The 49,757-nt window shown below is 51.2% G+C and carries 52 protein-coding genes and 3 tRNA genes (1 of these 55 only partly in view); 28 read left to right on the forward strand and 27 right to left on the reverse strand.

Translation table 11 applies throughout. The features are described from left to right. Nucleotides 1–588 carry the beginning of a M48 family metalloprotease gene (locus KIS30_01505; GenBank protein ID MBX8645423.1) on the reverse strand. It extends 600 nt beyond the left edge of the window, so only the first 588 of its 1,188 coding nucleotides appear in the window; its start codon is at nucleotides 586–588; the stop codon falls past the left edge of the window. A 53-nt stretch (nucleotides 589–641) separates the two neighbouring features. Next, on the reverse strand, nucleotides 642–1,142 hold the full coding sequence (locus KIS30_01510; GenBank protein MBX8645424.1) for an Lrp/AsnC family transcriptional regulator: 501 nt from the start codon (nucleotides 1,140–1,142) through the stop codon (nucleotides 642–644). 163 nt (nucleotides 1,143–1,305) lie between these two features. Here KIS30_01510 and KIS30_01515 point away from each other — a divergent pair, with 163 nt between their 5' ends. The 4 genes from KIS30_01515 (at nucleotide 1,306) to KIS30_01530 (ending at nucleotide 6,490) form a co-directional block, all read left to right on the forward strand. Continuing rightward, nucleotides 1,306–1,464, forward strand: a complete 159-nt coding sequence (locus KIS30_01515) for a hypothetical protein (GenBank protein MBX8645425.1) — start codon at nucleotides 1,306–1,308, stop codon at nucleotides 1,462–1,464. Between the two features lie 229 nt (nucleotides 1,465–1,693). Continuing rightward, entirely contained in the window at nucleotides 1,694–2,128 is a 435-nt protein-coding gene (locus tag KIS30_01520) for a RidA family protein (GenBank protein ID MBX8645426.1), read from the forward strand. Nucleotides 2,129–2,177: 49 nt separating this feature from the next. Continuing rightward, nucleotides 2,178–3,026, forward strand: coding sequence for an S-adenosyl-l-methionine hydroxide adenosyltransferase family protein (locus KIS30_01525; GenBank protein ID MBX8645427.1), 849 nt, complete (start codon nucleotides 2,178–2,180; stop codon nucleotides 3,024–3,026). Nucleotides 3,027–3,373: 347 nt separating this feature from the next. After that, a complete protein-coding gene (locus KIS30_01530) occupies nucleotides 3,374–6,490 on the forward strand; it encodes a vitamin B12-dependent ribonucleotide reductase (protein MBX8645428.1) in 3,117 nt (1,038 codons plus the stop codon). On the opposite strand, the gene larE is transcribed toward KIS30_01530, so the two are convergent. Next, nucleotides 6,474–7,313, reverse strand: coding sequence for an ATP-dependent sacrificial sulfur transferase LarE (gene larE, locus KIS30_01535; GenBank protein ID MBX8645429.1), 840 nt, complete (start codon nucleotides 7,311–7,313; stop codon nucleotides 6,474–6,476). The genes KIS30_01530 and larE overlap by 17 nt on opposite strands. 112 nt (nucleotides 7,314–7,425) lie before the next feature. Between larE and hemB the strand changes: the two genes are divergently transcribed. The 4 genes from hemB to KIS30_01555 are packed head-to-tail and all read left to right on the forward strand — an operon-like array spanning nucleotide 7,426 to nucleotide 10,788. Continuing rightward, a complete protein-coding gene (gene hemB, locus KIS30_01540) occupies nucleotides 7,426–8,400 on the forward strand; it encodes a porphobilinogen synthase (GenBank protein MBX8645430.1) in 975 nt (324 codons plus the stop codon). 15 nt (nucleotides 8,401–8,415) lie between these two features. Then, a complete protein-coding gene (gene hemC / locus KIS30_01545) occupies nucleotides 8,416–9,285 on the forward strand; it encodes a hydroxymethylbilane synthase (GenBank protein ID MBX8645431.1) in 870 nt (289 codons plus the stop codon). Further along, entirely contained in the window at nucleotides 9,282–10,058 is a 777-nt protein-coding gene (gene cobA, locus KIS30_01550) for a uroporphyrinogen-III C-methyltransferase (protein MBX8645432.1), read from the forward strand. Before hemC ends, cobA begins: the two co-directional genes overlap by 4 nt. Further along, nucleotides 10,030–10,788, forward strand: coding sequence for a uroporphyrinogen-III synthase (locus KIS30_01555; GenBank protein ID MBX8645433.1), 759 nt, complete (start codon nucleotides 10,030–10,032; stop codon nucleotides 10,786–10,788). The genes cobA and KIS30_01555 overlap by 29 nt, the downstream gene beginning before the upstream one ends. Before the next feature lie 15 nt (nucleotides 10,789–10,803). Here the strand turns inward: KIS30_01555 and KIS30_01560 are convergent, their stop codons facing one another. Continuing rightward, nucleotides 10,804–11,037, reverse strand: coding sequence for a hypothetical protein (locus KIS30_01560; GenBank protein MBX8645434.1), 234 nt, complete (start codon nucleotides 11,035–11,037; stop codon nucleotides 10,804–10,806). Between the two features lie 94 nt (nucleotides 11,038–11,131). Next, nucleotides 11,132–11,800 carry a fibrillarin-like rRNA/tRNA 2'-O-methyltransferase gene (locus tag KIS30_01565; protein MBX8645435.1) on the reverse strand — a complete coding sequence of 223 codons (669 nt, stop codon included), beginning with the start codon at nucleotides 11,798–11,800 and terminating at the stop codon, nucleotides 11,132–11,134. 359 nt (nucleotides 11,801–12,159) lie between these two features. Here KIS30_01565 and KIS30_01570 point away from each other — a divergent pair, with 359 nt between their 5' ends. From KIS30_01570 to KIS30_01580, 3 genes are read left to right on the forward strand one after another with little or no spacing between them, the layout of a single operon-like run. Beyond that, the gene (locus tag KIS30_01570) at nucleotides 12,160–12,933 is read left to right on the forward strand and encodes an inositol monophosphatase (GenBank protein ID MBX8645436.1); all 774 of its coding nucleotides are present in this window, start codon (nucleotides 12,160–12,162) and stop codon (nucleotides 12,931–12,933) included. Further along, a complete protein-coding gene (locus KIS30_01575) occupies nucleotides 12,930–13,727 on the forward strand; it encodes an NAD(+)/NADH kinase (protein MBX8645437.1) in 798 nt (265 codons plus the stop codon). Before KIS30_01570 ends, KIS30_01575 begins: the two co-directional genes overlap by 4 nt. Before the next feature lie 56 nt (nucleotides 13,728–13,783). After that, on the forward strand, nucleotides 13,784–14,143 hold the full coding sequence (locus KIS30_01580) for a Mov34/MPN/PAD-1 family protein (GenBank protein ID MBX8645438.1): 360 nt from the start codon (nucleotides 13,784–13,786) through the stop codon (nucleotides 14,141–14,143). Here the strand turns inward: KIS30_01580 and KIS30_01585 are convergent. Both KIS30_01585 and KIS30_01590 read right to left on the reverse strand, forming a co-directional pair. Further along, nucleotides 14,129–15,268 carry a glycosyltransferase family 4 protein gene (locus KIS30_01585; protein ID MBX8645439.1) on the reverse strand — a complete coding sequence of 380 codons (1,140 nt, stop codon included), beginning with the start codon at nucleotides 15,266–15,268 and terminating at the stop codon, nucleotides 14,129–14,131. The two genes, KIS30_01580 and KIS30_01585, sit on opposite strands and share 15 nt — an antisense overlap. 93 nt (nucleotides 15,269–15,361) lie before the next feature. Continuing rightward, nucleotides 15,362–16,306, reverse strand: coding sequence for a deoxyhypusine synthase (locus KIS30_01590; GenBank protein MBX8645440.1), 945 nt, complete (start codon nucleotides 16,304–16,306; stop codon nucleotides 15,362–15,364). A gap of 222 nt (nucleotides 16,307–16,528) precedes the next feature. Between KIS30_01590 and KIS30_01595 the strand changes: the two genes are divergently transcribed. Then, a complete protein-coding gene (locus KIS30_01595) occupies nucleotides 16,529–16,675 on the forward strand; it encodes a DUF2116 family Zn-ribbon domain-containing protein (GenBank protein ID MBX8645441.1) in 147 nt (48 codons plus the stop codon). Then, nucleotides 16,672–17,658, forward strand: a complete 987-nt coding sequence (gene yjjX, locus KIS30_01600; protein MBX8645442.1) for an inosine/xanthosine triphosphatase — start codon at nucleotides 16,672–16,674, stop codon at nucleotides 17,656–17,658. Before KIS30_01595 ends, yjjX begins: the two co-directional genes overlap by 4 nt. 12 nt (nucleotides 17,659–17,670) lie before the next feature. On the opposite strand, the gene KIS30_01605 is transcribed toward yjjX, so the two are convergent. Both KIS30_01605 and pheT read right to left on the reverse strand, forming a co-directional pair. Further along, nucleotides 17,671–17,770: transfer RNA gene (locus KIS30_01605), tRNA-Ser, on the reverse strand. Continuing rightward, the gene (pheT, locus tag KIS30_01610) at nucleotides 17,761–19,401 is read right to left on the reverse strand and encodes a phenylalanine--tRNA ligase subunit beta (GenBank protein ID MBX8645443.1); all 1,641 of its coding nucleotides are present in this window, start codon (nucleotides 19,399–19,401) and stop codon (nucleotides 17,761–17,763) included. Before pheT ends, KIS30_01605 begins: the two co-directional genes overlap by 10 nt. 125 nt (nucleotides 19,402–19,526) lie before the next feature. On the opposite strand from pheT, the gene proC reads away from it, so the two are divergent. Beyond that, a complete protein-coding gene (gene proC / locus KIS30_01615) occupies nucleotides 19,527–20,333 on the forward strand; it encodes a pyrroline-5-carboxylate reductase (GenBank protein ID MBX8645444.1) in 807 nt (268 codons plus the stop codon). A 31-nt stretch (nucleotides 20,334–20,364) separates the two neighbouring features. On the opposite strand, the gene KIS30_01620 is transcribed toward proC, so the two are convergent. The 4 genes from KIS30_01620 to hmgA form a co-directional block, all read right to left on the reverse strand. Continuing rightward, nucleotides 20,365–21,384, reverse strand: coding sequence for an S-adenosylmethionine:tRNA ribosyltransferase-isomerase (locus tag KIS30_01620; protein MBX8645445.1), 1,020 nt, complete (start codon nucleotides 21,382–21,384; stop codon nucleotides 20,365–20,367). 10 nt (nucleotides 21,385–21,394) lie between these two features. Next, nucleotides 21,395–22,081 (reverse strand): SDR family oxidoreductase, encoded by a 687-nt coding sequence (locus KIS30_01625; GenBank protein ID MBX8645446.1) that lies wholly within the window; start codon nucleotides 22,079–22,081, stop codon nucleotides 21,395–21,397. Between the two features lie 76 nt (nucleotides 22,082–22,157). Next, on the reverse strand, nucleotides 22,158–23,432 hold the full coding sequence (locus tag KIS30_01630; protein MBX8645447.1) for a DUF4147 domain-containing protein: 1,275 nt from the start codon (nucleotides 23,430–23,432) through the stop codon (nucleotides 22,158–22,160). 6 nt (nucleotides 23,433–23,438) lie between these two features. Then, on the reverse strand, nucleotides 23,439–24,587 hold the full coding sequence (gene hmgA, locus KIS30_01635; protein MBX8645448.1) for a hydroxymethylglutaryl-CoA reductase (NADPH): 1,149 nt from the start codon (nucleotides 24,585–24,587) through the stop codon (nucleotides 23,439–23,441). Nucleotides 24,588–24,752: 165 nt separating this feature from the next. On the opposite strand from hmgA, the gene KIS30_01640 reads away from it, so the two are divergent. Both KIS30_01640 and KIS30_01645 read left to right on the forward strand, forming a co-directional pair. Next, nucleotides 24,753–24,827 (forward strand) — tRNA-Ile (locus tag KIS30_01640). Nucleotides 24,828–25,134: 307 nt separating this feature from the next. Beyond that, nucleotides 25,135–25,707 carry a helix-turn-helix domain-containing protein gene (locus KIS30_01645; protein MBX8645449.1) on the forward strand — a complete coding sequence of 191 codons (573 nt, stop codon included), beginning with the start codon at nucleotides 25,135–25,137 and terminating at the stop codon, nucleotides 25,705–25,707. Between the two features lie 31 nt (nucleotides 25,708–25,738). Here KIS30_01645 and KIS30_01650 read toward each other — a convergent pair whose 3' ends face one another. The 3 genes from KIS30_01650 to KIS30_01660 form a co-directional block, all read right to left on the reverse strand. Next, a complete protein-coding gene (locus KIS30_01650; protein ID MBX8645450.1) occupies nucleotides 25,739–26,185 on the reverse strand; it encodes a hemerythrin domain-containing protein in 447 nt (148 codons plus the stop codon). A gap of 67 nt (nucleotides 26,186–26,252) precedes the next feature. Beyond that, nucleotides 26,253–27,476 (reverse strand): hypothetical protein, encoded by a 1,224-nt coding sequence (locus KIS30_01655; GenBank protein MBX8645451.1) that lies wholly within the window; start codon nucleotides 27,474–27,476, stop codon nucleotides 26,253–26,255. A gap of 15 nt (nucleotides 27,477–27,491) precedes the next feature. Next, the gene (locus tag KIS30_01660; protein ID MBX8645452.1) at nucleotides 27,492–28,181 is read right to left on the reverse strand and encodes a DUF2249 domain-containing protein; all 690 of its coding nucleotides are present in this window, start codon (nucleotides 28,179–28,181) and stop codon (nucleotides 27,492–27,494) included. Between the two features lie 138 nt (nucleotides 28,182–28,319). On the opposite strand from KIS30_01660, the gene KIS30_01665 reads away from it, so the two are divergent. Continuing rightward, nucleotides 28,320–28,787 carry a hypothetical protein gene (locus tag KIS30_01665; protein ID MBX8645453.1) on the forward strand — a complete coding sequence of 156 codons (468 nt, stop codon included), beginning with the start codon at nucleotides 28,320–28,322 and terminating at the stop codon, nucleotides 28,785–28,787. Nucleotides 28,788–28,971: 184 nt separating this feature from the next. Beyond that, nucleotides 28,972–29,412 (forward strand): methylated-DNA--[protein]-cysteine S-methyltransferase, encoded by a 441-nt coding sequence (locus KIS30_01670; GenBank protein MBX8645454.1) that lies wholly within the window; start codon nucleotides 28,972–28,974, stop codon nucleotides 29,410–29,412. Here the strand turns inward: KIS30_01670 and KIS30_01675 are convergent. Beyond that, nucleotides 29,397–31,352, reverse strand: a complete 1,956-nt coding sequence (locus KIS30_01675) for an AMP-binding protein (GenBank protein MBX8645455.1) — start codon at nucleotides 31,350–31,352, stop codon at nucleotides 29,397–29,399. The genes KIS30_01670 and KIS30_01675 overlap by 16 nt on opposite strands. A gap of 179 nt (nucleotides 31,353–31,531) precedes the next feature. Between KIS30_01675 and purE the strand changes: the two genes are divergently transcribed. Together purE and KIS30_01685 are read left to right on the forward strand one after the other, a co-directional pair. Beyond that, nucleotides 31,532–32,005 (forward strand): 5-(carboxyamino)imidazole ribonucleotide mutase, encoded by a 474-nt coding sequence (gene purE, locus KIS30_01680; protein MBX8645456.1) that lies wholly within the window; start codon nucleotides 31,532–31,534, stop codon nucleotides 32,003–32,005. A 23-nt stretch (nucleotides 32,006–32,028) separates the two neighbouring features. Further along, the gene (locus tag KIS30_01685) at nucleotides 32,029–33,114 is read left to right on the forward strand and encodes a 5-(carboxyamino)imidazole ribonucleotide synthase (GenBank protein ID MBX8645457.1); all 1,086 of its coding nucleotides are present in this window, start codon (nucleotides 32,029–32,031) and stop codon (nucleotides 33,112–33,114) included. Nucleotides 33,115–33,119: 5 nt separating this feature from the next. Here the strand turns inward: KIS30_01685 and KIS30_01690 are convergent, their stop codons facing one another. Further along, nucleotides 33,120–34,175, reverse strand: coding sequence for a threonylcarbamoyl-AMP synthase (locus tag KIS30_01690; protein ID MBX8645458.1), 1,056 nt, complete (start codon nucleotides 34,173–34,175; stop codon nucleotides 33,120–33,122). A gap of 58 nt (nucleotides 34,176–34,233) precedes the next feature. Next, nucleotides 34,234–36,294, reverse strand: a complete 2,061-nt coding sequence (locus tag KIS30_01695) for a sodium-translocating pyrophosphatase (GenBank protein ID MBX8645459.1) — start codon at nucleotides 36,292–36,294, stop codon at nucleotides 34,234–34,236. A 332-nt stretch (nucleotides 36,295–36,626) separates the two neighbouring features. On the opposite strand from KIS30_01695, the gene KIS30_01700 reads away from it, so the two are divergent. From KIS30_01700 to KIS30_01720, 5 genes are all read left to right on the forward strand, one after another. After that, nucleotides 36,627–37,208 carry a DNA-directed RNA polymerase gene (locus KIS30_01700; protein ID MBX8645460.1) on the forward strand — a complete coding sequence of 194 codons (582 nt, stop codon included), beginning with the start codon at nucleotides 36,627–36,629 and terminating at the stop codon, nucleotides 37,206–37,208. A 10-nt stretch (nucleotides 37,209–37,218) separates the two neighbouring features. Beyond that, nucleotides 37,219–37,410, forward strand: a complete 192-nt coding sequence (locus KIS30_01705; protein ID MBX8645461.1) for a DNA-directed RNA polymerase subunit E — start codon at nucleotides 37,219–37,221, stop codon at nucleotides 37,408–37,410. Continuing rightward, nucleotides 37,376–37,948, forward strand: coding sequence for a DUF359 domain-containing protein (locus KIS30_01710; protein MBX8645462.1), 573 nt, complete (start codon nucleotides 37,376–37,378; stop codon nucleotides 37,946–37,948). The genes KIS30_01705 and KIS30_01710 overlap by 35 nt, the downstream gene beginning before the upstream one ends. A gap of 168 nt (nucleotides 37,949–38,116) precedes the next feature. Further along, complete coding sequence (locus KIS30_01715; protein MBX8645463.1) at nucleotides 38,117–38,443, forward strand: 30S ribosomal protein S24e; 327 nt, start codon at nucleotides 38,117–38,119, stop codon at nucleotides 38,441–38,443. Between the two features lie 5 nt (nucleotides 38,444–38,448). After that, nucleotides 38,449–38,613: a 30S ribosomal protein S27ae gene (locus KIS30_01720; protein ID MBX8645464.1), complete on the forward strand. Its 165-nt coding sequence runs from the start codon at nucleotides 38,449–38,451 to the stop codon at nucleotides 38,611–38,613. A 192-nt stretch (nucleotides 38,614–38,805) separates the two neighbouring features. On the opposite strand, the gene KIS30_01725 is transcribed toward KIS30_01720, so the two are convergent. Beyond that, nucleotides 38,806–39,339 carry a GNAT family N-acetyltransferase gene (locus KIS30_01725; GenBank protein MBX8645465.1) on the reverse strand — a complete coding sequence of 178 codons (534 nt, stop codon included), beginning with the start codon at nucleotides 39,337–39,339 and terminating at the stop codon, nucleotides 38,806–38,808. A 414-nt stretch (nucleotides 39,340–39,753) separates the two neighbouring features. Here KIS30_01725 and KIS30_01730 point away from each other — a divergent pair, with 414 nt between their 5' ends. The 3 genes from KIS30_01730 to KIS30_01740 all read left to right on the forward strand — a co-directional run bounded on the left by KIS30_01730 (nucleotide 39,754) and on the right by KIS30_01740 (nucleotide 41,473). Beyond that, nucleotides 39,754–40,380, forward strand: coding sequence for a DUF981 family protein (locus tag KIS30_01730; GenBank protein MBX8645466.1), 627 nt, complete (start codon nucleotides 39,754–39,756; stop codon nucleotides 40,378–40,380). 174 nt (nucleotides 40,381–40,554) lie between these two features. Continuing rightward, nucleotides 40,555–40,661 (forward strand) — tRNA-Arg (locus tag KIS30_01735). 59 nt (nucleotides 40,662–40,720) lie between these two features. Further along, nucleotides 40,721–41,473, forward strand: a complete 753-nt coding sequence (locus tag KIS30_01740; protein MBX8645467.1) for an NUDIX domain-containing protein — start codon at nucleotides 40,721–40,723, stop codon at nucleotides 41,471–41,473. On the opposite strand, the gene ileS is transcribed toward KIS30_01740, so the two are convergent. The 7 genes from ileS to KIS30_01775 form a co-directional block, all read right to left on the reverse strand. Further along, the gene (gene ileS / locus KIS30_01745; protein ID MBX8645468.1) at nucleotides 41,466–45,152 is read right to left on the reverse strand and encodes an isoleucine--tRNA ligase; all 3,687 of its coding nucleotides are present in this window, start codon (nucleotides 45,150–45,152) and stop codon (nucleotides 41,466–41,468) included. The genes KIS30_01740 and ileS overlap by 8 nt on opposite strands. Nucleotides 45,153–45,228: 76 nt before the next feature. Beyond that, nucleotides 45,229–46,245, reverse strand: a complete 1,017-nt coding sequence (fen, locus tag KIS30_01750) for a flap endonuclease-1 (GenBank protein ID MBX8645469.1) — start codon at nucleotides 46,243–46,245, stop codon at nucleotides 45,229–45,231. 21 nt (nucleotides 46,246–46,266) lie between these two features. Then, nucleotides 46,267–46,440, reverse strand: coding sequence for a hypothetical protein (locus KIS30_01755; GenBank protein ID MBX8645470.1), 174 nt, complete (start codon nucleotides 46,438–46,440; stop codon nucleotides 46,267–46,269). A 56-nt stretch (nucleotides 46,441–46,496) separates the two neighbouring features. Then, a complete protein-coding gene (locus KIS30_01760) occupies nucleotides 46,497–47,363 on the reverse strand; it encodes a phosphoserine phosphatase (GenBank protein MBX8645471.1) in 867 nt (288 codons plus the stop codon). A 224-nt stretch (nucleotides 47,364–47,587) separates the two neighbouring features. Then, complete coding sequence (locus KIS30_01765; GenBank protein ID MBX8645472.1) at nucleotides 47,588–48,166, reverse strand: hypothetical protein; 579 nt, start codon at nucleotides 48,164–48,166, stop codon at nucleotides 47,588–47,590. Between the two features lie 105 nt (nucleotides 48,167–48,271). Continuing rightward, nucleotides 48,272–48,874: a tRNA (pseudouridine(54)-N(1))-methyltransferase TrmY gene (locus tag KIS30_01770; protein MBX8645473.1), complete on the reverse strand. Its 603-nt coding sequence runs from the start codon at nucleotides 48,872–48,874 to the stop codon at nucleotides 48,272–48,274. Further along, nucleotides 48,867–49,757 (reverse strand): signal recognition particle protein Srp19 (locus KIS30_01775; GenBank protein MBX8645474.1); only part of this gene is annotated, 891 nt, incomplete at its 5' end. The genes KIS30_01775 and KIS30_01770, both read right to left, overlap by 8 nt.

Here is a 49,757-nt window from a genome sequence, read left to right on the forward strand (position 1 = left end):
CTTGAGCAGCGCCATTATTTTACGACTCACTTCACCATCTTCCAGGGGTCTAATGCGATAGAAGAAACGGAGCGCAAGGAAAGGGAAAAAACGGGAATATGTCACTGTGAAGAGTACGTAGGCTGTTGCTGCGAGCAACCACCAGAGATTCGACAGGCTTATTAACGCTAAGAGCAGCGTTGACGCTCCAGTAATGAAGACCATGGAAATTAACAATGCCTTCAGACTGTCCGTCAGCCAGTTGACGGTGCCTGCAGTCGCTATGCCGTATCTCTTCCTTATCCCATGAATCCGGTAAGCGAACGGCATGCCGACAGCGTAGAACAGCAGAACAATGGTTGACGAAAAGATGCAGACCCTCGGAAACCATGACAGATATTCGAGCGACGAAGCTATCCATTTTCCCGGGCCAGCAAATGTAATGAAAAACAGCAATGATAATTCAACCGCAGTCGACACGACTGACATCCACAACAGTTCTGACGATACGCTGCGCGCCCTGCGCCTTATCTCCTGATTAAACTCATAAGGGTACTGATGAACATCAGCACCTGCCGAAACGGTTCTGTTTACTGTATCGTTGTTCATGGTTTCCAATCCGGATCTGTGAGAACGATAGCAATATGGCGCCATGATGCGCGTCACTCGTTCTCTTTCACCTGATGCTGTTCTTCAATCTCCCTCATCTTATGGGAAAGGTTCAGAGCCGCGCTCTCTTTTATTGTGGAGAGTGCTATTATTGACTTGGTTCTGCTGAAGTGGCCCGACCTGGAAAGCCTGAGGATTATATCCTCCAGCGTCGCCATGTTTTCCGTTTTGACCTTTATGATCAAATCCTCGTCGCCGGCCAGATGATGGCATTCCTCGATGTCGCCAATGCTGTTTATGAGATCAACCACCTTCTGATCACCAAGGGATCCGCCAGTCTTGAAATAGAGCATGATGAACGCCGTGATGTCCAGATTGACACTTTTTGGATCCACAAGCGTCGTAAAACCGGTAATGACGCCTTTTCTCATCAACGATTGAACACGTTCGTGAACGGTAGGCGCAGCCAGCTTCACCTGCCGGCTTATCTCTTTGAGAGAGGTACGCGAATTCCGCTGAAGCAGTTCGAGTATTAGTATATCTTTTTCATCCATTTAGTCACTATACCTTATTTTCTTCGGATAAATCTTTCCTTTTATTAGTCGTTTTTTACATCTATTCGTTATCAACTGAATAATTTTCATACTAATCCTTATATACCAAATATTTTTAGGACTATTCTGAAAATAAACTAGGATGTGAAGAAAAATGTGGGATATGCTCATACTAAATTCAAGCACACAGAATAGTAACAGACGAAAGAACTACCTTGATCTTGTTGCCATTGAAAGGGCAAACGAGGAGTCGGCTAAGGTGCATCACACCAGGAAAGCCGGAAGTCTCTTCAACAGGATGGCACAAAAGATACATTTCTGAGTTTGAACACCGGTGCATACCGATTACAAACCTCTTCCTTTCAATATTTTTCCTTTCCTCCCTTTAGAACAATTGCACCATTCCCGCACGAATGATTTTTAGCGGCACCAAAACTGTTATGGAGTCTCGGCGAGTGCTGAAACACACAATCCGGAGAGGAGAGTACTATGGATGCAGTGAAGCGCAGTTAGCCAATGTCCAAATCTCTCCGCCGAGCGAGACCGGCTTAATGGAATCTTTTTTGTGCCCGTGCCGCCATATCACGGACGGTGATATCGTGTCTCTGAATAGTATAAGTACGAATGATGCTCCTGCTGCAATTGGACCTTATTCCCAGGCAATCGATTCTGGAAGCATAGTTTTCTGCTCTGGCCAGATAGGTCTGGATCCTGTGACAGGTAAACTTATATCTGACGACGTCGAAGCTCAAACAACAAGGTGTCTTGCCAATATGGAGGAAGTGCTGAAGGCTTCAGGCATTACGCGCGACCAGGTGGCAAAGACTACAATTTACCTGACGAACATGGATGATTTCGGAAAGGTCAATGAATTGTATGGCGCCTATTTCGGCACACACCGGCCAGCACGAACAACAGTCTCGGTTGTCGCCCTCCCGAGGGGGGCGAAAGTGGAAATAGAGGCTCTTGCAGTTAAGCTGCGATGACGTTCTATGCTACCGGCACGCATAACTTATTACGCCACAAAACCATTCCATGCTGTTTGAAGTGCGGATAACGGACAATCGCGCTGCATCCCGGTTCCATGGCAGACCGGTGATTTCGCTGCTTACCGATTTCGGGACACTCGGTGGCTACGTCGGCGCAGTAAAGGGTGTCATACTTTCCAGGACGGATGCCGATATCGTGGATATATCACATGATATATCCCCCCAGTCGGTAATTGAAGGTGCTTTCGTTCTTAAGAGCGTTGTACCCTATTTTCCTGACGGTTCCGTCCATATGGCTGTGGTAGATCCTGGTGTGGGCGGGACAAGGAGACCGATTGCAGTAAAGTCGGGTAAACATTTCTTTGTTGGCCCAGACAATGGGCTGATCATCCCTGCTGCAAAGGAGTGCGGCCGAATGAGCGTCAGAGAGATTGATTTTAGAAAATTGGATATTTCAAATGTTTCAAACACATTTCATGGACGGGATGTATTTGCGCCTGCGGCCGCCTATCTTTCTGCCGGAGGCGCGTTCGAGAAAGTTGGCAGAGAAGTCAGGTCTTACAGAGAGATCGATATCGGGGAAGTTAGATTCATTCCTTCAGGCATATCCGGCATTTGTATTTATGCGGATGCCTTTGGAAACGTGATTACAAATCTCAACGGTACAAGATTTAGCAGGCTGTTTTCAGTCGGTCAAAGGTTGAAGGTGACCTGTGGAGATTTTGAGGACGTAATAGAATTCACACGCACTTACGCCGACAAGCAGGACGGAGAACCACTGGTATTGATTGGCTCCCATGGCAACATCGAGATTGCTGTCGCCGGCGGCAATGCCAAGCATCTTATCGGATACCGGCAGGGCGTGGAAATTGAATTCAGAAAAATCAGAATCTGACACTATTTGTATATAGTCATATCGTCATCTGAATAGTAATCTGATTACATAATTGAATACAATCGTGATTTTATATTAGAATACAGACATGAATATTAATAAGATAATAGACAACAGTTCTTGGATTCCATATCAGGTTCAAAAAGCCTATTATATGCCAAAAGTATTCCCATAAAACTCACCCATGGCGGGGATGCACCACCAGTTAATGGGGAAACAGTAGTCGCAAAGTGTGCTATAATTTAACTGGCATCGGAATCTAACGCGATCGTGCAACTGCACTCTCGCATCACAAATCGGGAAAGTCTTCAGAAAATGCTTAAGTCAAGCAGGTGTGTGTTTATTATATGAGTGTCAGAAATGCCGTGAAAGTGGACAGGGAAGAAGTTCCGCAAGTGGTACCCGGCAGCGGGAGCCAGAAAAGGGCGGGAAAGAACATAACCCCGAAGAAGAGCCATGCTGGAGACCAGGCGGGATCACACATGAAATTTGAAAGGAAATTTGTAGCGGACGGAGAAGATCCGTATTCCACAGTCAGGTGGGTGGAAAGAGTTTCTCGTATTACCGAACCTGATGGTAAAATTGTCTTTGAAATGGACAACATTATGGCTCCAGAGGGTTGGAGCCAGCTGGCAGTGGACATTGCAGTTTCCAAATATTTCCGAAAGGCAGGCGTTCCAGGCACCGGAACAGAAACTAGTGTGATGCAGCTCATTCACAGAGTGGCTCACACCATCAGGTGGGCCGGTGAGCAATATGATTATTTTGAGGGAGTCGATGCGGAAAATTTTGAAGCTGAACTCACGTACATGCTGCTACATCAGATGGCTGCCTTTAACTCACCTGTCTGGTTCAATGTCGGCCTCTATCACGAGTATGGCATAAAGGGAAGCGGTGGCAGCTGGGCATGGGATGCGACAAAAGGCAAGGTAACGCAGACGGAAGACGCTTATTCGAGACCACAGTGCTCCGCATGCTTCATACAGTCCGTTACTGACGATCTGATGTCGATATTCGACCTGCTGAAGAATGAAGCAAGGCTGTTCAAATACGGTTCCGGGACTGGCACCAACTTCTCCAAGATCAGGGCCGCCGAGGAGAAGCTGTCCGGCGGCGGCACGTCCTCCGGCCTCATGTCTTTTCTGAAAGTTCTTGATGCCGGCGCAGGTGCCACTAAGTCAGGCGGAACAACAAGAAGGGCCGCAAAGATGGTCGTACTCGATATAGATCATCCCGAAATCGCGTCGTTCATCAACTGGAAGGTGAAGGAAGAGGAGAAGGTCAGGGCGCTGATCAGAGAAGGATATCCTGCCGATTTCAACAGCGAAGCGTACCTCACCGTGTCTGGCCAGAATTCCAATAATTCTGTGAGAGTCACAGATGATTTCATGAATGCTTTCCTTTCTGACGGCAGCTGGAATACCACCTACAGGACCACTGGAGAGATAGCACACACATACAAGGCAGCAGAACTCATGGAACAGGTGAGCAAGGCAGCCTGGGCTTCCGCCGATCCAGGCATGCAGTTTGACACGACAATAAACAGATGGCACACGTGCCCCAATTCCGGCAGAATCAACGCGTCCAATCCCTGTTCGGAATATATGTTCCTCGACAATACTGCGTGCAATCTCGCATCCATAAATCTGGTCAAATTCATCGACGAGGAAGGCAATTTTGACATTGACGGTTTCAGGCAGACGATACGGGTATTCACTACCGCAATGGAGATCATCGTGGATTTTGCATCATATCCGACCGAAGTAATCGCCGCCAACAGTCACACGTTCAGAACGCTCGGACTGGGTTTTGCGAATCTTGGAACGTCTGTAATGCTGCTTGGATATGCCTACGACAGCGACGAGGCAAGGACTTTCGCCGCCGCGATATCTGCCATCATCACCGGCCATTGCTATAGAACGTCGGCCGAGATAGCAGCAATAACAGGTCCATTCCCGGGCTTCGAGGTAAACAAAGAGGCAATGCTCAGAGTCATGGGCATGCACCGTGATGCCATATTCCGCATAGATTCGACTAAACTTCCACCGCTGCTGCTCAAAGCGGCAATGGATGACTGGAACGAATGCATCAAGCTCGGAGAGATGTATGGCTACAGGAACGCACAGGCTTCAAACGTGGCTCCGACAGGGACGATTGGTCTCCTCATGGATTGTGATACAACAGGCATAGAGCCGGATTTTTCCATCGTCAAATGGAAAAAGCTGGCGGGCGGTGGTTATTTCAAAATTGTCAATAAATCCGTCGAGATTGCGCTCAGGAGACTTGGATACGGTACAGAGAAACGCAGAAGCATAATAACCGCTCTTACCGGCACTGGCACACTGGACGGTTCGCCGTTCATCAACAGGGATTCCCTGGCTGCAAAGGGAATGAGTGCTGAAGAGATCAGAGAAGCGCTGGAATACATAAGCCGGACGCACACAATGGATGATTTCACACCGCATATGTCGGAAAAGGAGCTCATCGCCATGGGCTTCAGCAGGGAACAGGTACAGGCCACACGCGACTTCGTAAACGGAGTTCAGTCCATGGAACTGATCGAAGATGTCCTGCCTGAGCATGTCCGGATATTCGACTGTGCAAACAGGAGCGGACGCGGTAAACGCTTTATCGCACCAATGGGGCACGTGAAGATGATGGCTGCCGTGCAGCCGTTCATATCCGGCGCCATTTCCAAGACTGTCAACCTCCCCGCAGATGTCACTTGGGAAGATGTACGCGATGTGTACGTTAATTCATGGCGGATGGGTCTCAAGGCACTGGCCGTCTATCGAGACGGATCCAAGGCATCACAACCGCTCAGCTCCGCCAAGGAAATTGGAGAGGAGGTGCTGGAACTTGGCCGGGGGGTCAAGAAAGAGCTGCCGAAAAAACGTGGAGGCTTCACGCTCGAGTCCACGATCGGCGGGCACAAGCTTTTCCTGCGTACTGGAGAGTACAGCGACGGAACGCCGGGCGAAATATTCATAGATATGTACAAGGAGGGGTCGTCATACAGGAGCATACTGAATGGTTTCGCCATTGCCGTCTCTATTGGACTGCAGTACGGCGTGCCGCTGGAGAAATACGTAAATGCGTTCACATTTACGCGCTTCGAGCCGCAGGGATTCACCGATCATCCGAATGTGCGTACATGCACTTCTCCCCTCGACTTCATCTTCCGCGTGCTTGGTATGGAGTATCTGGGCAGGACGGACTTTGTACAGGTGAAACCTTCTGTCGATGAGAAAGAGACGGCCAGGGAACCGAGGCCTTCTTTCATACATCCTTCGACAAAGTCTCTGGACGAGTTCAGCAGAGAAGAGCCTGCGCCCGATTTAATGGACAGGAGTTTGATGTTCGATTCCGACGCGCCGCTCTGTTCGGTTTGCGGGCACGTGACAGTTAGGAACGGCAGCTGTTACAAATGCCTGAACTGTGGCAGCACTACCGGTTGTTCGTAAGCGCTATATTCATGCTCCCGCTGCGGAAGCCTTCCATGTCGAGCGTCACATAGAGGAAGCCGAGCGACTTGAACTTTGCAACGGTGTCCTCTCTCAGGGACGGCAGCGAAAAACAACCTATGTCCTCCGTGCCGACCTCGATCCTCGCCAGAGGTCCGTGAACCCTCACCCTGACACTCTTCATGCCCATACGGTGCAGATATGCCTCCCCTTCAGCGACCGCCCTGAGCGTCCGCTCATCTATGGGCTGCCCATACTGTATGCGCGAGGAAAGGCATGCGTTTGATGGCCGGTCATGTACGCTGAGCCCGACTTCCCTTGCGGCCGCACGGACATCATCCTTTTCCATGCCGCATTCGGCAAGCGGAAACCAGACGCCTTCGGATCGTGCGGCTGCAATGCCCGGTCTGTAATCAGAAAAGTCGGATTTGTTGACACCGATAGCAACTGTCGAAAGGCTGAGCTCCGACGCCTTTCTGCGCAGCACGGTTGAAAGCTCGATTTTGCAGCGGTAGCATCTTCTCTCGTCATTCCGCAGATATGCGGGATCTTCCATTTCGTGAGTCTCCACAAACATGTGCATGATTCCGATCTCGGCCGCCACGCTGCGTGCACACTCCTTTTCCTCATCAGACAGGGAAGGCGACAGGGCGGTGACTGCCACAGCACTGTCGCCAAGCTGTTCATGTGCGACATAGGCAACTAGTGCGCTGTCCACTCCGCCGGACAGACCGACGAGTATGGAGTGCCTGTTCTTAATGGATGCCCTAAGCGTCCCCAGAGCGGCATTCGTATCAACAATGACTTTCTCTGCAGTATTCATCTACGGACCTGGAAGTAAGGCGATTCTATATTAAATAATTGAGAACATTCAACATCAGACAGCTGCTGAAGCATCTATATATTTGAATTCGGTCCGCAGAGGCTAGGTGAAAATGAGACAATACCCGGTATCGAGGCTGAGGAGGTACAGGAAAAAGAGCGTAAGGAGAATGCTCTCCTCTTTTGAAATCAGTCCTTCGAAGCTCATCTACCCGGTCTTTGTCGACGAAACGCTGGATGAGAAAAAGGAAATCGCACCTATGCCTGGTCAATTCAGGTATCCGGTAGACGGACTCCAGGAAATTTGCAAAAGGGCCGAGGAACTTGGCATCGGCGCAGTCATGTTGTTCGGCATCCCCTCAGAGAAGAACGACGGTGGTACAGGCGCATATGATGATGACGGCATAGTGCAGAAGGCTGTCAGAGCGATCAGGAAAAAGAGCTCTATCGCCATTATCACCGATCTCTGCCTATGCGAATACACGACTCATGGACAATGCGGCATAATGAACAGCGACGGTGTAGATAACGACGCCACGCTTGAACTGTACGGTCGCATAGCAGTTTCACAGGCCATGGCCGGTGCAGAATGGATTGCGCCGAGCGGCATGATGGACGGGCAGGTCGGCCACATACGCAAGGCGCTTGACACAGCAGGCTTTCAGGATGTTTCAATCCTCGCATATGCCGCCAAGTCAGCGTCCTCGTTTTATGGACCGTTCAGGGAGGCGGCCGGAAGCACGCCTTCCGATGGCGACAGGAAAGGACATCAGCTGAACTATGCAAGCAGGTTCGAACAGATGCTGGAGATCGAGGCAGACATCGCGGAGGGCGCAGACATTGTCATGGTGAAACCGGCACTGCCAAACCTCGACATAATCTGCAAGGCGAGGGACAGATACGGTGTACCGGTTGCAGCTTACAACGTGAGCGGCGAGTATTCGATGCTCAGGGCCTCGGCCATGAACGGCTGGACCGACTACAGGGGGACCGTGGAGGAGACGCTCATCTCCATATTCAGAGCAGGAGCGGACCTGATCGTAACATATCATGCCATCGAAGCGTCTGAATGGATTACCGGGAAGTGATGCCGGACGATACGTGTGGGTACCAGGGGAAGCGAGCTTGCAATGGCACAGACCGAACTTGCGCTCTCCGTTCTGAGTCATTCAGGCATCGAAGAAAAGATGGACGTGCAAATCATACGGACGAGCGGTGACAGCGGAACATCGAAACCCGCGGAAGGTTCATTTGTGGACACAATCAATGATCGTGTCATAGACGGGCGGCTCGATATAGGCGTTCACAGCATGAAGGACCTTCCTGCCATTCTCCCGCCGGAAATCGAGATAGCAATGGTACCAAAAAGGGCAAGCCGGCATGACTGTCTAGTTGGCCCGGCTACGCTGTACCGATTACCCTCGGGAACGACAGTGGGAACCTCCAGCCCGAGGAGGATAGCACAGCTTGCGCGCATCCGGCCCGATCTTAGAGTGGTCCAGATGAGAGGAAACGTCACGACACGTATCGCACGGCTGTCAACGGGCAAAGCCGGTTCTGCGTTGCTGGCGCTTGCCGGACTCGAACGGCTGGGCATCCACCCTTCTGATGGAATGGGTATTTATCCCCTGCCCCTGGATCATTTTGTTCCTGCAGCCGGCCAGGGCGCAATTGCGCTGGTCTGCAGGAAAGGCTATTTTACTGAAGCGGTTAAAAAGGCGGCTTCGGACAGACAGACGCTGGGGGAAACAGGCATAGAGAGGGCGCTGCTTCTCGGACTCGGCGCAGGATGCAGCGTCCCGCTGGGCATCAGCGTGGTATCGTTCGGCCGCGGGTACACAGTTCGTCTGCAGCTTTTATCGCCTGACGGTTCCAAGGAAGCGAAACTGACCGCACGCGTGTCCGCTGATGACGGCGTCAATGGCATTCTGTCGTCGTTTGAACGATTGCGTGCATCGAGGTTTGGACAATGACGTCAGGGAGAAAACATGAGGAGAAGGGTATCGTCTACCTTACCGGAGCCGGGCCCGGCGATCCATCGTTGCTCACCGTTAGGGCCAGGGAGCTGATTGCATCATCACGCCATATCGTCTACGATGCGCTCGTCGGAAGTGCCATAATGGAGCTTTTCCCGGCGGAAGCGAAAGTTTACAATGCCGGGAAGCGGAGCGGAAGGCACACAATGTCGCAGGATCAGATAAATAATCTGTTGGTTGAACTCGCCGATTCCGGTGCTGATGTGCTGAGGCTCAAGGGAGGCGATCCGTTCATCTTCGGCAGGGGAGCCGAGGAGGCGGAATTTTTGCTTGCCCAGGGAGTCAGGGTGGAAGTTGTGCCAGGAGTGAGTTCTGCGACGGCCGGTCCAGAACTGGCGGGTATACCGCTGACCAGGAGGGGTGTTTCCGACAGAGTGCTGATCATATCTGCTCGCGGACCGGGCGGTATGGACATCAACTGGAACGGCATATGTGAGGAGAGACAGACAACGGTGTTCATGATGGGTCTTTCCATGGCTCCTGAAATATCCGCCCATCTCATCGAAAGAGGCGCTCCGCGTAACACGCCGGTGGCGCTGATATTCGGGGCGTCTCTTCCGGAGCAGAGGACGGTCATAACAGATCTTGAACGACTCGGGCGTGAGGGACATGCTGACAGCGGCAGCGGGCCGGCGCTGATAGTGGTAGGACCGACGGTGTCCGGCAGGATTAAACGAGGTGATGAAAAAGATGAAAGTAGGAGTGCTTAGACCGGCTGATGAATGGGAGGAAAGTGCGGCAATACTCAGAAACGCGGGCCTTGAACCGGTAGCGGCTCCGGCTCTTGAAATCAGAAAATTGACTCCACATAAAGCTCTGCTGGAACGATTGAGCGGGGCCGACATTGTCATCTTCGCGAGCGCCAGGGCCGTGAGAACATTCTTTTCAGAAGGTGAGAATAAAACAGGCTTTCCGTCAGTGGCCAGAGTTATCTCTATCGGCGAAAGAACACACGCCGAACTCGCCCGGCACGGAGTTGATTCGCTCAAGCCCGCTGCTTATTCTTCGGCGGGCATAGTCGAACTGGTGCGGACGATGCGCACTGAAGGAGTGTCTGTCGTCGTGATGCGCAGCCGCGAGGGCAGCTCAACGCTTATGGAGGGACTTCGAAGCATGGGTTTTGACGTTACAGAGATTCCGCTGTACAGTGTGGCATACCCGCGTAACGACGATGCACTCAGGACGCTGGTAAGAGACATAGCCAGGGGCGGCATATATGCACTGCCGTTCACCAGCGCCATGATGGTACGAAATTTTTTCAGATGTGCCGAAATGAACTGCATCATGCCGCAGTTCTTGCAGAAGCTTGCAGACTGCAGTCTCTGGTCCATAGGGCCCGAAACCTCCGCAGTGCTGCGCGAAGCTGGTGCGGTATTCACAGAAGCGGCCGTTGCCGACTACGCCTCCATTGCGGCAACAATCGCGTCGGTAGACAGATGATCCGGAACGGGCCTGTCAGGATATCCTTTCTTTTTTCAATCTGAGCACTTTGACCTGAGAAACAATTCGGTCCACCTTCATCTGGGCCAGCGCCGAGAGGCGCTCGTATTTTTCTTTGCTAATGTCGTCGCGTTTGAGCCTCTTCTTGAGGTCAGCGATATCCGCCTCGTACTCCGCCCGTATGGCGTTGAGCCGCTTTATTTTGCGTTCTATCCTGTCGGTGTCACTGCCGCCTAAGATACCGTCCAACACGTGATTGCTGCCTCCTGTGCAGGATATAAGGACGGACGCCTATAAAATGCCAGAACCCCTGCAAGCTTAAGGCTGTCGTCTCGCGTGCGCATCAGACGGCTGTGACGGCGTCCCGAACGCCTGTGGATGCATAAATTACCGCATGATCCTTCTCGAAGGCAGATATGTCCAGCATACCTGAATGAACGCCAAGCGCACTGTTCACACTCTTACGCGCCAGGGCATAAACGTGTTCGGGCGACGCAGCCGAGTCTATGCTGCGTGCTTTAACGACCAGAAAGAGTGATTTGAGTGAGCGGAAATACGACGCATTTTTGATGAATATTTCGACGCTATTGCCCTGTGCGATGTCCTGGTAGAGCACATCCGGATCGCCTGCTATCGCCGCGTACTCTTCCGGCCTTGATGCATCGGCAAGCACTGGAATCATATTCGGGTGGTGGCTGGCGACCTCAGCCAGCCTTGCATAGGATGTGAATGATATTTCGACGCAACATACCCTGCCTGAGGGCACAATATCGGCCACGTGACTCGCCGTCGTGCCGGTTGAGGCACCGAGATACAGCACATTGCTATGTTTGCTGAACGGAAAAAAAGTGCCACCTCCTGCGAGGAAGGCGGCAAGCTTGCTCCTGTACGGATCCCATTCCCGGTATTCCCGGCCATTTGATGTGATGAGCTGCTGTCTGGCCAGCTTCCAGCCGGGAGAGCTGTTTAGTGTAAATAACTTCCCGTCAAACTTTGAAACAGTTTCTTCCATTTATCTCACCATCTTGACTGTCTCTTTGAACCGACATCTTTTCGGGATTAAAAGTATGATGTTGTTCACTTTCGGTTTTTGCTCGTGATTTGACGGTAACATTTTACGGGACAACGGAAGGAAATACAGGTTCAAGTTGAATCTGACATGCACTCCGCCGCACTCTACCTGTGTGGATTCGCTCATGCGCTGTCCTGTTGATTGGATTGAGATGAATACACATTTAACCGTACTGCGGGCCTCATTCAAGGGTCAGTTCATGAGTCTGTGCTGGCAATGGGGCAGGATGCAGAGGTCCGAAACGGTCGACGTTACACCGACAGTGGAAAGAATTTAACCATGCAGCGCGATACAACGTCGTGGAAGAGGAACTGAAAAGGATTGCAGTAAAGGTGAGGGAAGCGCTGCTCACCACGGGATTGGGCGAAAATGCGAGGGATGTCGTTGGTAAAGGAGTTGACGGAGGACCAAGCTATCGCGCTGATGTTGTTGCAGACAGAGCGGCGATTGAGGCGATAGATGCTCTCTCCCTTAACATGAACATACTGAGTGAGGAGTCGCCGTTTATTGACAGAAAGGCGGAGCAGACGATTATCATAGATCCGCTTGACGGAAGCGAAAACATGGTCAACGGCATTCCATTCTACGCTGTTTCACTGGCCGTAGGCACTAAATCGCTCTCAGGCGTCAAGTACGGCCTGGTGATGAACATCGTCACCGGCGACGTCTTTTATGCCGAGAAGGGCAAGGGAGCGTTCTTCAACAGCAAACCGATCCATGTGAGAAAGTATGACGAAAAACAATCATTGTTTTTCATTTACATGGGCGCAAATGCGTCTTTGAACTCATACGACATAGCGAGAAAGTCGTCACGCATCAGATCACTCGGTGCTGCATCGCTTGAAATGTGCTACCTTGCGGGCGGCATCGCAGATCTGTTTTTTATGCGCTGCTCCGACAACAACTTCGCACTTCGGATTGTGGACATAGCTGCTTCATCTCTTATTCTCAGGGAGGCCGGCGGCGAAGTGTACGACCTGACAGGAAATCTGCTTGACATGAAATTTGATATTGGCGACAGGAAGAGTCTCTTGGCCGTGGGGGACAAGAACCTCAGGAGGCTCGCCATTTGAAGTTCGGCCTGTATGCTAATCACAACATACCCGTAGCAGTGGAAAAGGCGAAGGAACTGTTCAGACTGCTAAGTGGTGAGATGGAACTGGAACAGTCGACTGCTGAAGCAATAGGCGAAAAGGGCGTCAGGCTGGAGAAAATGAAGCCTGATGTGCTTGTTGTCATCGGAGGTGACGGGACGATTCTAAAAACACTCATGCGCTGTGATGCACCGGTGCTAGGGATAAATGCGGGCGACGTCGGTTTCCTCACAGAAGTCGGACTGAACGGTATGAAAGGAGCCATGGATCGCATTACCTCCGGTAAGTACAGGATCGAGGAGAAGCTAAAGCTCAGAACATCGGTGGATGGGAAAAGGGTAGAGGATGCGGTGAACGAAGCCGTAGTCCATACTGCAGAGACAGGCAAAGTAAGGCATTTCATTCTGGCTGTCGACAGGAACAGCGTGGGGGTCGTGAAGTCGGACGGCGTCATCATTTCGACCCCGACCGGGTCGACATCTTACTCGCTGGCTGCCGGCGGTCCGATAGTAGACCCTTCAGCTTCGGTTCTGGTCATTTCGCCGATAGCGCCGTACGGAATATCCTCGAGACCTATTGTGGCCGGTTCGAGGTCGGTAATCAGGCTGGCTGTTGAAGGGGAAAGGACATGCAGACTGGTCATTGACGGACAGGTTGAGCACAAACTCAGCGGCCATGAAGTTATCGAATTCTCCTCTTCGGAGCATGCCGCCAGATTCGTCCGGTTTGACTATGACTTTTACAGAAGGATCCACACCAAACTGACGGGCTGACTTCGATGCCTGTTTTCAGCAGAAGAAGGATACCGAGGAGAGCATCGGCAGAGATACTGTACATAAGGAGGGAACTGCTCGATTCCGTCATGGAGGCGGCCATGCATTCACTTCCGAATGAGTTTGCTGCCGGCCTGTCTGCCCGAGGCGACACGATATACGACCTTGTGCTCATACCCAGCACGAAAAGCAACTTCCATTCCGCGACATTCAATTACCATTCCATACTGGGCGACTTTAGCACCGTCGGAACCATACATTCACACCCGTCCGGTCATATCATTCCAAGCATGCCCGATCTGCGCCTTTTCAGCAACGTCGGAAGGGTTCACATTATTGTAGGTTTCCCTTTCGCGCAGAACAGCTGGGCCGCTTTCGACAAAACAGGCAGCAGGATAACACTAACTGTTGTGTGATGTCACAACAGCCCTGTAAATTTCAAGGAGTCGTTCTGCGACGACCCTGCTCGAGAATTCTCTTGCCCTAACTATGCACGCCTCTGCCATTGCCTGCCTGAGAACAGCGTTCTCGAGTATCGTGTTTATTTTCGAAGCCATGTCACTAGGATTCATTGGTTCAGATCTCAATCCCTGCACTCCGTCATTTATGATCTCCCTGACGCCGGGTATGTCGCTCACAACAACCGGTGTACCGCTGGCCATCGCCTCAATTGCCGAAATGCCGAAAGCCTCCAGTCTTGACGTCGATGGAACGACGAGAACGTCGGCCGCCCTGTAGATCGACGGAAGGACTGGATCGGGGACGTCGCCGATGAATGTCACCTTCGAGGGATCAGAAAGGAGTCTGGCAGCCCTCTTGAGCCTGGGCGCATATTCGCCATCACCTGCTATCATGAGTCTGGTTTGCGATCCTGTGTGCTTCATGGCCTCGATGAGATACTGCACACCCTTGTGCCTGACGAGTCTTCCGACGAAGAGGACGATACCCTTCCCGTCGATTCCTAGCCTGCGTCGAGTCCGCAACCTGTCCTCCGGATTCGGGAAGAAGCGCCTCGTATCTGCTCCGACCGGCACTATGTCCGGAGCGATGCGCCATGTGTTTGCCGAGGTCGATGCATATGTCTCCGTCGTGACTACGATCCTTGAATAGCCGGCAATGATGCTCGAGCTTATGCGCCTGTCGAGGAATCTGACAACTGGTCCAGCAAGTCTCGAGGGGAGGTCGGAATCGCAGTGATATGTGACAACTGATGGAATACTTTCCCGTTTCAGCCGGCGGGAGGCAAGATAAGCAAAGCTTGGAGGTGGTGTATGTGCGTGCATCACGTCGAATTCATCCATAATGCGCGAATGCAAGCCGCGTGGAATTGGTGTACGCAGGAGCGTAATCAGCAGAGGAACTCGTCTGACCGTTACGCCATTGATCACCTCCTCCGCAGGCAGGGAGCGATCATTGCGCGAGGTAATCACGGTAAGCTCATGGCCTAGCCTTGTGAGTTCGACAGATATGTCCCTGACAAACGATTCGACACCTCCGTGATGCGGAGTGTAGTAAGGAGAAATCTGGGCAATCTTCAGCACATCACCAGCGGGTTATGCCGTCGTTTTATTCCGACTCTTCTGCCGGCAGCCTGACGGCTCCCGGGGCACCGTCTGCTTTGCCGCAGCATCGGGTCACGCCTTCTTCGATGCAATGCATGAACCGACAATGAGCGGCAGTGTAATGGTCGCATCGCCCTCCACAGTGACGTGTCTTGCACCCGGCCTTACCTTTCCCCATGAAATGGCTTCCCTCACCGGTGCACCCGAAAGGCTGCCATCGTACTCCTGAGCCGTAGTGAGATAAACGACATAGTCCAGCCCTCCCCTGAACTGGTTCCACCATATCGTGTGGTGCTTGGATATGCCTCCACCGATCATAAGTGCGCCAGTCCTGGATGCCGTGTAGACTATGTCTGACAGTGCGTGTTCATCCTTGAGCAAATCGATGGTGAAATCTTTGTGCTCCTGCCAGAAGAGCCAGAGCTGAGAACCGACAGCACCGTCGGTTATGCCAGGCACAAAAACAGGTATGCGGTTCCTGTGAGCCCAGTAGAGTATGCTCCGCTCGTCGTCGACATAGGCGCCGAGTTCATCACAGAGTTCTGCAGTGGATATTCTCTTCTTTCCCTCGCGATACAGCCGGGAAAGGAACGGGCGCATCTTTCTTTCAAGAACGACGCCGTAACTGCCGTCCGGAATCAGTATGTTTCCGAGCCTGTTAACTCCTTCCTTCCTCAGTTTGGCGTCGTCCATGAGGAAATCGCCGTGGTAGTAACTCTTCCAGCTTCTTGCCAAGTCGTGGTCAAGCGTGCCGCAGGTTGTCACTATGGCTGACACGAGGCGTTCCCTGACAAGATATCTTAGCACCCCTCTTGTACCCGTGGATACAATATCTGCGGGAAAGGAAAGAAAGATATACGCACCATCGTCGATCATCCGGCGGAGTATTCTGGCCGCTTCGCCGACTTTCTTCGCTGTGAAACCGCCGGACCTGTACATCTGCTCTGTCAGATCTTTCAGGTCTCGGCAGTTTTCGAGTTCTATGTCTTCCACTTTTTCCGCACGGGAACGTTTCATGATGGATGAATGTATGCCATATAGAAATAATGTGACTGTCGGCACATCTGCGTACCTCATCTCATTCAGATGGACAACAATCCTCGACCGGCTGGCACCGACAACACGGAACACGGTGTCGGAAAGATTGATTTAGTCAGAACATCTTCGAAGCCCCGGAAAGTGTTTGAATTGGCGGAACGCGTAGCTCCTCACCGGCACTGCAGACAGTGTGGCAAGCCTGTGGCACTTGAAGCCACGTTCTGCTCTGACGAATGCAACAACAGTTTCAAAAACGGACTCAGAAGAAAGAAGAGACAACTCTACCTCTATTACATCATGGTTATTGCACTGCTGTTCCTGGCGCTGGCCTACGTTGGTAAGTTATGACGCGAAGAGAAGTGTGCCTCGGCGGCACGTTCAATGCATTGCATGCTGGACACAGGCTGCTGCTTCAGTCGGCGTTTCATAATGCAGATGCGGTGTACATCGGCCTTACATCAGATGAAATGGCACAATCGAAACGGACTGCAGTCAGATCCTTCGCCCTCAGGCGGAGGTCGCTGGTCTCATTTTGCACCGGGTTCCAGAAGCCGTTTTTCATAACCATGCTGCATGACCCGTATGGCCCGGCGGTAAGCATGGCATCTCTGAGTGCAATAGCCGTGACTCCGGACACTGTTTTTCGCGTTCCTGTGATCAACAGGATGAGGTGCACCAGGGGCATGAAGCCTCTGGAACGCATCATTGTGCCCCTGGTCCGATGTGCTGATGGAATTAAGCTCAGCTCCTCCAGGATTGTCGCGGGAGAATGCGACAGAGATGGAAATGTGCTCCGGCGCATTACAATAGGCATCGGTTCGGCTAATCCGTCGAAAATCAAGGGAGTGGAAATGGCTTTCCATCGGTATGCGCATGTTTTCCGTAATCCGATGTTCAAAGAACAGGATGTGAAGTCGTCGGTTTCCGATCAGCCGTCGGGTGATGATACTGTCAGAGGTGCCATGAATCGCGCGCGCCTGGCTTTGATTGGAAACGACATCGGTATCGGCATCGAAGCAGGTTTGTTCAGAAACAGGGTACTCCACAGAACCTTCGATGTCCAGTATTGTGTCATAGTGGACAGGGCAGGGTACGTTTCGTCGGGCCACGGAATGGGTTTTTCCTATCCGCCGTCGGTGCTCAAGGATATTTCCGAGGGAAAGACCGCTGGGCACTCGATGTCATCGATCAGCGGCATTAAAGACATAGGAAGGAAGGAGGGAGCCGTAGGTTATCTTACCAGGGGTGCGATTGGTCGGGCAGAATTGACAGAACAGGCTGTTATCGCTGCACTGATTCCGCGCATCAACAGAACGCTGTACACCGCGTAACTTACAAGGGGGCGCTGAGGGGGAGATTTGAACTCCCGAGTCGCAGAGCGACACCGGCTTTCCTGAGAGATTCTCAAGGCCGGCGCCTTGAACCGGGCTTAGCTACCTCAGCAGCTGGATTCGCGTCACATCGAGTTCCAATCCGACGACCGGATTAAACAGGTTGAAGTTGGTAATGACTTCCGGGTGTATTTCTCCCACATACCCTATCGCTTCAACTCCATCACTTATGCGCATTTGCCTGCCTTCGATGAATCTCGGATCTGTCGATTCGGAGTATGTGAGGTTCAGCCTCAAATCTCTTCCTATCGCGTCAATCAGTGATTTCGATTCTGAAAACGTGGCGCGCGGATGCGTATTGAGCGATGCGAGGAAGAGCCTGCGTTCAGGTGTCTGAACATGGCCTATCTCGAAAACCCTCTGCGGAAGTTCATTGTGCTTGTTCGCTTCGAGCAGCCTGAACAGGCCAGGAAGCAGCGATGTTCTCATAATCTCTGTATCCTCGGTAACGGGATTGAGTACTCTCACCACACCGGTGGGCTCAGTCCGCATCATCTTGAAGTTGGAGCTGACCGAAGCGAGCAGGAGCGTGATGCAGTGGATATATCCGTAGCCGGACATGAGTTCCGATAGCACGTCTGAAAGTTTCGTCGAGGGAAGCAATTCGCCGTTTGTCTGATGCGCCGGCATGGACTTGCCGAACGATTCGAAACCATGCGCTATTGCAATATCCTCCGCAAGGTCCACCTCATGAAGCACGTCCATTCGATACGGCGGAACGCCTGCGGTGATGAAATCTCCATCTGGCTCGGCCGAGTGACCCATCCGCCTCAGGTGTTCTGCGTTCTCGTCGTCGGTGAGCTTGATGCCGGTGACTGCATTAATCCGCCGGGAAGTTGTCTGCATACGCCTGAAGCTCATGTCGGGAGATGTTGAGGAGTCATCGCCACGCAGGATCGACACGGACTCGATGGAAGCACCTCTGTCCGCAAGGTTTGAGCACAATATATTGAGCACACCCGCGCATGCAGTCCTGCTGGTGCCAGTCACATCGATAAACATGTCCCTGGTATTTTCGTCCAGCACCGTTACAGTTCCGTTTATTATCGGCGGCATCGAGAGGACCGCTCCATTTGCGTCCGCAAGCACGGGATAAGGCCCCTGTCCCACGATCCGGCCATATTCCCTGCCCTTCTCATGCTTCAGCACAATATCTCCTAGCGAAAGTTCTTCATCCATGCCGAGCGGTGTGAAGCGAACTTCATCAGCAGCCATTGCCGCATACGTAAACGGAGGTTTCACTGTCCGCACGTTGTGGAGACCGATCGATACCTTTCTTCTGCGCCTGCCCACGGTGAGATGCAATTTCTCCTGAAGTTCGATGAGCGATCTGAGGGCACCGTTAGAAAGGTCGACATGGCGTGCAACCGCACAGACAATAACCGGCCTTACTGCTTCAACAGACCTGTCAACGGTGAGATTGATTGCGCCGGTCTTCACATCATATTGTCTGACTTTCCGGTTCCCGTGGAGAAAGGAGAGCGTCCGGGCAATGCCCTCAACGGAGTAGTGGTCAGGCCTGTTCGGGAAGAACTCAAACCGCATACAGTCGGCCTCCATGCCCTCAAAGCTGGCTCCTGTCATGGGAATAACCGATGCAAACCAGTCTGAGTCCCTGTTAATACCGGAAAGTCTCACGAGCTCATCGAGCCTTATGTCGATTACGGGCATTCTCTCACCCATCAACTGTTGGTTATATTTTAATTTATGAGGTTGTCACCCCCCACAGACCCCCCTGAGAGCACATGCGGCACACCGCCAGTTTAAAATGCAATGCAATTATAGCGAACACCATTGAGGGAAATGACATGAAGATCGCAGTAATCGGCGCGGGAAAGATAGGTGAGGCAGTCGCTCGATGCCTGGCGTCGTCTGCAATTGCAGACAGCGTAACAGTGACCAAGCGTAATACGTCCACGCTGAAATTCAGCGACAGGAAGGTCAGGGTAATTTCGGACAATGCGGAGGCAGCGTCGAAGTCCGACGTGGTTATCATTGCCGTCAAACCGGGTGACGCCAGAGCGGTGCTCACAAAGATTGCCGAGCACACGGAAGGGAAAATTGTCATTTCACTGATGGCGGCCATAAAAATAGACAGGCTGCAGTCGGTGCTGCCCGGAAGCAAGATAGTCAGAGCAATGCCGAATATTGCCGCGACCATAGGGGAATCCATGACAGCCTACGCCATGGGCGGAGGGTTCAGCGCAGCAGATGCGAAAAAGGCCACAGATGTGTTGGGCACATTCGGCGAGTTCATTCAGGTCAATGAATCGCTGATGGATGCAATAACCGCTCTTTCCGGAAGCGGACCTGCCTATATAGCAATCATCATAGATGCACTTGTCAGTGCGGGCCTGAAGGTCGGCATACCAAGAGATGTTGCTTTCAGGCTCGTTGCCAAGACGCTGACAGGCACGGCGAACCTGCTCTCGAGCCACCCTGTTCATCCGGCAGAGCTGCGCGACGCCGTAACCACACCGGCGGGGACGACGATTGCAGGCATCTATGAACTGGAAAAAGGTTCCGTCAGGACCAGCATAATGAACGCGGTCGACGCCGCTACAGAAGCGTCCAGGAAAGTTGCTGCAACATTCGACTCGGCATTTGAACCATAGAAGCTGTCTCGGGTGCGGAATGTCACACTGATTACACTATCAGCGAAAGGTCACCAAACTCATGCCAGCTGTAACCTATCTCCTTTGCGACTGAGTAGGCTGACAGGAGTGTTGAATCGTCGACAAGGGCGGAAACCATATCCACATGGGAACCGTCCGGTTCATGCAGACCGGTTATGAGGCCGTCTATCATGCCGAATCTGAAACCCGGCGTGATGTAGATGTCGGTCCTTCCATGAATGGGCTTTCTGCCTGAGATTGCACATGATTCCAGCGCTCTCGCAACAGTGGTACCCACTGCCAGAACGCGACCGCCCTCTTCGTGCGTTTTCTGAATTTGTTCAAGCGTCCTCCTGCTAACTGCGTATTCCTCATCGAGCAGCCTGGTCGCGTTTTCGAATTCTGATGACTCAAGAGAAGAAAGATTGCAATGCAGAGTAATTGTGGCAAAACGCACCCCATTCTTCTCCAGCGACTGCATCACCCTTTGGGTAAATGGCCGCGACGCAGAAGGAAATTCGACGGAGCCAGGCAGCGACGAGAAAACAGTATCGTATGTTTCCGGAGGTAGATCGAAAGGTATGTGACCGTATCTTATATACTGCCCGAATTTGCTCATCACAGACGTGAATTCGAAGTAATCCGCAGGCTCAACCCACCAGTACCTGTGGAAGAGACTGTGCCTTTTCACCAGTTTCACTCCCGTAGATTCAGGCACTGTCAGTGCTATTTCTCTTTCCGACAGTAATTCACCTATGTTCCGCGGACGCGGCTCGCACAGCATCATCCCGTGCACTGAACTCGTGCCGAAATTCAGTTTGCCTCTTCGGCCGCTCTCCGTGAAGAATACGTTGAGTGAAGACGGAATCATGAGTGAATCATTGAACACCAGAAGATCACCCGGACGAAGAAAGTCCCGCAGGCCGATGAAAGGTGATCCGCTGACCATCCCTCTGCTCCTGTCTATCGTGAGCAGTTTGACCTCGTCTTTCGCTGCGCCGTAGAATTCCGGCGGAAGGTGTGCGGTGTTGTAATCGAACATGTGTTTCATAGTCTCAGCCTCACCTCGCCGTGAGTTGCTCACAAATCAGTTTATAGACATCTGTAGCGGCTGTATCGGGGTGCTTTAGCTGACTGACGTCCGCATCCGGGATCGCAAGCCGATGCATTTCAGTGTCCATGTCACCTGGATCTATGTTCATCGCACGCACTCCCGCTTTGGCGAGCTCGACATCAAGCACATTGATTGCCTGGTTGAAGGCTGCCTTCGAAGCGCCATATCCTGACCATCCCGCATATGGAGTGCGCGATGCGTCGGATGTAATGTGAACGATTATGCCTTTCGCATTCATCAACGGCAGGAGCTTCTGAACAACATTGAAATTTGCGAACACATTGGACTCAAACAACCTTCTCAGTTCCATAAGATTAATCTGATCGAATGCAGGAAGTGGAAGTTGTCCTATGGTGCCGGCATTCAGCACCAGAGCGTCGATGTAGCCAGGCTTCGCCCTGATCACGCTCCTGAGATTCAGCACGTGATTTTCCAGCCTGATATCACATGGAACAGTACTAGCATCCGCATTTTTGTCTTCTTTCAGGGATTCCAGCAGTTGTATCCTGCGCCCGCACCCTGTAACCGACCAGCCCTCTGCCGAGAATTTGTTGAACAAGCTTCTGCCGAGTCCGGAAGTGCAGCCGGTAACAACTGCAGACATCTTCTCTCTGTGTTCGTTCATTGCAGACATGTAATGAGGATGGTAATTGATATTCATAAGCTTTACAGTTTAATAATTTTATAAACATGGCAGCAACCTGCGCGGCTCATGCTCTAAAATACAGATAGATGTCAGCCACATTCGTGCCAGTGTCTCCAGTGTTTATGGTCGTATGGTTAGATGCGAAATATGTGCCGGTGTCAAAGTTCCTCAGAAAGGTGTATGAATCGCCGTTGGCCGATGAAAGGCCGCCGGCGGCAGATGTGTTTCCGTCTCTGCCATCCGTTGCGAATGCTGCAACAAATTCGCCCTCGCGCAATAGACCGGCGCACGACAGTGCGAAATGCTGGCACCTGCCTCCTTTCCCTTTCCTGGTAACACGTACACGCACCTCTCCTCCTCCGACGTAAAGTCCCGGCCCCTTCAGCGACGCTCGAGCATTGCCGACAAATCGCGCTGCCTCGTAGTCGACATCACCAACAAGCTTACCGGGAAATGCCAATGCCTTGTAACCTTCATAAGAAGCTGCTGCCACGGCAGATGCGACTGCCGCAGAATTGTCCGCAATTATGGTGTTGGTCGTCATGTCGAGCGATTGATCACCGGGTTTGACAGTTTCGTATCTGCCTGACAGTAAGGTCTCTTCCAACCCTTCCAAGAACTCGATTGCCCCGTATCGTCTCATCAGGGCGATCGCGTCTGATGAGGTCGTGTAGTCAGGAGAAGTCGGGCCGGAACCTATGTCTTCGAGCGAGTTTCCCATTACGTCAGAAATGATCAGTGATGTTATGCCGCGCGGATGACAAAGACGCGAAAGTTTTCCACCCTTTATCCTTGAAAGATGTCGTCTGACGCAATTAATTTCAGATATGCTCGCTCCGGCAAGCATCATTCGTTCAGACACTGCTCTTTTCCTCTCAAGTCCCACGAAGTCGATGGGTGCTGAAAGCATCGATGAGGCTCCGCCGCTCAGCAGGAAAATAATCCGAGTGGCTTCTGAACTGTCGAGCAGCATTTCGACACATTCATTCGTATTCTCAACAGTCGTTTCATCAGGAAAAGGATGAGAGCACTTCCGCAGGATTACGTCGCCCACATTCCCTTCGGTATTGCAATTTATCTGACCGCGTCCAAGCGGTATGCCCGATGCCTTCAGCGCGGAAGCCATCTGTGCCGACGCTTTTCCTCCGCCGGCGCAGATTATGTCTGCGCCGGACAGAAATGATACAAACTTTCTGCCGGCGTCGGTTGCGAGATATTCAGGTATGCAACGGGACGGATGAACTGCATGGATTGCAGACTCAAGGGACCTGCATATCAGCCCTGCCGCTGCCTCGCCTGCGAATGCTGCGAGTTCACCGAAATTTGTTATCAGACTCATCTTCAACTATCTTGCCATTCTTGCATGCGCCGCAGCCAGTTCACCCTTTGACTGGGCGGCAAGCGTGGAGAGTTCTCCTGCCAGTATTACTGCCCCCATTATTTCCGCGAGTTTAAGCGCGCGTCCGCGACCGCGGCATCCCATCAAATCGAGCGCTTCGCTCTGCGTCGGCAACGAAGTGCCGCCGCCCACTGTGCCCACTTCTAGTGCGGGAAGTCTAACGGAAATGTAGAGGCCCCCGTTAACCTTCTCGGCCAGAGAGATTCCCATGCTTGCTTCAACAACCTGCGCGGCGTCCTGTCCGGTGGCTATGAACATGGCGGCCGCCATGTTAGCGAAATGAGAATTGAAGCCATAAGACAGGGACATGGCGCTGCCGACCATGTTCTTCCTGATCGAGGTATCGGCAATTTCGTCCGGTGTTGAATGAAGCTTCGCCTTCACAATCCTTTCAGATATCACAGCTTCGGCGAGGACCGTCTTTCCCCTCCCCTCAAGGAAATTCATTGCAGATGGCTTCTTGTCGACGCACATGTTGCCTGAAACAGATATCGTCTTTGCGCCTGTCTCACGCCCAATCAGGTCGCACATCTTCTGTGAGGCTATCGTCGCCATATTCATTCCCATGGCATCCTGCGTCGAGAATGAAAAGCGCACAAACAGTGTTCTTCCGGCCATATAGGAAGTGGCTGAAAGCAACCTGCCGTGCTTCGTCGTGGAACGTGTCGCTGCCTGCAATTTTCTGAAATTACTGGAAACCCATTCTGAAACCTGAAGGGCGTGCTCAATGCCCTCTGTTATGAAGACCGGTGCTCTCGTCATCTCATCCTTTATAACACGAACGAGAGCTCCACCGGATTCCGTGACGACTGAACATCCCCTGTTGATCGTTGCAACTAGTGCCGCTTCGGTAGTCGCAAGTGGTATGAAGAAGTCACCTCTTGCATGCTCTCCTCTGACGCTCAGAGGCCCGGCGATACCCAAGGGAATCTGCGCGACACCAAGGAAATTCTCTATGTTCCTTGACGCATCTTCAGGCTCAAATGAATGCGAAGAGGTGTGTTTCAACTTTACCCCTGTTTCCCTCTCGAGCAGGTTTCTCCTCGCGGCTGTATCAGACTTCGTTCCCCCTCGTGGAAGCGCGATGCGATCCATGTCTCCTCATCATTGAAGGAGTATAAGAAAATTCAAGGAACGGCCTAGTGACGGTTGCAGCTCCATGCCGTCACTGAGATTCGGGCACAATATTTTCAACTGACCACGAGTGGATACAAATTCACGGCGACAATATTTTAATAAGAGCCGACTTTTCAGCCTTGAGGGCCCGTAGCTTAGCCAGGCTGGAGCGCCCGGCTGATAACCGGGAGGTCAAGAGTCCAAATCTCTTCGGGCCCACCGGTTTGTATTAGTCAGCACACTGCCATACATCCGTCTTTGCAAAAGTGGAACAATAGATGCGTGAGAGAATTTGGCCGCCTGAAATCATACCCTGGTCAAATATTCGCGTCGGCCGTGCCTGCCTCGAGACGTGTACATTTTTGCTGAATCCGGCACTGCATCATTCAGAGGTGCGGAGAACGATTGGTTGAGTGCGAAAGCCTAATTTATCTGAGACGAAGGTAAGGCTCAGCGAGGTCACGCCAACATCATGCTGGAAGTTTCGTTATCCATTATACCGCCGCAGAACTGGATCGGCGAGGTTATGAAGTCGCACAAAGCTGTAGTGCACATTACGGACGTAAAATCTGAGAGCAGTCACGGCACGCAGGATTTTGTCGAAATATCTACAGACAGTCCGCCTGCCGATCTGATGAGTCGTGTAAAGACCAGCAAGAGTGTGATACGTAGTAGCCTTAAAGACATCGGAGAGGGAAGGGTGGCCGGGGCCGTGACTACAGACAGCTGTCCTGTCTGCCGGGCGATATCGGGGGCTGACTGCTCCCTTGTTTCTGCCTCAAGCGTTGGCGACAGATCCATACGATGGGAACTGCTCGTTACGGACAACGTTGCACTCAACACGCTGCTCGACAGACTGACTTCCGATGGAGTGAGCTTCGAAGTTAAGAAGAAGAGGGAGCTCAGAAACCGGAGGGATCTCACACTCCGCCAGGAGGAAATACTCAAAATGGCATTCGAGCTCGGTTATTTTGATTTTCCAAAGAAGATTAAACTCGACAAACTGTCAATGAGGCTTGGTATCTCGCCGAGCACCCTCGCAGAAATACTGCACCGTGCGGAGAAGCACATCATGATCAAACACTTCAGGGAGGAATAATTGATTCTCCACTCGTCAATAACTCATGGTTTCATTTGCTGCACTTCAGAAGTCTTGCTGCAAGCAGTGCAAGAGGATACACGATGGCCTCCTCTATTTCCGCGTGGTGAGACAGCCAGTTCATCGTCTCAACAGCATCAGTGTTTTTCTCAGCCAATGCTGCCTCTCTAGCCCTCCCTGCCAATACACGTATTTCTGCATGTTCCCTGAACATGGTCCGGTACTCCTTCTCTATCTCCTGAGCAGCCTGAGGTGCAGATTCTATGGGTACTTCATCTCCTTCAGCAAGCCTCTGCGCAAGGGCAAGCATGGGCATTACTATTTTTTCCTCCTTTGCGAAGTGGGGTTCCAGCACGGTAAGGAGATCCGTTACTGCAGTGCCAGTACTGAGTCCCGATACAGAAAGCTTTCTGAGGCTTCCCATAAGTTCCGCGTGTTCCTCATCCAGAAATTTCAGTTTGTTATCCATGTTTACCAACCTGACTGCTCAATGAACAGCATGAGTTTTATCCCTCAGCCTTACGGGGTGAAGTTCCGGCATTCCCTCACCGATCCGCCGTAGATATCATTCTTCTAATCATGACTGCAAAAGCGATGACGGACAGGACGAGTACGACCGCGGACATCGAAACAACGTCCTCCGAGACGGCAAGAACCGCGGTCATATTTCCGGCAAATATCTTTGCGATGTCGCCGAAAACTCTCAGTACATTTGCCAGTGTCAGCAAGTAGAGCGACATGAATGTGAGTTTGGAGATATCAGCCTTTCTGCCGAGTACAACGGGAAATATGACTGGACCATGTGCAACTATGAAGGTGGCGATGAAGCCGAGAGCAATAGCGTGTATTGACGCATCGTAGAGGCCTGTTACGCCGTTGATTCTCAAGATGAAGAGCATGACACCTGCTAAGAGCCATAAATACGCTATGTTGATGCCTCTCTTCAGGTAAATCTGCAGCCTGGTAACTGCGCCTGGCATGCTCCGCTTCTGATCCATGGCCAGAGTTATTGCTGCGATAAGCAAAACAACGAGCGCTGCAATCGTCAGCATAAGCGCATAGGCTGCCACGCCCGTTTTATACATGAGTGAAGAGATGCCGGTTGTCCCGACCGCAATCCATGAAAGAGCGAAAACGGAAGCTACTAACGTCTTTTTATGTGGAAAATAGGTAAAGCGCGTCAGCTCAACACGTTCTCCGTTTATGAACAGAACGGGAAAAAGAAGCATTTGCATTATCAACGGCAAGTTGTCGTTGGGTAGTTCGAATCCAGTCAGTAGCGCGGCCAGTGCAAGCGAAACAGTGCCGGAAGCCATGATGCCGAAACTTGAGTAATCTGAAGCCATCCGTCCCAGTCTGATGAGGAGCAACGTGAACATCAGCGCACCTGCCATGAGAAGAATGCCTCCAAGAATCCTGAGCCAGGCATACTGATAAACCCATCCAGTCGGAAGTGCCAGCTCTCCTGCCAGGGAAAGCAGAACCATGGCTGCGCTGAACTTAACGGAGTTTCTGCCTGTGACTCCGGCAGAACCGGCAAGCCGCTCGGTCATAAGGAGTCCGCCCAGAAAACCGAATATCAGGAATATCGAGTGCAAATGATAGAGCGGGGTCATGGTCTGAAGATAAAATGTGCCATTGTCTTTGAACAACCTGAAAAGACCAACGGTGAAACCGACAAACAAGGAAATGACGGCATAGGTTATGCCTATCCTTCTCATCCGCCAAGATGCGGCTGTTCCATTCGCTTCCCGGATGACCTGCTTCATGCCACATTCCGTGCATCAGTTAAAACGGCCTTCCCTGATCTTCCTCGCAACATCTTCGTGATCCGCATCTCCAGGTACGGGCGATACGACGTGTAATGCCTCCATGTCAGTCTCTGCCCTGATTCCTCTAATGACGCCTCTCTTTACTATAAGGACGTCACCTGGTGATATGCGGTAAGTTCTGTCAGCCGCCACAGCTTCGCCGATGCCGCTTTGCACGACGAATATGAGATCCACGCCTGGCGCATGCACGGGAATAAACTGCCCGGCCTTGAGGTAGACTAGAATGACCTTGTAGTTTTTGTCGGAATATATCGGGACAGGTGTGAAGGAATCGTCACTATACTGCCTCTCTCCAGCAAAGCTTGTGAAGACATGATTCTCTGTTGATGGATGCCGATTCTCCTTCTTGATGAACGTGCCCACCCACTCACCCGCGCCCCTGTTGTAGGCTCTGTACTGTGCGGAGTCGAAATCGTATCTCTCATGCAGCATATACTGATAGAGATGAACAGGTTCATGATCGTTTATTACGAGCAGTTTTTCTCCGTCTTTCATGGATTCGAACAGTTTGAGTACTGCCGCGTGCCTGGCCGGTGGAGACAGCTTTCTGACGTCTATCGACTTTATTCCTTTCTCCGGTTCTGTAACTTCCGCTTCTGCGCCCGGTTGTATGACTCTGAGATCTTCCTGTTTTCCATTCATAAACCACAATCCGCAGATCTGGGAATTATCTTTTGCCCGAACAGTTCAGGGATTGTTTCAGTTCCTGCGTGCGATGCGCCTGATCAAGAGAGTCCCTGAAAGCTCAGGGCTCATGGTAAAGTAGCCGGGTGCGTGTGAATGGACTATACGGACGATAGTGATGTTAAAATGAGACCGAGAAACATGGAATTCATAGAACTCGTTTCGCTGCTCGAAAAAGAGCACCGGGACGTGAAAACAGTCATGAGCGGACTCTCCGAACTCATCAACCGTGAAGGAGTATCGGACCTGAAAGACAGGCTCATGAGTCTAAGGGAGGTCCTGTTACAGCATATTGTCGACGAGGAGTCCAGCGTGCTCCGCATTCTAATCAACAGGTACGGCAGAGAAGGATCTAGAGATGCCCTGGAAGTTTTCAGGGAACATGTGGACATCCTCGGGTTGCTGAACGAACTGGAAGCGAGCGTTCTCTCTAACAGGCAGACGTCCGCAAAAGTCAGGGACAAACTCGATGCGCTCATGTCAGAGCATTTCAGGAAGGAGGACGACACCATTTTCCCCTGGGCAATAAAAACGCATCTGTCTGGTTCAGGAGAAGGCGCTTAAGGTAAGGACAAGACAGAGTACATTACCGAAGCATATTGAATATGGAAACGTCTTCATAGACTTCATACCTTTTCGACCCAGATAGTGATTTAAGGCTTGCGCCGATTAAGTGGATGTGGACGACGAATGCGTAAAAGTTGTCTCCAGCTCGTGCTACAGCAAGGCACTGTCACTTTTTATAAACATGATGGAGAGCGAAGCGGGAGTAATGTGCATCTCACTTTCCGGAAAGCCGAAGCACTCTCTATCTGAATCCCGAAATCTCTCGAAGGTGCGGTCTTATCTCGACGAAGGCAGTGGCAACATTTCATCAATACAGCTTGATATCAGAGGCACCGACTTTCAGGAACGTGTCTGGAGGGAACTCAGGAAGATACCATCTGGCGAACTCAGGACATACGGAGAGATTGCAGCGCGCCTCGGCGTCCCTGGCGGCGCTAGAGCGGTTGGAGGGGCTGTTGCAGCCAACAATCTTCCTCTCCTGATCCCCTGTCACAGGGTCGTAGCTTCTGAGGGACTCGGCGGATTCTCTGCATATGGCGGGCTGAAAACGAAGAAGAAGCTTCTTGAGTTTGAGGATTCGTTCAGGCGCCGGCAATCACACGGAAATCAGCTTTCCCGTTGAACTGCAAGCTTCCTCAACTCCTCCAGTACTTCAGGATTTTCAATCGAGGAAGTATCCGGCTTCCTGTCGGAAGGGCCTGCAAATGTGGCTCTTATGAGTCCGCGCGATATCTTGCCTGACCGAGTCTTGGGAAGAGCAGAAACTACATAGACAGCCTTCGGAGCGAATGCTCTGCCGAGACCTGCCGAAACGATTTTCTCCAGATCTGACTGCATCTTTTCCCTGTATGGAAAATGCTTTGGTACAACAAAACAGGCAAGCACTTCCCCCTTAAATTCATCAGGCATTCCGATGGCGGCAGCCTCCGCCACGTCGCCATCCTGCATCAGCAGGCTCTCGACTTCGGAGGGGCCGAGTCTCTTTCCTGCAACTTTGATCACGTCATCGGCCCTTCCGTGAAGAAACCAGAATCCATCGCGGTCTATGCTTGCCCAGTCGCCGTGATACCATATGCCGGGGAATCTTGACCAGTATGTCTCTATGTACCGATCCCGATCTTTCCAGAATCCCTTAGTCATTGAGGGAACAGGCTTCTTGCAGACGAGATATCCAACTTCGCCGCGGACACTTTGACCTGATTCGTCAAAAACATCGGCATCCATTCCAAGTCCTGCACCCTGGAGCGTGCAGGGTTTCAACGCATCTACAGGAAGCGGAGCAAGGTGACATCCAATAATTTCTGTACCTCCGGACAGATTAATTACAGGGAGGCGTTTACCCCCTATCCTGCTGAAATACCACATCCAGTTCTCCACGTCCCACGGTTCGCCGGTGGACGCAAGTGTTCTCAGGGATGAAAATTCGGACGTATCTGTTTCGCCGCCGGTTTTTCTGAGCGTTCTTATCACAGTAGGTGAAATACCTAGAACATTGACACCTACATCAACTATAAAGCTCCACAGCCTTGTTTTTGAGGGGAAGTCTATCGCACCTTCCATCAGGCAGACAGTTCCACCATTCGCCAACACGCCGATGACTTCCCATGGCCCCATCATCCAACCCATATCTGTGACCCAGAGCAATTTCCCGCGATCGCGCAGGTCGACATTAAATCGCACCTCTTTGGCAGTTTGCAGAAAGGCTCCCACATGAGTGTGAACTGTGCCTTTTGGTTTGCCTGTCGTGCCTGAACTGTAAAGTATCATGGATGTGTCCTCTGCAGCCGTTTCAACAGCTCTCGAGTCTGCTTTTCCAGGAGACGGCCAATCGATAAATCTTCTGTCACCAGCAGACAAGACTTTTGTCGTGTTGGAGTAAACCACGATGGACTCAATTGACGCAGAGCCGGATACCGCCTCCTTGAGTGTGTCCAGCATCTGGACACGTCTGCCCCGGCGGTATGTGCCGTCGGCACATATCACTGCCTTTGCCTCTGTATCGGCTATCCGGAATGCGAGCGCACTTGCACCAAACCCGGAGAAGAGGGGAACTGCAACGGCACCAATTCTGACTGTGGCGATCAGGGCCGATACGATTTGAGGGATCATAGGCATGTATATTCCTATCCTGTCTCCACGTACTATGCCCGAATCTGTGAGTAGAGCGGCAAGCGCGGTCACTTCGGTTTTAAGTCTGCTATAGGACCACGATTCTATTTCACCACCTTCAGGTTGAAAATTGACGGCGGCCGAATTGCCTCTCCCTGCCTCGATGTTCCTGTCAAGACATTGGTATGAAATGTTCATGCTGCCATGTGTGAACCAGCTTGCCCATTCTGGCCCACCGGAAAGATCAAGAACGCGATCGTAGGGCGAGAACCAGTGAGTTCCCAGTTCCTTCTCGAGCGAAGACCAGAACCACACCTGATTATCCACGGACCTGCTTCTTAATGAGCTGACATCAGGTAGGTCGTGTTTCTTCATGAATCTTGCCACATTGCTCTGCGCCATCATCTCTTCATCTGGCTTCCATACTATCCGATTCTCAGACTCATGTTTCATCTGCACTGCACCCGATTGAGATTACAGCTTTGAGCGATACAATATGGCGTATTTAACATGCCGAGTGGCGCGATTGTGCAACAGGACAGGATTGTGGCGCAATGACGTGAGTGCAGCATAATTTTATTTCTGTGCTCTTATCGAAATACTTATAATGTACCTCTCCGGATACTTCACGCATGCCTCTCGTCAGTGTGGTGATGGGAAGTAAGAGCGACTTTGAATGCATGTCTGCAGCGGTGCAGACGCTGAAGGACTTCGGCGTGGATGTGGAGTACCGCATCGTTTCCGCGCACAGAACGCCGGACCTAATGTACGAATTTTCGAAGAGTGCGTCCAAAAGGGGTGTGGAGGTGATAATAGCTGGCGCCGGAGGCGCAGCACACCTCCCGGGCATGATAGCCTCTATGACGCATCTCCCTGTGATTGGCGTTCCTGTTCCATCGAAGCAGCTGAAGGGCATCGACTCACTCCTTTCAATCGTTCAGATGCCTTCAGGCATTCCTGTTGCAACCGTGGCGATAGGGAACGCTCGGAATGCCGCCCTCCTTGCGCTCAGGATACTTGGTATAAAGCATGCGGACATTGCCGGTAGACTGAAGGCATTCATGGAGGCACAGACGAAGGATGTCCTTTCTGAACATCTCGACTGAAGAATCGTTGCGACGGTGACTCTGTGAAGATCGGGATAATGGGCTCGGGACAGCTGGGCTGGATGATGATAATGGAGGGCAGGAAACTCCATCATTCTTATTATGTCCTTGATGACAAACCTGGCCCAGCAGCAAGGATTGCAGACGGTTACATGCCCAATCAGGATTTCAGGAGTTTTGTTGATGCATGCGATATCGTCACATTCGAATTCGAGCATGTCGATGAGAATGCGCTTCTCTATGCCGAAAAAGCCGGAAAACTGCATCCATCCCTGGATGCCGTGGCGCTTAAGAGAGAGAGAACCGCAGAGAAGGAATTTCTGGAAATGAATCGGCTTCCAACCGGACGATTCACTATCGCGGAAAATGGGGATGAAGCAATCAGGGCTGCGCGGGATTTCGGCACGGCTGTGATAAAATCATCAAGAGGCGGGTATGACGGGAAGGGACAGTTCCTCGTGAGAAATGAGGAACAGGTTCAGCCAAAGCTGCCGAGTGGAGAGCGTTTTGTCGTAGAGGAATTCATCAAATATGATTATGAAGCATCCATTATCGCATCTAGAGAGATTGATGGAAGCATGCATTTCCACACGCCATCGCTCAATGTGAATGAGTCTGGAATCCTGTTCTTTAATGAAGCGCCCACGAAAGACTGCGGAATGAAGGATATGGCGTCGCGCCTCATGAAGACCCTTGATTATGTAGGAGTCATGGGTATAGAATTTTTCATAGTCTCTGGCCGCGCCATGATTAACGAGTTCGCTCCGAGGGTACACAATTCCGGGCACCACACGCTTCATGGCTCCTCCATTTCGCAATTTGAACAGCACATCAGGGCTATCACAGGCATGCCGATATCCAAACCCGTTCTGTATCAGCCAAGCGGCATTGTCAACGCTGTGGGCGTTGAACTTGGGAAGGAAATCGAGAAAAAGCTGCTGGAGATACCAGAAACACACGTCTACTCATACGGCAAGAGCGGATTGAGAAGGCGGAGAAAAATGGGACACGTGAACATCAATGCGCCCGATGTCTCTTTGCTGAGAGAGAGGAGGAAACAGGTGATTGAAACTGTCTACGGCGCATCACCTTCATCTTTTTTCGTTTGACCTCATCATGCTTGCGGTTCTATCCTGCTTGCCGCACGTCTGAGCCGGTTCATGACTGCGAACCCGATGTCAGTTTCCGGTATGCCTTCTGCGATGATGACATCCGCGCCCCATTCGTCCAGCTCTCTGATTGCAGAATAGAGTCTGTTTGCCATTCCCTCAGCGTTGTTTCTACTTCCCATTCTTAACGTCATGTCGCCGGTCGCCTCACACTCATCGGTTATCATGAGTCCGACCTTCTTCCGGGCCGTCCGGTATTCGGCGCAGAGTCTGTTTATTATTTCTCCGGTTCGGGGGCCGTATTCAACAAGGATGAGAATCGCCTGTTGCGGCGCGTAATGTGTGTATTTCATCCCGGGTGAAGGTAGTTCTTCATGAGAGGCGTAATTTTTGTTCGCTGCAGCAGGATGCACTACCACGTCCCCTATAGCTTTCCTTAGCTGCTCCAGCGTTACGCCCCCGGGCCTCAGAATCGCAGGGGGCGTTCTGCGTATGTCGAGCACCGTCGACTCGATGCCGATTCGCGTGCGGCCGGAGTCTATTATGAAATCCACCATCCCTGAGAGTTCCTTCACTGCCTCTGCAGCCGAAGTTATGCTTGCCCTGCCAGAAATATTGGCACTCGGCGCCGCAACGGGCACACCCGACTCGGATATCAGCGCAAGGGCCACCTGATGCGAAGGCATTCTGACAGAAACGCTGTTCAGACCTGCCGTGACAACGTCAGGCACATCCGTCCGTTTCTCCATTACAAGCGTCAGAGGTCCCGGCCAGAAATTGTCCATGAGTGCTTCGGCCACATCCGGAATGGATAAGGCGACCTGATTCACCATTTCTCTGTCGGAAACGTGCACGATTACAGGGTTGTCCGCAGGCCTCCCCTTAACACGAAAAATGAGTGATACTGCATCTGACGATAGAGCGTTTGCTCCGAGGCCATAAACAGTTTCGGTAGGAAATACGACCAGACCTCCTGAGCGTATGCACTGTGCGGCCTCTACCAGTTCAACTGTTCGCGGATTGTCCTCCGCTACGCTTATTATTCGTGTACTCAGATTCATCCCTTACACTCGCTCTAATGTTCCGGCCCGCTAATAACCCCTTTCCGGTTAGCATGCTTCAAAGCAGGTGGAACGCGAGGATCACAGCGATAAACAGGATGGAAACGGTGTTGACTACCTTGATGAGCGGGTTAATCGCGGGTCCTGCGGTATCCTTAGTCGCGTCACCGACTGTGTCGCCGACAACAGCAGCTTTGTGCGCATCTGAACCTTTGCCTCCGTATTCTCCCTGCTCTATCAGTTTCTTTCCGTTGTCCCAGGCCGCTCCCCCGACAGTCATCATTATCGCGAGGCCGAAGCCGCTTAGAACGACACCTATCAGGAAGCCCCCCAGCGCAGTGGGGCCCATGATAAAACCGACAAGGAGAGGCGAAAGGACACCGATGGAGGCAGGTATGGCCAGCTGCCTCAGCGCTTCCTTTGTCACCACATCAACACACTTGCCGTAATCCGGTTTTTCAGTGCCCTCAAGTATCTTGGGATTGGAACGAAATTGGTTTCTGACCTCGATGACAATGGCCTGTGCAGCTTTGCCTACCGCACCCATTAGGAACGAAGTGAAGAAGAAGGGCAGCGTCGCACCGATGAGCAGTCCGCCAAGCACCAGTGGATTGTTTATTGCCAGCGATGCAGCTGAAAAACCCCTCGCGGAGATGTAAGCATAAAATGCTGCGAACAACGCAAGCGCGCCGATGGCGGCAGAGCCGACGGCATAACCTTTTGTTATTGCCTTTGTCGTATTACCTACTGCATCCAAAGGATCGGTACGCTCGCGTACTTCCTTGGGAAGGCCGGCCATCTCTGCAATACCTCCAGCGTTGTCTGTTATCGGACCAAACGCGTCCACCGAGATTATCATGCCCGTAAGCGACAGCATCGACACCGCCGTCACAGCTATCCCGTAAAGGCCGAAATCCGAAATGGGTCCCTGGAAACTCCCTCCTCCCGCAATCGCATAAGACGCCAGAACGGCGACGACAATAGTTATGCTCTGGCCGAACGAAGACTGGAGTCCCCAACCGAGTCCTGTGATTATGTTTGTGCCGGCACCTGTCGTGGAAGCTTTCGCGATCGATTTAACCGGTCTGAACGGTGTATCTGTGTAGTAATCGGTGATCCCCATAATCATACCTACGACGCCTATTCCAATCAGTGAATCAACGTATAGCGGTAGAAAATGTGAACCTAGGGCAAGACTACTCATCAGTATGTAGAATCCAACCGCGGACAGAGCGGCAGAGGCAATCACGCCTTTGTAAATCGCACCCATTATCTTCTGTTTTCGTCCGAGTCTGACAAAAAACACCCCGACAATGGATGAAATGATGGAAACTGACACTATGCCAAGGGGGAGGAGCACACCGTTTAGGCCAAGGGATCCGAACACTCCTGGAAGCGTCTTTCCGAGTACCATCCCGGCCACTATCGTAACTACATAAGACTCGAACACGTCAGCACCCATTCCTGCACAGTCACCGACGTTGTCTCCCACATTATCAGCTATGACTGCAGGATTCCTCGGATCATCTTCAGGAATACCGACTTCCACTTTTCCTATGAGGTCTGCACCGACGTCGGCCCCTTTTGTATATATGCCGCCGCCCACTCTTGCGAACAGACTCACCAGGGAAGCGCCGAACATATATCCGAGCATATCGACCGGATTACCGTTGTAAAAAATGAAGAGAAATGATATACTAATTGCGGCAAAACCAACTATGGTTATGCCCGTTACGCTGCCGCCGCGGAACGCGACGGACAGGCCGTCTTTCAGCGACTTTCTGGCCGCGTTTGCGGTCCTGACATTGGCCCGGATGGACACATTCATGCCCACGTAACCAGCCACAGCTGAACTGGCCGCACCGACCGCGAAACCGACCGCTTCTTTCCAGCCCAGCTCAGGGATTAGAGCAACTATGACTGTTATGATACCTGCAGTCAGCGCTACGGTGGAATATTGTCTGTTAAGGAAGGCGCGTGATCCTGCCTGGATGGCCCTTGCTATCTCTACCATCTTGTCATTACCTTCTTCCATTCTCAGAATAAGAAACGTCTGTGTAACTGCATACAGCAACGCTACTATCGCTGCACCTATTACGAAGATGATGAAATACGACATGCCGTAAAACTCCAATGCGAGGAAAATGAGTTTCTTTTAAATATTTTTCTATGATGTTAAGCGCACATTATGTACGAATCGGTGAAGACGATGTCCAAATCGCGTCTCAGTCAGCGCAAATTTACAGCAGGAAAACCAGAAGACTTTGCAAAAGGCTTATTAACGGGGCACCATTGATGCAGGTTAAGCCCGCCTCATGTCCATGAATTTGACATGTGTTGTCGGAAGTCCGACGCTGAAGCCCGACGCTGAGATCAAAGAGACTCAGGTTTGAGCGCCATCCATTTGAGGGCTTTCGGTCGGTATTCCGGAACGGTGGAGTGTGACAAAAAGTGTATCATACACAATCAAGAGAGGGTATAATCAGGGTACCGCCAGAGAAGCTGGGTGATGAATACGACACGCTTGTATCTGAACTGGCCAGGAACACTTTCGAAGGGAAGATAGATGCTGAAGGAAACATGGTTGTCATGACGTATAAGGTCGAGCCTGATGGGAACGGGAGAGTTGTCCATGGTGACGGAGGCGTCTTTCAGGCGATTAAGTACGATGCGCTGCTCTTCACTCCCTCGATACAAGAAGTGGTTGAAGGGCATGTGGTGGATGTCATAAAATTCGGGGCATTTGTGAGGTTCGGCCCGTTCGACGGATTGCTTCACATCAGCCAGATTATGGACGATAAACTCGATGTGGACGAGGGCGGAAAGCGAATCGTCGGCAAGGAGAGCAAGAGGGATCTGAAGGTTCAGGACAAAGTCAGGGCAAGGATTATTGCTGTCAGTCTGAATGACAAGAACCCTAAGGAAAGCAAGATTGGCCTTACAATGAGACAACCGGGCCTTGGCAAGTTTGAATGGATAGAGGAAGACAGGAACAAGAAATCCAAAAAGGAGAAGGGAGAAATTACCGCTTAAGGTGATTAGTATGGCAGTAAAACAGGTTAAGGCATGTAAGAGCTGCAGTCACATAACGGAAGAGGATAGCTGTCCTTTGTGCGGCGCTCAGACATCCAGAGAATTTCAGGGATATCTGGTCGTTGTAGATCACGAGAAATCCGCAATCGCCAAGCAGATGGGTATCAATGTCAACGGCAAGTACGCACTCCGAGTCAGGTAATTTTGAAGTCCTGGAGGACCTCTATTTACCCGAGGATCTGAGGAGTGAGCTGTCGAAGCAATATCAACCCATTATTTCATCCGCAGAAATACATTCGCTTGCTGCAAGTGAGAAGAGAGAAATTGTTGCTGTAGGGGATATGGTTTGTTATACACTCATTGCAGACGGTGTGATCCCGAAGATTACGCTTTTTGATTTCAAGACGCAGCGCAACGAGATTCCTGAAAGCTGGGTACAGGTGCTGCTGTCCACTGCTGGAGCGCGACTCAGGATCAGAAGTCCACCGGGAGTCCTGTCAAGAGAGCTCTGGGAAGCGCTGAAACTTGCATGGGAATTTCCGGGTAACACTAAGATAATTGTGGACGGTGAGGAGGATCTGGCCGGCCTTGCATCAATATACATTATGAAGAGCGCTCTCGTTGTCTATGGTCTGCCCGACAGAGGAATGACTGCAATCAAATCCGATGAATCCTCAAGGGATGTTGCGTTATCAATACTCAAACGGATGATACCCGTTTCAGGACTCAAGTCAGGTTGACATGACATCTCACTAGAGAGTCTGAACTTGGATCAACTTAGCTGCAGGAATAGGTATTCATGTTGACGACAAGCGGAGCGACGCAGGGTCGGATTATCAAAACACTAATACGCAGCTTTTAAATGCTAGTTCCATTTAGTGTGCTTCCAGCGCAAGTGTGATGCTCAAATGGATATGGAAATAACTTCCAGGAAGGACAACAGGCTTCTGAAACGCGCGGATGTGCAGGCCGTAGTGAAACATTCAAACGCTTCGACGCCGGCGAGAGAGGATGTGAGGGATGCACTATCCAAGTCGCTAGGCGTAAACAAAGAGAGCCTGGTCATAGCCAGCATGAAAACCAGTTACGGTAAGCACGAAACCACAGTGTATGCCAGAACCTACGGGGATAAAGAGACGGCCCTCAAACTCGAGAGCCGCCACATACTGGTCAGGAACAAGCTGGCGGAAAAGAAACAGGCTGCACCGAAGGCAGCAAAGAAGCAGGCGAAGTGATTTCATTGGCCAAGACAAAGGGAAAGAGCGGTCTTTATGAAGTGAAGGATGGCAAACTGACACGAGCAAGGCGTAGCTGCCCGAAGTGCGGCCCGGGTGTATTTCTTGCAAAGCACAAAAACAGGGTTTCGTGCGGCAAATGCGGCTATGCCGAGCTTGAGAAGAAGTAGCTTTCCGGATTCTGCCACACTGTATCCGAAGGTCATCCAGACGAAATTGCATCCACGGGGGAGCTGTTTTGTCCCGGTCTAATTGAAGCAGCGGCAGCTGCGGCAACAACGGTTAAAAAATGGAATCGGCATTTTCGTTGGCTGGCCAAACTGCATGATTCGGTGAACAGTATTTCAAACAACGTTTCGGCTTCACCGGTTGAGAATCATTTCCCACAATGATGTACCTTGATCATGAGGCAAGCTCACTTCGACTCCTGTGGAAATAAATCCACATTGCAAGTAAAGGTGGAAAGCGCTGCCTTGTACCGGGCTGACATCCAGACGTATGGCGGCAGACGCTTCCTGAGAATCCACCCAGGCTATTGCTGTTTCGACGAGTCTTCTTCCCAGCCCATTATGCCTGACTGCAGGATCTACCCACAGATGACATAAATTGAAAACAACATTCTGCATGAACATCCCTACGATGCCAACGGGCTTGACACCGAGGAAGCCAAGCCAGAGTCCTTCGGTTGATGAGTTTGAGTTCTTTCTCGACCGTTCAATCCACTTTGTGTCATCGAAAGCAAGTGCTTCGTCAAGCGTTGTGCTGAATGCTGCGGGATTGGACTCGAGCGCCTTGAGTCTGATGTAGCGGTACTGCTCCCAATCGTTTTCGCGAATGCGCCTGATCTCGACATTGTGCGCTTCTGCCCGGATATTACCATCCTCGGCTTCTCCCATAAAGCTATGATAAAACGAGGGCATTATTTAAGCCACATTCCGAGAACGGAAAAATGGTGCACCAGATGATTTTGATTTGGCGCTGATTCTCTTATGAATTTAAGCCGGGATTCCAAGAATGGAGAAATAATAAGGCGTGATGATATGGATTTGCAGTGTCAGTAAGAATACAACCGTTGTGTCTTGCGCCCAACAAATCTGCAACTGATTCGACAAGAGCCGTGGTGCTTCCGAGTCCTTTGGAATCGCACATGAGGCAAGGCATATCGGACGGTTTGCGAGATAGTTCAGCAACGGCCGCCATGCGTTATCACATCAGTTCAGCGCCGTAGGGAAAAGTTGGGATTACACGTATTGTATGTCACAAGGGTATTAGTGGGCGGGTTCACTAAGTTTGTACTGAGGTGAAAGCAAATGATATTCGTAGATGATCTGGGACTGGAAATATTTATACTGGCATTTGTGGGTTTCCTTTTGGCATATGCCGCAGCGTCGATCCTGCTCGCATTCAGAAGGAAAAATGAAGATGAAGTGAAGGAAAGGCTGTCATCTCTTGCTATCCCAACAGGAATCATAGGTATGTTCGTGATGGTAATGTCAATAGCAGGTGAACTGCTATGGCCAATACCTGCATTCAACGGACGTGGCTATGATATATTATTCTTTGATGCATTCTCACTGCTTGGCATCCTGCTCATTTCTCTCTCTTTCAGCATATGCCTCAAGAAGAGACTCGAATACTCCGGACTCCTCGCATTCATGTTCGGAATCACAGTGATATACTATGGAGTCACTGGTTACAATCTTGGCATGACGAAAGAACCGCTAGCGATGCTTGGCTTGTATGGACTCTTTGGTCTATCTGGCGTTCTTGCTCTGCCAGCAGCCATGGCGATGGACAAAGCGCTCAGATCTCCGCAAATCAGCAGACAGTGGTTTGCCTGGGCGTATGCATTCGTGGTCTTCATGGTGCTCTCCGCGCTCGTGTCAATTATAGTTGCAGGGCCGGCAATTGCAGCCCACCTTGCAAAGGCTCCATGAGGTAACAACGTGATCAGGGAACGTAAACCTTCTGCATACAGATGCGCATTCGGCTGCACTGTATGCCTTTCAGCAATTTCGGCTTCTGCAAAAAGCATTGCGATGCTTGACAGTTACGTTCTGAAGGAGACAGATGATACATTTTTATTGAAGGCGCCGTTATTGAAGAGACAAGGGCCTGTAGTGTAGCTCGGATATCACAGGGGCCTCCGGTGTTTTCGGAGAAAGCCCCGGACCCGGGTTCAAAAAGACAGACAGTTTTGAAAATCCCGGCAGGCCCGTTTTTATCGAATTCTCAGTTTTGGAAAGATTGAAATCTCTGATTGCAGGTCTTGATTGTATGCTGTTAAAGGGAAGCAGCATTTGCGGCGGACGTATCTCCGGCAAAACTGTGCGCATATCCTCAGAAGGTGAGATATTGCCTCCGATGGTCCCTGCATGCGTCCCCGTGCTCTGCGGCAGGTGCGATGAGGCCTTCGCGAAGCTCGTTCTGTCCACTTTCTCTGGCGGGCGAGATTCTCAAAGAGGATTCATACTCTGCAGTCCAGATGAAGAGGCAAAAGACGTATTTGCATCGTCCGATACCGCTGCGGTAAGTGATTTTGACCCTGCCTTGTTTCTGGATGGAGATCTGGTGGAAATCAACGGATATGAAGGAGTTGTGAAGATAGAGAACGTCATCGAGAAGCCTGTTGTCAACTGCGTGGTCATGAAGGGGGACAAGATACTCATACTGAAGAGGAGTGAAAGAGTCGGATCGTTTCAGGGAAAATGGTCTACAGTCACCGGGTACGTCGAGGAAGGGGAGACGCCCATCCAGGCGGCATTCAAGGAAATGAGGGAGGAGATATCAGTGTCCACGCCGACATTGATTAGGCAGGGAAAGGCAGTGCCTTCAAGGAAGGCTGACACGGCATGGATTTCATATCCGTTTCTTTTTTCGGTGGAGAAAGACACCGAGGTGAAAATAGACTGGGAACACACAGACTACAAATGGATATCATTGCATGAGCTCACAGGCTTTGAGACGACTCCCGGCCTGTGGAGAAATCTCTCGTCACTTGGCCTCGTCGTGGAAGAGCCGGTTAAATAACCCTGTCCACCTCTTTCTGAAGGACTCCGAGATCAGATTCGCTCAGCGTGCTCGGATCCAACGCGACAAGGAGAATGGAACCCGTTTTAGCGGTCATGTCTCTCAACTGCTGAATTAATCTCACGACTGGCAGGAAACCGTTATTGGAGACGAGGTATTCTATGCAGTCCATGAGCGCCATGCCGGGCGTCTCATCGAAGAATTCCTTCAGATGCATAGCGATCTTTTCAAGGTCATTGGGCTTTACTGCATTTTCGTCGCCCACGCTGCTCAGCCACACAATCTTGCAGTTTTCCAGCTTGTGCTTTCTCCTGAGTTTGTCCGGAAACTCCCTGGAAATACACATGCCATCCACGCCGTTCTCCAGCGCAGTTTCCAGGATAGTCACAGCTCTGTCAGAACTGTCTTCGAAAACCGCATATGTTTCTCCTGCCTCCATAACGTAAGCATCTTTCTCTTCTCCTTCGTCCTTTTCGCTTTGCTTACTTTCCTCTTGCAATGTCTGAGCGACCTTCTCCTGATGCCTCCGTGAAAGCGCGATAGCCAGATCACTCTGGTCTATCTTCCAGGCATCCCTTAGTTCTCCCTTCGCATCATCTACAATCTCCATGGCCGCTATCCTGCACTCCGTGGTGATGGTTGAATCCCACTCCAGTATGGATTCAAGTAGGGAACCGGTCGCCGTTATCTGCACATATACCGGCTCCTCCACCTGCAGGCCGAGGTCCTTTCTCATCTTCTGTATCCGTCGCATCACCTCCCTCGAAAGCGATTCGAGTTCCAGCTTTCTGTCCATGTTGAAATCGACATAGAGCGTGTATCCCTTCAGCTCTATCTGCGCCACGTTCTTTGGAAGCGTGTAGCTGAAAGAAACCATGTTCTCCTGTATCCGGATTGTCTGTCCCTCAATGCCCAGCATATATGCACCCTTCTTTATTCCCGCGATCACCTCCGAAGCTGGCCGGGCCTTCAGCATCATGGCTATCTTGCCCGACCACTGTCTGTATATCTTTCCGATCGCGTTAGGGTTGGGAACAACAGTGAGCACGAGTTCGTCCCATTCCTGTCCAACCTGCAGCAACTTGCTCGCTTTCACGTTTGCCTGCTTCTCGATAATGTCGAGCATCCTGCCAATGCTGCGCCTGTCCGTCTCCTCCCTGGGCTTAATAATCATCCTGGACAGCGGCCATCTGAGCTTCATGCCTGTTTCCTGTCTTGCCTTGAACACGGCCTCGACGATCTCCCTGGCGGATGACATATCCATCTCGAGCTTTTCATCCTGCACATCCATAAGAGGCGAGGGCCAGGATGTCAGGTGCACTGACAGGGCGTCAGTATTCATCGCACGGTATATTTCCTCAGATATGGACGGTGTGAACGGAGCCATTATCTTCATGAGAGTACTCAGCGCGTGGTGCAGCACTTTGTACGTAGATTCTTTCTCCGGATCCTTCTCCTCAGTCCAGGTCCTGTCCCTGACCATCCGCACGTACCAGTGAGAAAGGTCTTCCACGATGAATGATTCTATAGAGCGTACTGCTCTGTGTATCTCCAGCGACTCAAGATGCTCCGTGACCTCAGCAACGAGGCGTTGCGTTCTCGATAGTATCCAGCGGTCCTCGGTCTTAAGCGACTGCCAGAGTTTTCTCCAGTCAACGTCTGATGGGGTGAAGTCATCCAGGGCCATGTAAGTGGAGGCAAAATTATAGACATTCCAAAGTATGTTGAGTGTCCTCCTAGCATTTTTCGGGCCGTCAGGCTGAAACGAAAGGTCATCCCATGGGGCCCTCGATCCGAGCATATAGAAGCGGAGGGCGTCTGCACCATCCTGCTTTATGAAATCCATGGGATCTATGGAATTGCCCAGACTCTTGTGCATCTGCCTCCCTTTGGAGTCGTTCACCCAGCCGTGCAGCATTGCGGACTGGAAGGGTGCCTTGTCGAACATTATCAGAGAGGTGATAAGCTGCGAATTGAACCAGCCTCTAGTCTGATCGCCCGCTTCAACTATCCATTTACCCGGCCACCATTTGTCAAACTCATCCGCTCCGGATGGATAGTCAAGAGATGCCCACGAGCATACGCCGGAATCGACCCAGACATCGAGCACATCCGGTATCCTTCTCATTTCCCGCCCGCACTTCTCGCAATCGAATGTGACAGCGTCAACGGAAGGCCGGTGAAGATCCATGCCTTCGCGGTAGTTCTTCCCGTTGGCCAGCTCCGAAATGGACGATATTATCCTGTCATTACTGCATCCGCTGCATCTCCACACCGGCATTGGAGTTCCCCAGAATCTCTGACGCGATATACACCAGTCCTTGAGATTTCTCGCCCATTCTGCCTGTCTGGCCGAACCGGCCCACTCAGGCACCCACACTATCCTGTTTATCTCCTCAAGCATCCTGTCCCTGATGAACGTCGAAGTCCTCAGATACCATTGCCTGGTTGACCTGTATATGATGGGGGTATTGCATCTCCAGCATGTTCCATATCTGTGTTCAATCGTTTCAGAGTGATAAAGGAGACCCCTGTTCTTCAGTTCCTCGACGATGGTCTCGTTCATCTGGACGACCCGCTTCCCTGCCAGCGCGACTCCTGCTTCAGCCGTGTATCTCCCGTCGTCGTCAACTGGCGAATATATAGCTATGCCGTACTTCTGTCCCAGTTCGAAATCCTCCGGCCCGTGTCCAGGGGCAGTGTGAACGAGTCCTGTGTAACCGGTCTCCACAGTCCCGGACGTCAACACCTTCCAGCTCCAGTCGCTGGCCGGTCCCCTGTTTACGAACCCTTCCAGCGGGAAAGTGTATTCCGTGCCTTCCAGCTCCTTTCCCTTCATGGACCTTATGACTTCATACTCCTCCTTGTTTGTCAGAGAGCCAATCGTTTCTGCGTTCTGTTCCAATACCACTAACCGCTCCGGCGGTTTGCCGCTTTCTCTGAATTCCACAAGCGCGTAATCCATCTCGGGGTGCACAGCAACGGCCATGTTCGCGGGTATCGTCCATGGCGTAGTCGTCCATATGAGCAGTGAACCTTCCCCACTCTTCATGGGCATTTTCACGTATATGCTGGGGTCCTTCCTGTCGACGTATTCTATCTCCGCTTCTGCCAGAGCTGTCCCGCAACGGTAGCACCACTGAGTGCTCCTCTCCCCCTCGTACAGCAGTCCCTTCTCTCTAGCTTTGGAAAGCATGAGCCAGACAGTCTCGGTAAAAGACTGCGAGATTGTCATGTACGGTCGCTCCCAGTCCATCCACACACCGAGCCGCATGAACTGCTGCGTCATGTTGTTCAGATTGTTGAGCGCGAAGCGTTTGCACTCCGTCACGAATTTATCGAGGCCTGTCTTTTCTATATCTCTCTTTGACTTCAGGCCGAAGGATTTTTCGACGTTTACCTCGATGGGCAGCCCGTGCATGTCCCAGCCTGGCTGGTCACGCACGTTGAATCCGTTCATTCTCCAGTATCTGATTCTTAAATCCTTCAGCGTTTTGTTGAGGGCTGTGCCGACGTGTATGTTGCCAGTTGTGTACGGCGGCCCGTCCAGGAAATAAATGCGCTGCCCTTCGCTCCGTATGCTGCGCTGCTTGGAATATATCGCGTTGCGCGTCCAGTATTCAGAAACTCTGCCTTCCACATCAGCCGGATTATAGCTTCCTTCCGCTTTCTTTATCATCGAAAGCACCATTAACGCAGTAGTGAAGAAAGGTTATGTATTTAAGCGACGTCGACAAAAATCGGCAACTTGGAAATCACATCCAACGATCCAGACTCTGCTGGTTGTCAGCGGCGATAGAGTTGAGCGAGGCTACGGCCTGCTCGACACCCTGCTTATCGAATTCATGTTCTGTGCAAAGGAAGTCCACTATTCCGTCGCCGTCCGGTCTCTTCCATTCGAGTCTGTAGTCGTCCGTGAATGCAGGTTCAATGAATATTCGGCGTACTGCATCCAGGTGATCCAGCCCAGGTAAGCCGACATATTTGGTGTTCTCAATACTCTTGTTCTCGAGCATGATTTTCAGCGCCTTCTTCGGTCCAATACCCATAATGCCTTCATTGAAATCCGTCCCGACCAGTATGGCCATATCGATCATCTGTTCCCTGCTGAGACCGAGCTTCCTCAGATTGTATTCCAGATCTACCAGTTCCAGTTTCACCTGGCTGAAACCACCCTTTCCGGGTATTCTGCGCCTTGATGACAGCGTCAGGTTGCGTACTGTTCTGGGAGAGCCAAAGAGAAGCGTGTCGAAATCCTGCGAAGCCGTTGCCCATACATTTCCCTGCCTCGCCATGTGACTCGCCTGTGCCTCCCCGTCCTCCGGTGCGATAAGAAACGGTATGCCCATAAGCGTGAGCAGCCTGATCGATTCTGCTATCATTTCATCAGTCAACCGCGTTGTCTGCATAGCGAGGCTGTAGGCCCTTTCCATGTCTTTCTTCTCTATGGCCTCCCTGTACCTGTCTTCAGCACGCATCTTGGCTTCTTTCCTCTTCTGCAGGGTAGCGAACTTGAGCCTGTTTGGTGCGCCGTCGAACACGTACACAGGTTTAATACCTGCCTGGAGCAGCCTTAAATTCCGATGAAGTATGCCTATGAGGTGCGATGTTGGCCTGCCGTCGGTATCAGACAGAGGCCGGCCGTCAGCCTGCCTGATTGCAGATACGAACTGATATATTGCATTGTAAGCGTCAATCGCGATCCTCTTGCCGGAAAGCGATTCTATGTTTATTTCAACCCTTTCGACAATGCTCGAAATATCGACACCCAAAGGGAAACCACTTCACTGCCGCTATCGGCTCTGAGTATCTTTCCTGTAGAAGACGAGTATGAAGGTAAGCGCATAAGTCATGAGCAGGATAATGAAGAAGATGTTCACGTTGTAGATTACAAACACAGTAAAAAGCGCGCCTGGAATCAGTACTCCAAGCAGAAGGAACAGTGCGGTACCCTGAGATCCGGTCATTTACAGCATCCAGAAGATTCAAACAATTTAGAGTACTTAATCATTGTCCAATTGATTCAGAGGTAACCCGATTTCTGAAGGACCATAATGTCTTCGGTACTCAGTTTATCGCCCTTCTTGAAACGCTCAAATAACTCCTGAGCTTCCCTGTTAACCTTCTCTATGTCCTGCTGCATCGCATAGGGTCTTTTCTGTTTCTGCCTTATGCCGTACAGTATCTTATCGAAGTCGTGAACCTGATGTATTGCCTCTATATGTTTCCTGTGCTCCTCGTCCGCCTTCATCTTCACTTCAACGAATTTTGCCTGAAAATCGTCAGCCTGCTGTCTTACCTCATCTGCCTTGTCGTAAAGTTCCATCATCAAATCGTGTTCTGACTGGGCCTCCTCTGCAAGTGAGGAAACAGTCTTGTGAAAATATTCGGCCTTTTCCTTCGCCTCGTTGACGCCCTTCAGCATGTCGGCGTATTTAGGATCTGATTGAAGTGACTGCTCACGTTTCTTTATTTCAGATTGCAGCTTAGACATCTGTTCAACAATTTCCTTCTCTTTCTCAGGAGTAAGAACAGTGGTCATCTGTTTAAATTCGAGGGCCTTGAGATCCCTCTTGAGCTTAAAAATTGGTGTGCCCGTCTTAGGGGACATTGTCCTTCTCAGCTCAACGAGGGCGGAACCAAGATCGCCGTACTTCCTGTTCCATATCTCCCTCTGCTCCTTTGCTTCCTTCACCTTTTCGTTGAGTTCGTCTCTGTGCTTCTTGTGCCCTCCGGCTTCCTCAATGAGTCTTCGGACTTCGGCATTCAGCTTGTCCCTCTGTCCTGCAAATTCCCTTGTGCTTTCGTTGAGTTCGTCTCTGCTCTTTCTTCGACGTTCGGCTTCAACATTCAGCAAATCCCGTTTCTGTTCAATTTCCTCAACGGATATCTCTTCGGCTTCCAAGAATCCACTCCCTCTATACTCAGGGCACTCAAGGACGTTTAATATTCTCGTATAAATAAGATTTGTTGAATGCACCGCTGAAAGCTAGTTTCTGCTGAAAGAGCCCGCTTGGCCACAGGCATCCGGAAGGCGCATACAACGAAAAACACCGTTGAATCTCGATAACACTGGCAAACATAAATCGTTACCTGCAGCACCGAGCAGGTGAATCAGTTCTTCGATCTCTCTATGTCGTCGGCTCTCTTCAGGTAGTGAGAGGAATCGATCTCGTGCTGACGCTGTTTCTGCAGATATACCACAGATTTCTGCTTGAGTTTTGTTGCTTTCTCTGTCAGTGACGCAGCCTTAGCCAGGTAGTTGTTGCCCTGCTTTTCCAGCTTTGCCTCCTCATGATCAAGGCGTGTTCTCTGGACTTCGCTGTCAACCATCTTGCCGTTCAGCTGGCCGGATGAAAAATTGCTCTTCAAATCCTGAGCAGCTTTCGCCTTTGTTTTTGCCTGATCCATTATCGCGGCTGCTTCCTGTTTAAGCTGATTTGCCTTGTGAAGCATCACGGCAGCCCTGGAATCAGCCTTCCTTGCCTTCAGCAGGTATCGGGAAGCTTTGTTTCTGTGTTTCATTCCCTTGTTCTTGAGTTTTGCAATCTGTCTGTGCATATCGGCTTCATGCTTTGCCTTCGATACTGCGTATGCTGAATCATCTTCAGGACTCACATCTGTCATTTTCAAAGCATATGATTCGCCCTGCTTTTCATTCGGACCGGTACTTCCTGCGCGTTCCTCAGCCATCTTAACTTTTACCCTCAAGCCCGCCCAAAGGCTGATTTCTTAATTGAATCGTATTATTTTAACTACGTGCAGAAAACGCCATGGAGGCGGGATTTGCTGGCTGATTCACACGACTCTGTCCATAATCCAGTTTGAAATAGTGATACACTGATCCGATTGTAGACTGAGTCTGGAGAGCGATACTTTAAGCGCTTGGGAACGCGCCAAAAGCGCATCCTCCTCCGCCGTCACCCCTTTTTGATCCCCAAGCACCATAAAAGACGGCGCCTTAAAAGTGACAACTGGCTCACCAAGTTCGCTAAGGTAGTATGTATTGCATCCCCCGCTAATGTGGTGCATTACTTCCTCCAGCGACTGATGGCTGAAATATACACCGGGACTCGATATTCCCTCTTCTAGTCTGGATGCCTTTACAAGGGCATTTCTGATCAGCGCAGCGGTTGATCTCTCGTCCGGATTCAGGTATCTCACCGAAGAGCCGAATACGGAAACACTCACCGGCCTATCGCCAGATGAGAGGCAGATCGTAATCGACGCGTCGCGCCGTATGCCGTTGGATATCAAAAGTGCAGAGGAAATGCATCTTGCAATGACATCAATCCTGCCACCGCTGCCTGGAAGATCATTGAGGCTGAAATCGCCGTCGGCGGGGACCGTGTGTGATATCACAACATAATGTCTGCTGCCCGGCTGTATTCCATTATCCATCCTGTGTTCCCTGATCCCTCATCTGCTTCATGAGCTGCCGCCTTATCTGCCTGTTACCGAGGAAACCCTTTACTGCACGCCTTGAAAGATTGTACTGTTTGAGCAATTCCCTGACCTGTTTTTGTTCTGTTCCGGATCCTCTTGCTATTCTCAATATCCTTCCAGACTTGATTATCTTCGGGTTATCCAGCTCCTCAGCCGTCATTGAGTCCATTATGACTCTGAATCTGGAGAGGCGTTGCTGTAACTCCTCTGGATCCACATCAGTCTTCATGCCGGGCATCCCAGGGAGCATAGACATGATTTTCTTGAGCGGACCGACATCCGCCATCATCTCCATTTGCTCATACATCTCCCTGAGTGTGAAATGACCCGATATGATCTTCCTGGCCGTTTCTTCAGCCTTATTCTCGTCAATCGACTCCCTCATCTTTTCAAGGAGCGCGTGCATGTCGCCCATGCCGAGGAGTCTTGATATGAAGCGCTCCGGGTTGAAAGTTTCAAGATCCTCAATGTGTTCCCCGGTCCCGATGAAGAGAATGGGCGCACCGGTATGACCCACTGCACTCAACGCACCTCCCCCCTTTGCCGTTCCGTCGAGCTTGGTCAGTATGACTCCATTGACCTTGACCGCGTCGTGGAATGCCTTCGCCTGGTTTCCGGCTTGCTGGCCAACCGAGGAATCCAGGACTAGAATCCTCTGTTCCGGCTTAGCCGCAGCTTCCACATCCATTATTTCATCAATAAGGTCTTTTTCCAACGAGTGTCTTCCGCTTGTATCTATGATCTTGACATCTGCCTTTTCAAACTGCTGCAATCCAGCCCTGACAATCTTTACTGCACTTTTTTCGTTGCGAATTCCAAAAACCGGAACCTTGATTTC

Source organism: Candidatus Sysuiplasma acidicola (assembly GCA_019721035.1).
Lineage (GTDB): Archaea > Thermoplasmatota > Thermoplasmata > Sysuiplasmatales > Sysuiplasmataceae > Sysuiplasma > Sysuiplasma acidicola.

Bases quoted from the DNA above. Each gene is read 5' to 3' on its own strand.
- KIS30_01655 (MBX8645451.1), bottom strand. From the start codon at position 27,476: ATGAAGCAGGTCATCCGGGAAGCGAATGGAACAGCCGCATCTTGGCGG.
- KIS30_01625 (MBX8645446.1), bottom strand. From the start codon at position 22,081: ATGTCTGCAATGAACGAACACAGAGAGAAGATGTCTGCAGTTGTTACC.
- KIS30_01740 (MBX8645467.1), top strand. From the start codon at position 40,721: ATGCTGTTAAAGGGAAGCAGCATTTGCGGCGGACGTATCTCCGGCAAA.
- KIS30_01515 (MBX8645425.1), top strand. From the start codon at position 1,306: ATGCTCATACTAAATTCAAGCACACAGAATAGTAACAGACGAAAGAAC.
- KIS30_01770 (MBX8645473.1), bottom strand. From the start codon at position 48,874: ATGGATAATGGAATACAGCCGGGCAGCAGACATTATGTTGTGATATCA.
- larE (MBX8645429.1), bottom strand. From the start codon at position 7,313: ATGAATACTGCAGAGAAAGTCATTGTTGATACGAATGCCGCTCTGGGG.
- hmgA (MBX8645448.1), bottom strand. From the start codon at position 24,587: ATGGATCGCATCGCGCTTCCACGAGGGGGAACGAAGTCTGATACAGCC.
- KIS30_01665 (MBX8645453.1), top strand. From the start codon at position 28,320: ATGGACTATACGGACGATAGTGATGTTAAAATGAGACCGAGAAACATG.
- KIS30_01765 (MBX8645472.1), bottom strand. From the start codon at position 48,166: ATGGCTGAGGAACGCGCAGGAAGTACCGGTCCGAATGAAAAGCAGGGC.
- KIS30_01690 (MBX8645458.1), bottom strand. From the start codon at position 34,175: ATGAATCTGAGTACACGAATAATAAGCGTAGCGGAGGACAATCCGCGA.
- KIS30_01565 (MBX8645435.1), bottom strand. From the start codon at position 11,800: ATGGAAGAAACTGTTTCAAAGTTTGACGGGAAGTTATTTACACTAAAC.
- KIS30_01520 (MBX8645426.1), top strand. From the start codon at position 1,694: ATGGAATCTTTTTTGTGCCCGTGCCGCCATATCACGGACGGTGATATC.
- KIS30_01510 (MBX8645424.1), bottom strand. From the start codon at position 1,142: ATGGATGAAAAAGATATACTAATACTCGAACTGCTTCAGCGGAATTCG.
- yjjX (MBX8645442.1), top strand. From the start codon at position 16,672: ATGACGCGAAGAGAAGTGTGCCTCGGCGGCACGTTCAATGCATTGCAT.
- KIS30_01590 (MBX8645440.1), bottom strand. From the start codon at position 16,306: ATGAAACGTTCCCGTGCGGAAAAAGTGGAAGACATAGAACTCGAAAAC.
- KIS30_01555 (MBX8645433.1), top strand. From the start codon at position 10,030: ATGAAAAAGATGAAAGTAGGAGTGCTTAGACCGGCTGATGAATGGGAG.
- ileS (MBX8645468.1), bottom strand. From the start codon at position 45,152: ATGATAAAGAAAGCGGAAGGAAGCTATAATCCGGCTGATGTGGAAGGC.
- KIS30_01670 (MBX8645454.1), top strand. From the start codon at position 28,972: ATGATGGAGAGCGAAGCGGGAGTAATGTGCATCTCACTTTCCGGAAAG.
- KIS30_01710 (MBX8645462.1), top strand. From the start codon at position 37,376: ATGTCAACGGCAAGTACGCACTCCGAGTCAGGTAATTTTGAAGTCCTG.
- KIS30_01630 (MBX8645447.1), bottom strand. From the start codon at position 23,432: ATGAGTCTGATAACAAATTTCGGTGAACTCGCAGCATTCGCAGGCGAG.
- KIS30_01525 (MBX8645427.1), top strand. From the start codon at position 2,178: ATGCTGTTTGAAGTGCGGATAACGGACAATCGCGCTGCATCCCGGTTC.
- KIS30_01715 (MBX8645463.1), top strand. From the start codon at position 38,117: ATGGATATGGAAATAACTTCCAGGAAGGACAACAGGCTTCTGAAACGC.
- KIS30_01530 (MBX8645428.1), top strand. From the start codon at position 3,374: ATGAGTGTCAGAAATGCCGTGAAAGTGGACAGGGAAGAAGTTCCGCAA.
- KIS30_01730 (MBX8645466.1), top strand. From the start codon at position 39,754: ATGATATTCGTAGATGATCTGGGACTGGAAATATTTATACTGGCATTT.
- KIS30_01660 (MBX8645452.1), bottom strand. From the start codon at position 28,181: ATGAATGGAAAACAGGAAGATCTCAGAGTCATACAACCGGGCGCAGAA.
- hemB (MBX8645430.1), top strand. From the start codon at position 7,426: ATGAGACAATACCCGGTATCGAGGCTGAGGAGGTACAGGAAAAAGAGC.
- cobA (MBX8645432.1), top strand. From the start codon at position 9,282: ATGACGTCAGGGAGAAAACATGAGGAGAAGGGTATCGTCTACCTTACC.
- KIS30_01645 (MBX8645449.1), top strand. From the start codon at position 25,135: ATGAAGTCGCACAAAGCTGTAGTGCACATTACGGACGTAAAATCTGAG.
- KIS30_01725 (MBX8645465.1), bottom strand. From the start codon at position 39,339: ATGGGAGAAGCCGAGGATGGTAATATCCGGGCAGAAGCGCACAATGTC.
- KIS30_01695 (MBX8645459.1), bottom strand. From the start codon at position 36,294: ATGTCGTATTTCATCATCTTCGTAATAGGTGCAGCGATAGTAGCGTTG.
- KIS30_01675 (MBX8645455.1), bottom strand. From the start codon at position 31,352: ATGAAACATGAGTCTGAGAATCGGATAGTATGGAAGCCAGATGAAGAG.
- purE (MBX8645456.1), top strand. From the start codon at position 31,532: ATGCCTCTCGTCAGTGTGGTGATGGGAAGTAAGAGCGACTTTGAATGC.
- KIS30_01755 (MBX8645470.1), bottom strand. From the start codon at position 46,440: ATGACCGGATCTCAGGGTACCGCACTGTTCCTTCTGCTTGGAGTACTG.
- proC (MBX8645444.1), top strand. From the start codon at position 19,527: ATGAAGATCGCAGTAATCGGCGCGGGAAAGATAGGTGAGGCAGTCGCT.
- KIS30_01705 (MBX8645461.1), top strand. From the start codon at position 37,219: ATGGCAGTAAAACAGGTTAAGGCATGTAAGAGCTGCAGTCACATAACG.
- KIS30_01620 (MBX8645445.1), bottom strand. From the start codon at position 21,384: ATGAAACACATGTTCGATTACAACACCGCACACCTTCCGCCGGAATTC.
- pheT (MBX8645443.1), bottom strand. From the start codon at position 19,401: ATGGGTGAGAGAATGCCCGTAATCGACATAAGGCTCGATGAGCTCGTG.